This window comes from Streptomyces sp. NPDC051105, from assembly GCF_040682795.1.
GTDB lineage: Bacteria > Actinomycetota > Actinomycetes > Streptomycetales > Streptomycetaceae > Streptomyces.
Map to the genome: position 1 here is coordinate 286947 of NZ_JBFBBR010000002.1, position 57671 is coordinate 344617.

Sequence of the window (57671 nt, forward strand, 5' to 3'; positions counted from 1 at the left end):
AACAGGGCCAAGACGCTCAGTGCGCCGGCCGTGGCGATCCTCGCGTACGACGTCGACTTCCACGAGCAGATGCCGACGGTCTTCCCGGCCCGCGGCGACTTGCTGCGAGCGACGTTCGCCGACCAGATCGACGCGCGCGAGAGCATCGCGGCCTACAACTCGGCACTGCAGACCGGGGTCTTCCTGCTCGCGGTCCGCGCGGCGGGGCTCGCGGCCGGTCCCATGGCGGGCTTCGACAAGGCCGGCGTGGACGCGGAGTTCTTCGCCGGTACCAGCTGGCGCTCGCAACTGGTGGTCAACATCGGTCACCCCGGTGCCGACCCGTGGTTCCCGCGGCTGCCCCGCGTGCCCGTCGAGGACGCCGTCGCCTATGCCTGAGGGCACCACCACCTGGTAGGCGAGGGGTGTCATGCCGTGGGCGCCGGTGCTCTTCCGAGTACCGGCGCCCATTTCTGGTGTGGCTCGGAGCTGCCCTTGCGGACCGGATCGGACCGGACCGGAGCGGACCTGACCTGACCGGTGCGGACCTGACCTGACGGGTGCGGACCTGACCTGACGGGTGCGGACCGGACCTGACCTGACCGGTGCGGTGCGGTAATGGTTTTCGACGCCCAGGGAGAGCAGGAGGGTCAGCACCAACACGGCGGTGGAGCGCCAGATAAAGGTGGCTTCCCTCCCAGCTGCGCCGGCCCGACTCGGCACGGCTCGTCGAGCGGGATATGCGTCGCCCTCGCCCCTCTCGCCGACAGCCGCCGACAGCACCCTTCGACCTTCCATACGGTGTATGGTATTGCTGGGAGATGCTTCCGTACCATGTACGGAACCTCGGGGTATTGCCGGATCGGCCTCTTTCGCGTCAGGTGACACAGTGTGGAGGCGGCCGAGGTGCGGGAAGCGGAGCGGCCCGCGCTGCCGCTACCTGCGAGTAGCCTCGTGAAGCGCTTGGAGTGAGAGTGCCGTCCGCGCCGCATTCGCCATGGTCGGCAGCGACGAGACGGAAACCAGCTGCTCCGCACCGAGAGGCTGCGCCGCGCAAGACCCCCACCCCACCGAGTTCTGTTCGCGTGCGCACCCTGTGGCTGGCACACTGAATTTGTGGTTCCGCTGATGGCCGCCGCAGTTCAAGCCGCGTTTCCATCGATTCCCGGTGCCGGCGTTGTGTCGGTTTGCGCGTTGATCTTTACCATCGCGTCCTTCTGGTGGATCAACGCCCGGCAAGGGCACCTGAAGTCTTGGGAGCCTCATTCCTTTGCCGCGATTGTCCACTGCTCCATGGCTCGCCTGCGGCTTCCACTCGTCCTTCACAACACCGGTGCCAAGCCGATAATCGTGCAGGATCTCAGGTTGACCTTCCCCGATGAGCCTGCCTCTCATCTGCCACTCCTGTGGATGTCTTCACCGTCCCACCTTCAACCCGGGCAGGAGGACGAGCCGAAGTTGCCGGCCGGATTCGCCGTGGCCGGCAGAGAGGCGAAGCAGCTCTTCATCGAGTTCGAGGCACCGTTTTCCGGATTCATCGCGGAGTCCCGTGATTACAAGGTCCAGCTTCAGGTGATGGTCGGCCATCGCAAAGGGTGGCGCTCCCTTCTGACGTTCACCTTGAGGGCTGCCAACATCGTTGATCCCGACCATTACACGGTCTACAGCAATGCACCTCTTGAACTGACGAAAGAGGACAGGCAGAAGGCGGACGCCGCACTTCTGGAGCTGCTGGACGAGCAGGAGGACCGCTCTGCTCCGGGCGAGAGGAAGCGGCGGGACTCTTTGAATGACGAGGGCGACACCGGCACGAATCTCTAGCGTGGGAAGACGGCCCCGGGCTTCGCCACGGCGAATGTGTCGACGCTCCGTCCGTTGCCGTCGGAGCTGGTCGGACTGGTCCGCAAGGAGCTCTGCTGCGTCCAGCGGCGATGGACCGTGGCCCCGCCGTCACCGGATCCATGCCGGTCGGCACGGACCTGGACCGATCCCCAGTACGGGAGTTTCCGGCCCTTCCCTTCTGCCGTACCGTGCTTTTCGTAGTCCACGCCATCTCGAACTTCACAGCGAGTTGGTGAAAGATCGACTCGGAGATGCGCATACCGCACGAACGAGCCGGATCAAGGGAGTGAAAGATCGGTTCTCTGCGAGCCCTCAGCCAAGAGAGCGGCAGTAGCGCAACTTGTGGAGAGAGGCGCCGCCGGTGGAGTCCTCCACGGCCGTGCCGTCTGCGCCCCAGCCGGCGGCTTCGTAGAAGCGCCGGGCGCGTTTGTTGTCTTCCAGTACCCACAGGGTGGCCTGTGCGTAGTGGGCCTGCCGGAGACGTGTCAACGTGGCCAGCATCAACTGCTTTCCGATCCCCGTGCCCCATACCTCGGGTATCGCGTAGAGCGTGCCGATTTCCGCGGTGGCGGGAGTGTCCCGAGACGGGCCGAAATTGGCGAACCCGACGATCCCGGCCTCGGATTCGGCTACCAGCAGGCCCGACGCCGGCCACCGTGTGTCCGCGATGCGGGTCTTCCACTCGTGCTCTTCGCGGCTTGGGTCCATGGCGTCGAGGTAGTGCTGGGGAACAAGACCGGCAAAGGCCGCCTGCCATGAGCGCACGTAGACGCCGGCGACCGCTGAAGCGTCGTCAGGCCATGCCTGTCGGATCTGCATGCCGTAATTCTCCAAATCTCGTCCATCCGGGCCAAGTTCTTTTCTCAAGGGTGATGGTGAGTGCTCGGCTGTCTGTTCCAGCGGTGCCCGCGCCGGGTCCGCGTAGTGGACGGCGGTCTTCTCGTCGATGCCGAAGACGAGCGCGAGATGGAGCGGGTCGGCGCCGTCGGGGGAGAGCCTCTTCGAGCCGGAGGTCGATGCGCAGATCGATCGGACAGGGTGAGCCCTTTCACGGCTTGGTCGTCCGGGTCATGATGCTCATCGTCACCCGAGCGGGAAGGCCGAAGGTCATCCGCGTCTGCTGCCTCTGCAGCACGAGGTCTGGAACATCGTCCTGACCGGCGCTCTCTCGTCAGGTCCAACGGCTGTGCGGCGATGGTTGGTTCCCGATAGGGATGTGACGTTTCACCCCGCCTGTTGACCTGTCGAAGCGCACCGTGGCGGCCCCATACTCCAGGACCTGACGAACCGACGGTGAAGGAGCACAGTGAGCGCAGCGGCGGCGGCAGGGACCTGGAGGCTCGGGGACCTGGAGGTGAACCGCATCGGCTACGGCACGATGCGGCTGACCGGCAACGGCATGATGGGGAACTCCGACGGCCCGCCGATCGACCGCGACGTCGCCGTCGGCCTACTGCACAGCGCGTTCGAGCAGGGGGTCAACCACGTCGACACGGCCGCCTTCTACTTCTCGCCGTTGCGGTCCGCCAACGAGCTCCTCAACCGCGCCCTCTCCTCCTGGCGCGGCGACGTGGTCGTGGCGACCAAAGTGGGCCCGGCGCGCGCCCCCTCCGGGGAGTGGCTCCATCGGGGCGGCCCCGACCAGCTGCGCGGCCAGGTCGAGGAGAACCTGCGCCAACTCGGCCGGGACCACCTGGACGTGGTGAACCTGCGCGTCGACGGCCCCAGGACGGCCTCGGTCGCCGAGCACTTCGGCGCCCTCGCCGAGCTGCGCGAGGCCGGTCTGATCCGGCACCTCGGGCTCTCCGGTGTGCTGCCCGAGCACGTGGTCGAGGCCCAGGCGATCGCGCCGGTGGTGTGTGTGCAGAACTCCTACGGCCTCGACTCGCGCCGCGCCGACGAGCGCGGGCTGGTGGACCTGTGCGGCGAGCAGGGCATCGCCTTCGTCCCGTTCTTCGCGGTCTCCGGCCGGCGGCGCGAGGCAGCAGCGGACCAGGAGCGCGACGCGCGCGTCCTCTCCGTCGCCCGCGCCCACAACGCGACGCCGGCCCAGGTACGGCTCGCCTGGACCCTCCACCGCGGTCCGCACGTGCTGGCCATACCCGGCACCGCGAACCCGGCACACCTCGCGGAGAACATCGCCGCCGGCGCCCTGCGACTGACCGAAGAGGAACTGGCCGTCCTCGACAAGCCGGACATGGGCACCGTCCGAACCCAGCCGTGAGCGCGATTCCGTGGAAGCCCAGGCAGAAGCAGACCGTGACGGTGAACCGGGGCAACCGGGCCGCGGAACCGCCGTCCCTGCCGCCGATGCCGGTTCCGCCCGGCATGGCTGCGGGCAGGCAGTCACGGGCCGGCAGCCGCCTTGCTCGGCTTGGCTCCGGGGCACTTCGACCGGCCGACCGACCTGACCGGCCACCATCGACCGCCGGCGGTCACACGCGGGTCGCGCGCTCGACCTGATCGGCCTCGCCGCTGAGCAGGCTCATACCCGGGGGGACTGTGGCCCGCAGTTCCCTCACCAAGGCGCGTACGACGCCGGATCTGGCCAGTTCGGAGGTGGTGACATAGCCGACCTGGCGCGTCGGGCGGTCGGGGCCGAGATCGGTGATACGGACCGCGTTCGGAGCTCCGGCCAGGGAGAGCGCAGGCATGATCGCCATTCCGTGGCCTGCGCTCACCAAGGAGAGCACCGCTCCGTCGTCCTCGGCCTCGACGGTGGCCTTCGGGATCCAGTCCTGTGCGGCCCACCAGTCGCGGGTGTACGAGCCACAGTTCTCGGCCCAGTCGACCAGCGGCAGCGAGCGCGGTACGGCGTGACCGGGCGCGTGCACCAGGGCATACGGCTCCTCGAAGAGTTCGCTCGCGACCAGTCCCGGTGGAAGCGGCGCGGAGCCGCCCAGCGTGGCGATGGCTAGGTCGGCTTTCCCGTCGGCCACTTCGCCGGCGGTGCCGCGCCCCACCTCGCGTACGATCCGCACCCGCGGCTCGATCGTGGGATGCCGGGCGCGCAGCCGCTGGAGCACAGGCGGCAGCAGGTGCAGGGCCGCGCTGCGGAAGGCCGCGATCCGTAGCGGCCCTTCCGCAGCGTCGGACCGGGCCGCACCGCGCGCCTCAGCGGTCAGGACGTCCAGCAGGCGCAGGATGTGCCGGGCGTGCGCGACGGCCTTCTCTCCGGCAGGCGTGGGGCGGGCGCCGGTGCGGCCGCGTTCGAAGAGGACGGCACCGATCTTGCGCTCGCTGCCGCGAACCGAGTGGGAGACCGCCGACTGCGTCAGACCGAGGATGTCGGCCGCGGCCGAGAAGCCGCCGGTGTCCGCGGCCGCCACCAGGACGCGCAGTTCGCGCGGGGCGAGATCGGAGTCGGTCGTGCGGGCCACGAAGTGCTCACCTCAACGTATGAGAACCGCTCATGGAACGGGGTGTCACATGAGCCGAACCGGCTGCCACCCAGGCGCATTCCCGGCCTACGGTCCGGTCATGACCGAGACCACGCTCACCGTGCACCAGACCGCCCGCCCCGACGGCTTCCCCACCGCCGAGCACTTCGCCTTCGTCGAGTCCACGCGTCCCGAACCCGCAGCCGGCGGCGCGCTCGTGGAAAACCTCTACTGGTCCGTCGACCCCTACCACCGCGAGATGATGGATGACGTGCCCGGCGGATTCGCGCTCGGCGCACCGCTGGAGGGGCGCACCATCGGGCGGGTCGTCGCCTCGCGCACGCCTCGGCTGGCCGAGGGCGAGATCGTGTTTCACCGGCGGGGCTGGCGCACGCACGCAGTGGTCACGCCCGAGGAGATCCGGCGGCTGCCCCGCTTCGACGGGGTGCCCCTGACCGCGTATCTGAGCATCCTCGGCGGCACCGGTCTGACCGCCTATGTGGGCCTGACCCGGATCGCCCGCCTCCAGGAGGGCGAGGACCTGTTCGTGTCGGCCGCCGCGGGCGGGGTCGGCACCGCGACCGGGCGGTTCGCCCGGCTGCTCGGCGCCAAACGGCTCGTGGGCAGTGCGGGTTCGGCTGCGAAAGCCGGTCATCTCACGCGGGAGGTCGGCTATGACGCCGTCTTCGACTACCACGAGGGGCCCGCCGCCGAACTCCTCGGCAAGGCCGCGCCGGACGGCATCGACGTGTTCGTCGACAACGTCGGCGGCCGGCAACTGGCCGCGGCGGTAGGAGCGTTGCGCGAGTTCGGGCGGATCGTCCGCATCGGCACGATCAGCCAGTACAACACCCCCGACGCGCCACCGCCCCGCTTCAACTACGCGGACATCGTGGAAAAGAGCATCCGCATGGAGGGCTTCTTGGTCAGCAACTACCTCGACGTTCAGGACGAGTTGTACGAGTTCGCGATTCCGCATCTGCAGAGCGGACGGCTCGCTCTGGACGAGACGGTCGTTGACGGGTTCGAGCACATCGTGGAGGCGTTCCTGGGCATGCTGCACGGCCAGAACACCGGCAAGATCATCGTGCGGGCTGCGTCGGGCAGCTGACGAGCCCGGCACAAGCGCTGACCGGTCCACGACGCCCTGACACTCGTACCCGCCTGAGGGACACCGAGTGCGATCTCGGGTACGACGCCGGCCCCGGAGCCGCGCCGTGATCCACATCGCTTCGCTCGACAACCTCGCCATACGCATGACGGGCGAGATCGCAGAGGAGTCAGCCCGAGGGGGTGTTGTAGTTGACGATGCCGTCCACCATGAGGGCGACCGCACCGGTCAGAGGGCTGGCCGTCCCCTTCGCTACGACGTCGGGCAGCCGGTGCGCCTCGTCCTCGCTGACTGCCACCATGCCCCAGAACGCGTTGAAGCCCGCAGGGTCCGTCGGTTTGTCGGCAGCCGCCCCCACGGTCAGGACACCGCCCGCCTCGGCCACCTGCAGCGCGCCCATCTGCTGCAGCGTGCCGGGATCCCGCTCTTCGGTGGCCACCACGCTCCAACCCGTCACCTCTAGGTGCCGCAATGCGGCGAGGAGCTTGCCGGCCGTGTCCGAGCCGGTAACAACGATGTCAGGAAGGACAAGGGCCACCGGCCCGTGCGTCATCGGCAGGGCGGACCGGATCGCTCCGTCGAGACCTGGTCCGAACGACTCGTCCTGGAAGACGAAGACCATGTGAAAGGTCTCGGCGTAGCGCGCGAGATGACTCACCGTGTCCAGCTTGTGCGTCCCGAACACGACGACCAGGCGCACTTTGAGCCCGCTTTTGGCCAGTTCGACAACGGATTCCAGACTGCGGTCCAGCACGGTGACCCCAGGAGCCAGACAGTGCAGTTCCTTCGGGTAGGGCGCTCCGAAACGCGTTCCGAATCCAGCACAGGGCAAGATGACCGAAACGTCAGGGACGGGCACGGACGAACTATGCATCGAGCAGCTCTCCGGTGGTGTTGACGATCGGGGACCTCGCGCACTTCGCCGGGCACGGGCGATTCCAAGCAAGCCGACGCCACACCATCTGCGCCCAAGGCACGCTGGTGCTCACCGTAGTCACTGCGGACGGCCTCTATGAGAGAAACGCGGCGTTGACTGACCAGACCGTCCGCGACGTGACCCGGCGGACACCCGCCGCTGCCCCCGGAGACACAATTTCCTGCCGGAATGGCCCAGTTGACCCACCGCCGTGTTCAGGTCCCCGCGACCTACACTGCTGCCGCATACCGTGACGACCGACGCGTCGCTCCGTCGGGCAGCGCTCGAAGCCTGGGCGGAAACGGGCTGAAACGCAGAGAAGACACGACGAAGGAGGATGCGGATGCGGGTGCTGTTGTCCACGTACGGGACGCGTGGCGATGTCGAACCGCTGGTGGCACTCGCGGTGCGGTTACGGGCGCTCGGTGTGGGGGTGCGGATGTGCGCTCCGCCGGACGAGGAGTTCGCCGAGCGGCTTGCAGGGATCGGGGTGCAACTGGTGCCGGTCGGGCCACCGGTACGAGAGTTGATGCGCGGGACGACTCTGCCGTCGGCGGCGGACCTGTCCCGGTACCGGACGGAGATGGTCGAGGCGCAGTTCGACGTGTTCCCCGCGGCGGTCGACGGATGTGACGCGCTGGTGGCGGCCGGCCTGGCGCAGGTCGCCGCGCGGTCCGTGGCCGAGGCCGCGGGCATCCGCTACGTGTACGCGAGCTATGCGGCGGTCCACCTGCCGTCACCGCACCACGCGCCACCACCACGGCCGGGCTGGCCGGAGCCGGAGGCGAACGACAACCGGACCCTGTGGGCGCTGGACGCCGACAACGTGAACGCGCAGTTCCGCGAGACGCTCAACGGCCACCGGGCGGCGATCGGTCTGCCACCGGTGGACAACGTCCGCGACCACGTCTTCACCGATCGGCCGTGGCTGGCGGCGGACCCGGTCCTTGGACCGTGGCGGGAGACTCCGGGGCTCGACGTCGTACAGACAGGCGCATGGAACCTGGCGGACGAACGCCCGCTCCCGGCCGACTTGGTGACGTTTCTTGAGGCGGGCGACCCGCCGGTCTATGTGGGCTTCGGCAGCATGCGCCCGTCGCCGGACATCGGCCGCATGGCCGTCGAGGCGATCCGCGCACAGGGGCACCGCGTGCTCGTGTCCCGCGGCTGGGCGGACCTGGATCTGGTCGACGGGCGAGACGACTGCTTCGCCGTCGGCGAGGCCAACCATCAGCGCCTGTTCGGCAGAGTGGCCGCCGTGGTGCACCACGGCGGCGCGGGAACGACGTTGACGGCCGCCCGGGCGGGCACGCCACAAGTGGTGATACCTCTCCAGCTGTCGGACAACCCGTACTGGGCCGGCCGGGTGGCGGACCTGGACATCGGCGCGGCACTCGATGGTCCGCCTCCGACCGTCGAATCCCTGGGCGTCGCGTTCAAGACGGCCCTGTCACCCGAGACCCGGGCGCGTGCGAAGGCGCTGGGAGGCCGGATCCGTACCGACGGAGCGGAGGTGGCCGCGAGCCTGCTGGCCGAAGCGCTCCGGTAGGCGAGGCCGACCCGGCGGGAAGAAGCCTCGGTCGCGGCGCGAAGGATCCGGCCGGGGCTTCGGCATGTGCCGAACGTCGCCCCGTTCCGGAAGCGTTGATCGCGCCGCGAGCGACGCAGTGGACGGCTGCTAGCGTTCCGGCCCATGGAAGACGGCGTGTACGTGGGCAACGCGGGCAAGGACGCGACGGTGGACCGGGGATGGCTGCTCGGGCACTTCAAGGAGCACGGCGACCCTCGCCACAGCCACGCCGTCGAGGTCAAATGGGGTGTCCACCCACGTGGTGAGCGGCGAGTTCAGTGGGTGAAGGGTGAGGTGCGGACAGCTCTCCTGGTTCTCATCAGCGGCCGCTTCCGCGTGGAGTTCCCCGGCCGTAGCGTGCTGCTGGAAGAGCAGGGTGACTACGTCGTCTGGGGCCAGGGAGTGGATCACTCCTGGGCCGCCGAGGACGACTCCGTGGTGCTGACCCTGCGCTGGCCTTCTGTGTCCGGATACGCCGCCCCATAGGAGCCCCGCAGAGCTTCACGTGCGTCAGGTCGGACAGCGAAATGCCTCACTTCTGCCCAAACGTCTGTGAAACTGGTGGCTGGCAACTGTTCGGGCATTGACCATACCCAAATTCTTTGTCAATAGCGTATTGCGATCGGCTATTTTCGGGCCGGTCCTTGATGTCTCCCCGGCCGGACATGGCCTCCCGTGCCGCCGGCAGGGTGTGGTGCGAGTCACTGTTGACCACCTAATCGGTATCCATTTAATATCGGCGGAAATGAGCCACCGCAGGGGTGGCCGGAAAAGACGGACACTTCCTCGACCACTCCTTCGCATGCAGCTGACGCATTTTTATGGAGTTCTGGCAAAGGAAAGGCGCTGCTCAGGAGCGTGCGCGAAGCGCCGCAACCCGTGAGGACATCGACCCGAAACCCGGCGTGAGGCGCCGTACTTTTCGCACATCGGCTCCGCAAGGGAATTGACGCGCCGAATCGCTCGAAAATGGCCATGCCGGGCATACCCGTACGCGATTTGCGTGAACCGTTGATCCTTCGGGGACGCGGAACCCGATTTCTGCCGCGTTCTCTTCTCGTGAAGGGTAATCCGTGTCTTCCTCGCGCATCACCGTCACCCATCACCCGGACCAAGGAACATCTTCCGCTCCCCTGTCGCTGGCGCAGGAGCGACTGTGGGTCATGGCGCGCATGGACGGAGACGCCGGCGCCGCCTACAACGAGCCGATGCCCTTCGACATCCGGGGGCCGCTGGACCGGGACCTGCTCCTTCAGGCGCTGCACCTGCTCGCGGCCCGGCACGAGGCCCTGCGCACCAGGTTGGTGCCCTCCGGCGGGTCGGCGCTGCAGGTCGTCGATCCGCCGGAGACCGGGTTTCCGGTGACCTTCGAGGATCTGACGGGACTGCCCGACGCGGCCGAACGGTTCGCGCGGACACGGCAGGAGGTGGAAGGCACCCCGTTCCGCCTGGGCGAGGAGCCCATGGTGCGCGGCTGCCTGGTGGCGCTCGAACCCGACCACCACGTACTACTTCTGACGGCTCATCACATCGTCTTCGACGGCTGGTCCCGCTCCCTCCTGCTGCGCGAGCTGGGCCTGGTGTACACCGCGCTCCAGCAGGGTCAGGACGCGTCGCTGCCGGAACTGACGTGGCAGTACAGCGACTACACCCGCTGGCAGTGGGACTGGATGTCGGGGGAGGAGCCCGCCGCGCACGCCGACTACTGGGCCGCCGCGTTGGCCGACGCCCCGGCCGTGCTTTCCCTGCCCACCGACCGGCCCCGCCCGCCCGAGCAAACCTTCCACGGCGACCGGCTGCCCGTGACCGTGGGCGGGGACCTGACGCGGGCCCTGCGCGTTCTCGCCGCAGACAACGATGTCTCCCTTTATGCGACCGTTCTGACCGGCTGGTCGGTGCTGTTGTCCCTGCTCTCCGGTCAGGACGACATCGTGGTGGGCGCCCCTACGTCGAACCGCCGCCGCGGGGACGTCGAGGGCCTGATCGGCTTCTTCGTCAACACTCTCGCCCTGCGCGCGGACCTGTCCGGCTCGCCCAGCGTCAGGGACGTCCTGAAGCGGGTGAACCAGCGGATCCGTGACGCCCTCACCCACGTCGACCTGCCCTTCGCACGGGTCGTGGAACTGGTCAACCCACCGCGGAGCCCTGCCCACACGGCACTGTTCCAGACCATGTTCGCCTGGGTCCCCTCCATGCGTAGGGAACTCGAACTCCCAAACCTGAAGGTCGAGTTACGAGAGGACGCCGCCCACGTCCCCGCGAAGTTCGACCTGGTCCTGGCCCTGGCGGACGAGGGCCGGCACCTCACCGGGGAGATCGACTACGCGGTGGCGCTCTTCGACCGGGCGACCGTCGAACGGTACATACGCCAGTTCCTCCGCGTGCTGCGCCTGATGACCGAACGGCCCCAGGCCGAGATCGCGGACCTGACGTTGCTGGACGAGGACGAGCAGCGCGAACTCCTCGCCACCTTCAGCGCGGGGCCCGCCGCGGCCCTACCGGGCGTGCCGGCACCGGCGGGCCTGCTGGAGCGGTTCGCGGCGCGGGTGCGTGAACGGCCGCGGCAGCCCGCGGTGGTGGCCGACGACGCGGAACTGGACTACGCGACGCTGGACCGCCGGGCCAACCGGCTCGCCGACGCGCTGATCGCCCGCGGTGCCGGGCCCGACCGCGTGGTGGGCCTGCACGCCGGACGCACGGCCGAACTCGTCGTCGGCGTACTCGGCATCCTCAGGGCCGGGGCCGCCTACCTGCCCCTCGACCCCGGACAGCCCCCGGAACGGCTCACCGCCATGGTGAGCGACGCCCAACCGGTACTCGTGCTGACCGACCAGGGCGACGATCGGCAGGGGTGGGAGAACCTGGCGAAGGTGGAGGCCGAGGGAACGCACGACGAAGCACCGGGCATCGACGCGGACCCCGCCCGGCTCGCCTACGTCATGTACACCTCGGGATCGACCGGACGTCCCAAGGGCGTGGCGGTGACGCACGGCAGCGTCGTCAATCTCTTCGACCACTGGCGTGAACTCATGGGAGACGCTCCCGGCGAGGCGTCATCGGCCTGGTCGAGCATCGGCTTCGACGCGTCGGTGCACGAACTCCTCCTCCCGTTGACCACCGGGGCGGTGCTCCACTTGGTTCCCGACGAGCTCCGCGGCGACCCCGGAGCGCTGATGGACTGGCTGCGCGAACGCGAGATCACCCAGGCGTTCCTGCCTCCGTCCTACGTCCTGTGGATCGACGAGGATCCGGCCACGCGACTGGCCGGACTGCGCCTGCGTCAGCTCCTCACCGGAGTGGAGTCCCTGCCCGAGAGCGCCCTGCACCGCATGCGGGAGCTGCTGCCCGGCCTGCGCATCTGCTTCGGCTACGGCCCCACCGAGGCGACGCTCTACTCCACCGCCTACACCGACCCGCAGCCGTACGAGCGGTCGTGCCCCATCGGGCGGCCGCTGCGCGGCACACGCCTGTACCTGCTCGACGACCGCATGCGCCCGGTACCGGTGGGGGTTCCCGGTGAGGTCTACATCGGCGGAGCGAGCCTGGCCCGCGGATATCTGAACCGGCCCGATCTCACCGACGAGCTTTTCGTGCCCGACCCGTTCGTGCCCGGCGAACGCGTCTACCGCACCGGCGACCTGGCGCGCTGGCTGCCGGACGGCAACGCCGAGTACGTGGGCCGCCGGGACGAGCAGCTCAAGCTGCGCGGCTTCCGCATCGAACCCGGCGAGGTCGAGGCGGCGCTGCTGGCGGTGCCCGGGGTGCGGGAGGCGGTGGTGCTGGCCGACCGTGACACACCGGGCGGCCCGCACCTGGTCGCCGGCGTGGGATGTGACACCGAAGCCACCCGGACCGCCTACGAGTGGCGCGCGGCCCTCGGCGACCGCCTGCCGGACTACATGATCCCGGCCGTCGTGGCCGAGTTCCCACGGCTGCCGTTGAACCGCAACGGCAAGGTGGACCGGACGGCAGTACTGCGCGCCGCGGCGGGATCCCGCTCGGCACGCGTCAACACGGCCACACCCCGCGACCACGTGGAGATGGCGCTGTACCGGATCTGGCGACGGGTGCTGCTGCACCCGGACGTCGGGATCGGTGACAACTTCTTCGAGCTCGGCGGCACGTCGATCTCAGCGATCAAGATGGCGTCCGCCGTCCAGGAGGAACTCGGCGTGCCGCTGCCGGTCCGGGACGTCATGCTGCACCCCACCATCGAGGCGCTCGCCGAGCGGGTGCGCGGCAACGGCGCCGAGGCTGCGCCGTCCGCCGAGCCCAGCAGCCTGGTGGAGTTCCGTGCGGGCAGTGGCGGACAACGCGTGGTGTGCGTGCATCCCGCCGGCGGCACCGCGTTCTGCTATCTGCCGCTGTCCACGGAACTGCCCGACGACGTCGGCGTGGTGGGACTCCAGGCGCCCGGCATCAACCCCGGCGAGTCCACCCTGCCCGGTGTCGAGGCGATGGCCCAGGAGTACCTGCGGCTCGTCGACCCCCACCCGGACGAGGCACTGGTGCTGTGCGGGCTCTCCTACGGTGGCCTGATCGCGTACGAGATGGGCCGCCGCCTGGTGGCGGCCGGACACGAGCGGGTGAGCGTCGTCCTGCTCGACACCCATGGCGCGGAGGACGCGGAGCAGCGCGCCGCGATCGCGCCGGTCGGCATGGCGGAGTTCCGGGAGAAGCTGGTGCGCTTCAACGGCATGTACCCGGGCATCGACGACGACCAGGTGGCCCGGTACCTGGCCGTCTACAACCACCATCGCGAGACGGCGCGCGACTACGCCGTACCCGAATCGCCGGCCCGTGTCGTGCTGATGCAGGCGACGGCCGTGGCGGACGAGGACGGCGGGGACGGCGGGGACGGCGAGGGCGCGGCCGCCCGCCTGCGCGCGTTCTGGCGGCGCCGTGTCAGCGGCCACTTCGTGGTCGAGCCGGTGGTCTGCGGTCACTGGGACATGTTGGAGAGCGACGAACTGCCACGCGTCGCCGCCGTCCTCGCCGCCGAACTGGACCGGCCGGCAACCGCCCCGGGTGGCACCGGGACGGAGCGCACGGCACTTTCCGGCATGTCGGAGGCATGATGAAACCGCGCGTCGCACCTTCCCCCGCCGACGTGGCCGAGGACCTGAGCGATCCGGTCGGGCTCGCCCTCGCGATACACCGCCGGGCCCTGAGTTCCCCACAGGCGGACGCGGTCGCCGATGGCGACGTACGGCTCGACTACCAGACGTTGAACGCCGTGGCCGCCGCCGTGGCCCGGGCACTGGGCCGCCAGGGCGTGACTCCCGGGCAGGCCGTGGCGGTGGCGCTGCCGCGCTCATGGCGGCTGGTCTGCGTGATGCTGGGCATTCTGCGGCTGGGTGCCCGAGTGGTGCCGCTGGACACACAGAGCCCCGCCGAACGCCGCCTGTTCATCCTGCGGGATTCCGGAGCGGCCGCCCTGGTGTACGCCGCCCCCGAGAGCGGCACCGAGCTTCCGCACGGTATCAGGGCGATCGCCGTGGACACGCTGCTGCCCGAACTCCCGTACGCGGCGGCCGTCGTGGAGGCGCCGGCCGCCGCCGGCGAGGTGTCCTTCCTGTTCTACACCTCCGGAACTACCGGACGGCCCAAGGGCGTCGAGGTCCGCGACGCCGGAGTCATGCGGCTGGCACGACCCGGCTACATCCGGGTCGATCCCGGCCTGCGCTATGCCTGTCTGGCGAATCCGGCGTTCGACGCGCTGAACTTCGAGGTCTGGGCGCCCCTGCTGACCGGCGGTTGCTGCGTGGTCCTGCGCGACGGGGACGTGCGGAGCCCCGAGCGGCTCGCCGCGGCACTGCGGCGCGAGCGCGTGGACACCGTCTTCATCACCACCGCGCTGTTCAACGCGACGGTCACGGCCGTACCGGACTGCTTCGCCGCGGCCGGCGAGGTTCTGGTGGGCGGCGAGCAGCTCAACCCCCAGGTGATGCGCCGCTGGTACCGGGACAACGCCGACAGCGGCACCCGTCTGTTCAACATCTACGGGCCGACGGAGTCCAGCACCTTCGCCCTGTGCCATCCGATCCCGCGGGACTTCGACGGTGACGTGGTGCCGATCGGCCGGCCCCTGCCGGGGACCGGTGCCGTCCTGGTCGTGCCAGGCCAGGAGAGGGTCGCCGCGCCCGGTGAGGTCGCCGAACTCCTGCTGACCGGCGCCGGACTCGCGGCCGGCTACCGCAACCTCCCCGAGGAGACCGAGCGGCGCTTCGTGCGGCTCGCCTGGCTCGACGGCGGCAAGGAGCGGTTCTACCGCACCGGAGACCTCGTACGGGCCGACGACGAGGGCCGGGTCAAGTACGTCGGACGAACCGACCGCCAGGTCAAGGTCCGTGGCTTCCGGATCGAGCCCGGCGAGGTGGAACGGCACGTTCTCGCGCACCCGGCGGTCCGGCGGGCCCACGTGTGCACCCGTCGCGCGGGCCAGGAGGGGCCGAACGAACTGCTGGCGTTCGTCGTCCTGCAGCAGGAGCTGTCGTACGAGGAGTTCGACAGCCACCTCGCGGCCCACCTGCCCGCCTACATGCGTCCGCACCAGATCCACCTCGTGGCGGAGCTGCCGCTCAACGCCAACGGCAAGGTCGACCAGGCCGCACTGCTGCTGCGGGCGGACCGGCCCTGGCGGCCGGCCGCCTCGGACGGACCGGCCCCGACGGAGACGGAGCGCGAGGTCATCGAGCTGGCCGAGGAGATCCTGGGCACCACCGGCCTCGGGCCCGGTGACCGGTGGATCGCCGGCGGCGGCGACTCGTTGAAGGCGCTGCGTTTCTGCTTCGCCGTCCGGCAGCGATGGGGTCGCGACCTGACGCAGGCGGCCGTCCTGAACGGCGACCTGGCCGCGATCGCCCAGGCCGTCACCACGGCCGGCCCCGGCGGGGAAAGCGCCTGTCCGGCGCCGGTGGTCGCCGGTGCCCGTTCGGCGCCCGCCACGAGTGAGCAGCAGCGGCTGTGGCTCCTGCAGCGCCGCGCACCGGGCTCCCGGGCGTACTCCGTCAACCAGGCCTTCCGCGTCGACGGGCCCGTCGACACCGCTGCCCTCCGGCGGGCACTGCGGACCCTGGTGGCACGCCACGCGGCACTGCGGACAGGCTTCGCCCTCGGGCAGCAGGGACTCCGGCAGACGGTCGGTGAACCGTACGACCCCTGGCATGATCCGGGCGCACGGCAGGCAGGGGACGAGGAGGAAGCGCGACGCCTCGCCGACGTCTTCTTCGCCGAACCCTTCGACCTCGCCGTCCCCCGTATGCTCCGGGCCTGCTGGCTGCCCCGTCCCGGCGGCGGCACGCTTCTGCTGCACCTGCACCACATCGCCGTGGACGGCTGGTCGCTGAGCATCCTGCTGCGGGACCTGTCCGCCGACTACGCGGAGACCATCGAAGCCGAAGCCGAAGCCGGAGCCGGAGCCGGAGCCGGAGCCGGAGCCGGAGCCGGAGCCGGAGCTGGAGCCGAAGCCGACGCCGGAGCTGGAGCCGAAGCCGAAGCCGAAGCCGAGTCCGGCCGGAGCACGTCCCCGGCTCCGAACCCACTGGACTTCGCCGCCTGGCAGAGCGGCTGGTTCGCGAGCGCGGCCTACCAGGCACAGCGCGACGAACTCCTGGCGTACTACCAGGCCCTGGAGGAGCCCCAGGAACCGTTGCCCGCCCAGGACGCGGATCCGGCACCGCGGGCGCGCCTGCTGCACACGTCGCTCGACGTGGTGCGCCGGGCCCAGGTGGACGGGCTCTGCGCCGAGTTCGGGCTGACCCGCTTCCAGGTGCTGCTGTGCGTGTTCTCCTGGAGCCTGTACGGCGTGACCGGCCTGGTCCGCCCGCGCATCGCCGCCCCGGTCGCCAACCGCCCGGTACGCGAGTTCGAGAACAGCGTGGGCATGATGGCGAACACCGTGCTGCTGCCCGTGGCCGTGGTGCCCGGTGAGGACCTGCGCTCGCACCTCGCCCGCGCGGGGACCGGCACGGGGCAGGTGCTGCGACGCCAGGACGTGGCGCTCGCGGACGTCCTGACCGGCTGGGAGGCCCTCGGCGACGACACCCCGTTCGATCTCCTGTTCGTCCTGGAGAACACCGACTTCGGGGCGCTGCGGCTGCCCGGCTGCGTCCAGCGCCCCCTGTGGTGGGCGGCGTCGGAGGCCAAGTGCCCGCTGACGGTCTCCGTGGTCGAGCATCCCGACGGACTCGACCTGCTGTGGGAGTACGCCGAGGACCGGTTCGCCGGCGAGGCCGTCGAGGCGATGGCCGAGCTGTTCCGGCGGGGCGTGGACGCGCTCGCGTCCGGTGGCCGCTCCACCGCGCGGGAGCTGGTCGCGCCGTACCGGCGGTCCCTGCCGGCGCATGGGCGCGGGCCCGTCCCGGAACCGGGGTTCACCACGATCGCCGAGGGCTTCGCACGGCAGGTCGCCCGCACCCCGGACGCCCCCGCCGTGATCACGACCGACGGGAGCACCCTGAGCTACGCGGCGCTCGACGCCCACGCCGCGCGTCTCGCCGCGGAACTGGCCGACCGGTACCCGATCCCGGCCGACGGCAGCCCCTGCCGGGCGGCCCTGTACCTGAACCCGTCCGCCGAGCATGTGGTGGCCCTGCTGGCCCTGGCGCGGCTGAACGTCACCGCTGTCCCCCTCGACCCCTCCTACCCGGTGGACGTACTGCGCCGCGTCCTGGAACGGGTCGACCCGTTGTGCGCCCTGGTCACGCACGACGGCGCGCCGACGCCGGACGCACTGTTCCCGGACGGCGTCGTGCGCCACCCCGTCGTCCTGCCGGACCCGGCACCGCACGAGGGCGGGGGCGACGGCTCGACGAGCGCGCCGTACGACGGGCGCACGCACGCCGGCACCCGCCCCCTGTACACACTGTTCACCTCCGGATCCACCGGCGTCCCCAAAGGCGTCCAGATCTCCGACCGCACGCTGTGCGACCTGATCCGGTGGCAGTCCGGCCCCGGCGGCCTGACCGCGCCGGCGGCCACCCAGCAGTTCTCGATGCTGGCGTTCGACGTCTCCTTCCAGGAGATCTTCGGGACGCTGTGCACCGGCGGCACCCTTCAGCTCGTCCGCCCCGAGTGGCGCCAGGACGTCCCCGCGCTCCTGGAACGACTGGAGTCCGCGGGCACCGAGCGGATCTTCATGCCTTACGTGGCCCTGCAACTGCTCGCCGAGTACGCGGTCCGGCTGGGCAGGTTCCCCTCCCGGCTGCGCGAGGTGGTCACCGCGGGCGAGCAGCTGGTGTGCACCGACACCATCCGTCGCTGGTTCGCCGGACTGCCCGGCGCCCGCCTGTTCAACCACTACGGGCCCACCGAGACACATGTGGTCAGTGCCCTGTGCCTGGAGGGCGACCCGGGGCAGTGGCCCGAGCGGCCCGCCATCGGCCGCCCGGTGGCCGGCGCCGACCTGCGCGTGGTGGACGCCCAGGGCGACCCGGTTCCGCCCCGGTGCACCGGCGAGCTGCTGATCGGCGGCGCCATGACCACCCGCTGCTACCTCGACGAACCCGCTCCCGACGGCGCCCGCTTCGTCGAGGTGCCCGGCGCGGGCCTGTTCTACCGCAGTGGCGACCGGGCGTGGTTCGACGGCGAGGGCCTGCTGCACTACGCGGGCCGCGACGACCAGCAGATCAAGGTGAGCGGGCACCGGCTGGAACTCGGCTCCGTCGAAGCGGCACTGCTGCGCCATCCGGCGGTGGTCAACGCCGTCGTCGCGCGTGACGGCGACCGGCTGACGGCCTGTCTGGAGGTCCGTGGCGAGTCCCCGTCCGCCGACGAGCTGAGCGCGCGGCTGTCCGCATCGCTGCCCTCCTACGTCCGTGTGGACCGCTTCCGGAGATTGCGGACGCTGCCACGCACCCCCAGCGGCAAGCTGGACCGGCAGGCGGTGCTCCGGGCACCGGGCGAGGAGATACGCCGTTCGGTCCGCGCCCGCACCGGGCTGTCGGCCGAGGAGGAGCGGCTCACCGTGGCCTTCGAGGAGGTCACCGGGGCGACGATCGAACCGGACCAGACCTTCTTCGAGGCGGGGGCCTCCAGTCTCGCCCTCATGCGCTTCCATCTGCGCTGCACCACGGAACTCGGTTTACGCTTCGGCGTCGCGGACCTGTTCGAGCACGTCACGGTCCGCTCCCTGGCCCGCCACCTCGCCGCCGACCACCTCCCCGGCCCCCGGACACCTGCCGCCCCGGCCGGGAAGGACGGTGGGGCCCCGGAGCCCGGCGAACCGATCGCGGTCGTAGGCATGGCGGTGCGGGTGCCCGGCGCCCCGGACCTGGCGTCCTTCTGGGACCTGGTGGTCTCCGGCGGCACCGGTATCCGCCGTATCGACGCCCCGGAGGGCGTCATCGGCGCGCACAGCACGCTCGACGGGTTACTCGACTTCGACCCGGGCCACTTCGGTATCAGCCCCCAGGAAGCGCGCCTGATGGACCCCCAGCAGCGCCACCTGCTGATGGCCTGCGTGCAGGCACTGGCTCACGCCGGAGTCGCGGACACGTCGGCCGCGCGCGTGGGCCTGGTGGCCGGTGCCGGGGAGAACACCTACTTCCAGTCCCTGCTGCGCGAGGCGGACCCCGGCCGGCTGCCCGACGGTTTCGAGCTCGCCCTGCACCACGAGAAGGACTTCCTGGCCACCAAGGTGGCCTACCATCTCGGGCTGACCGGTCCCGCCTTCAGCGCCCAGACGGCGTGCTCCAGTTCCCTGGTCGCCGTGCACCTCGCGGCCGGCCTGCTCCGGCAGGGCGAGGCCGAGGTGATGCTCGCCGGGGGAGTGCTCGTCGACCCCGGGCTGACCGGCGGCTACCGCTACCGCCCGCAGCACATCTTCTCCGCGGACGGCGACTGCCGTCCGTTCAGCGACGACGCGACCGGGACGGTCGGCGCGAGCGGCGTCGGCGTCGTGGTCCTCAAACCGCTGCGGCAGGCACGGCGCGACGGCGACACCGTCTACGCCCTCGTCACAGGCTCTGCTGTCAACAACGACGGTGCGGCGAAGATGAGTTACACCGCACCGTCCCTGGCCGGGCAACGCGAGGTGATCCGGACCGCCCTGGCCCGCGCCGGACGCACGGGTGCCGACCTCGGCTACGTGGAGGCGCACGGAACCGGTACCCGGCTGGGCGACCCGATCGAGGTGGCCGCGCTCCGCCAGGCGTTCGACGTGAGCGAGTCCGGCCGCTGCGCGCTCGGCTCCGTCAAGAGCCAGCTCGGCCACATGGGCGCGGCCGCCGGTGTGGTGGGCCTCGTGCGCGCCGTCCTCGCCGTCCACCACGGGAGCATCCCGCCTCACCTCAACTTCCGCGTCTTCAACCCGGAGATCGGCCCCGACCCCACGCCCTTCTACGTTCCAGCCCGGGCCACGCCCTGGCCCGGGGGACGCGCACGGGTGGCCGCGGTGAGCAGCTTCGGGATCGGCGGCACCAACGCCCACGTCATCGTGGAGCAGGACACCGGGACCGGGACCGCCGCGACCGGCGCGGTACCGAAGTGCCTGGTGCTGTCCGCCTCCAGCGTGGACGCGCTCGCCGCCGACGCCGCCCGGATCGCCGACTACCTCCGGCTGCGGCCCGAGCTCTACGACTCCGTGCTGCGCCATCTGCAGAGCGGACGTGCGGCCCGGCGGCTGCGGACCGCGGCACCCCTCGCGGACGCCGCGGCCGCCGAGCACTGGCTGCGTGCGGTGGCCGCGGGAGAGGTCCCGCACGGTACCGCGGACCCGGACGCCGCGCCGGTTTCCGCCGTCGGCCGCACGGCCCGCGACCTCGCCGAGGACTGGACCGCCGGAAGGCCCGTCGACTGGCGGCAGGGACCCGCCCCGGCGTCCTGGGACTTCCCGCCGCCGTCCTTCGCGCTCGCGGAGTACGACTTCGACCGCACGCCCAAGGCCCTGGCCGCGCACCCCCGGCGGCTGCCGCAGGCCGACTGGCTGCACCAGCCGCACTGGGTCAGGCTGCGCCGCGCCGCCGTCGCGGGCACCACCGCACCGGCCGGCCGCGCGTCCGTCGTGGTCGTCGTGGCCTCCGAGAGCACGCCGCGGGAGGCGTTCGCCCCGTTCGAGGCCGTGGCGTCCCGCGTGGTACGGGTGCGCCCGTCCAGCGCCTTCGCCCGCAGGGGACCCGACGTCTTCGACGCCGACCCGGCCGACCCGGCGTCCCTGCGCCTGCTGTTCGACGCGCTGTCCGGGACCGGCCCCGACGACGCCCTGGCCGACGCGGAGTGGGTGCACGCGCTGCCCTTGGACGTGACGGGGCCGGTCGGCCCCGGCACGCTGGAACACGCCCGCCACGCCTGCCTGGACACCACGGCGGCCCTGGCCCGGGCACTGGCCGGGCGGGCCGCCTCCCCGCGCATGTGGTGGCTGTCGTACGGCGCCCGGCCCGTGGCCGGAACGGTCGACAGGCCCGAACTCGCGCTCCTCGCCGGGCCGGTCGAGGTCGCCCCCCAGGAGGCCGCCCTGGACGGCCACTGGCTGGACCTCCCCGACGGCGACCTCACCCGCTGGGCCGGACACGTGGCCTCGGTCGTCGCCGGAGCACACCGAGCCGGGCAGCCCGGCGGCCCGGCTCTGCCCCGGCAGCTCGCGCTGCGGCAGGGCTACTGGTGGCGACCGGGCACCACGCCCGTGCCGGCGCCGTCCGGCACCGAGCCCCTCGTACCGTCCGGCGCGGACACGGTCCACCTGATACTGGGCGGCACGGGCGGCATAGGCCGTGCCGTCGCCGCCTGGCTGCTGGAGCACACCGGCGGCCGGGTCCTGCTGCTGTCGAGGAATCCGCGGCTGCCGGCGGAACTGACCCGCTGGGCCGACCGCGTCGGCCTCGTCCCAGCGGATCTGGCGGCGCTGCCCGTCGCCGAGGTGGCGGCGGCCGTCGCCGGGCACACCGCGCGGCTGGACGGCGTCGTCCACGCGGCCGGACTCGGATTCGGGGGGCTGCTCGTCCGACGCGACGCCACGGCCATGCGCGACGCCGCCGCGGCCCGGGAGCGGGGCGCACTCGTCACAGAGCACCTGATCGAGACCTTCCGACCGGAGATCGCGGTCTACTGCTCCTCGATGTCCGCCCTGCTCGGCGGCGTCGGCCAGAGCGACTACGCGGCCGGCGCGAGCCTCCTCGACGGCTTCGCCCACCACCGCCCCCACGAGACGGAGACGACCGTCCGGATCGGCATCGACTGGGACATCTGGAGCGAGACCGGCATGGCGACCCGGGTCCTGAACACGGACAGCCGCCATCAGGCCCACCTGGAGGTCGGTCTGACCGTAGAGGAAGGCAAGGCGGTCTTCGCCCACGCCCTGGCCCTGCAGCTGCCGCAGCTTCTCGTCTCCACCACCGACATCGATGTCTCCCGCGCGTTCTACGCCCCCTCCGCCGGCGACCCGGCGGAACCGCTCACCCCGCGGTCCGGGCCGGCGCACCGCTCGGACGGCGAGACGGGCTCCCCGGAACCGGACAGTGCCGGGGAACGGGCGGGCGCCATGGCCCGCGTGATCCAGGACCTGCTGGGCGTGGACGAACTGGACCCGGACGACTCCCTGTACGACCTCGGAGCCGACTCGCTGACCCTGATCAGCGTGATCGCCACGATCGAGGAGGACTACGGAGTCGAGTTCGACCTGGCCTCCTTCAGCCACCGGGTCAGCCTCACCGAGATCCTCAAACACATCGAGGCGGCCCTCACCTCCGCCACGCCCACCACCAGCCTGGCCAGGAACGTCACCGCCGGGGTCGTCCTCGACATCTGGCAGGAGGGAACCGGATCGGCCGTCCTGTGCCTGGTGCACCCCGTGGGCGGGGACATCCAGGCCTACCGGTCCCTGGTGGCGGCGCTCGGACCGGCACCGACCGTGTGCCTCATCGCCGATCCGGCCCTCCGCGACCCCGCGACGCCCGCCTGGTCACTGGCCGAACGCGCCCGTCACTACGACACGGAACTTCGTGACCGCTTCGGCGGCCCCGACCACCGGCTCCACCTGGCCGGGTGGTCCTACGGCGCCCGGGTGGCGATGGAGATGGCCGGCCTGGCGGAGTCGGCCGGACGGCCGCTGGAGGCGCTCCACCTGCTGGACCCACCGCCTCCGCAGGCGGACGCGCTGGTCGCCGCCTACGACGAGACCCATCTCGAAAAGGTGTTCGCCGCCGAACTCGGCACCGGTGCCTCATCGATGTCGGCGGAACACGCGCAGGCGTACGCGGAGCGGCTGGCCCGCTGCTGCCGGGCGAACCTGCGCAGCCTGGGCGAGCACCGGGTGCGGCCGCTCGCCTTCGTCCCCACGTTCCTGTGGCTGGCCGGGCAGCCCACGGCGGGCATGCCCGCACCCGGCGACCCGCAGGAGACGGACCGGCAGTGGAGTGCCTGTCTGCCCCCCTCCGCCGTACGGCGGTCCCTGCCCACCGACCACTACGGCATCGTCGCGGCCCCTCATGTGCACAGGGTGGCCGACACCATCAGGGCAACGCTGGCGGACCCGGCGCCCGGTGCCCGGACCCGCCGCCAGCGAGGCCAGTAACCCCACCCCCTCTGGAGGACGCCATGGAGTCATACGAACGCGAAGCGCTGGAAGCGGTGACCACGCGTCCCGTGGGCCCCTACCGCACGCTCACGGTCGAACGGATCACCCCCGTGCTGGGCGCGGAGGTCTCAGGCGTCGACCTGTCGAAGGAGATCCCGGCGGAGCAACTGGACGAGATACGCACCGCGTTCCGCGATCACCACGTCCTCGTCTTCCGCGATCAGACGATCACCGTCGAGGACCACAAACGCTTCGCCGCCGCCTTCGGTGAGCTACGTCCCGTCAACCCGCCCCCGCCCGAGGGCGATCCCTACATCCTGGAGATCCGCACGACGTCGGCCGCGGCCGACGTGGCGGGCAACGGCTGGCACGCCGACGGCACCGCCGACGCGGAACCGTCGCTGGGGTCGATGCTCTACATCACCGAGATCCCCGAGCCGGGCTGCGGCGGCGACACCCTCTTCGCCAACATGCACCTCGCCTACGACATGCTCTCGCCTGCCATGCGCTCTCTGCTGGACCCGCTCACCGCCGTACACGACGGCGCCCAGGCCCTGGCGGGTTACACCCCGCCCGCGGACTACGTCATCCCCAAGAGCGAGCACCCGCTCGTCGCCCGGCACCCCGAGACCGACCGCAGGCTGCTCTACGTCAACAGGGCCTACACCAGCCGCGTCCCGCAACTCTCCGCTCAGGAGAGCCGGGCCCTGCTCGACATGCTCTTCGACACCATCGCCTGCAGGCCGGTCCTGCACTGCCGCGTTCGCTGGGCCCCGGGCACCCTCGTCTTCTGGGACAACCGGTGCGTTCAGCACCACGCGACGTACGACTACTACCCCTACGCCCGCTACGGCCAGCGCGTCGCCATCAACGGCGGCCCCGTGAAGGGCTGACGGGGCGACCGGAGGCGGCGTCGTGCCAGGCCCGCACCACGGCGGAGGGCCAGACGCGCCTGGTCCTCCGCGTCCCTGAGCCGGGCGCGCTCCTCCTCGCGGTCATCCTCGGCCTCGTGGTGTACCTGGCGGTGACCCGGAAGGACGTGGCGCAGCCTCGGCAGACCGCCCGCCACGCGGTCTGACCAGGCATCTGACAGGAGTTCAGGCACCATTCAGGCTGACGCTGCCAGGGTCGGTGATCGCGATCGCGCCGTCGCGGTCGCCCACCGGCAGGGCGCTCGCCTCCCTCGTGGGGCGCGCCCCGCCGTACGACCAAACAAGGAGCCCCCCACCTTGCAGCATCCGGAAGCCCTCACCGACCTCGACGTCGCGAGCACGACGAAATCGGTGACGAAGAAACTGCCCGAAGTGACCCTCGCCTTCTGGATCATGAAGATCGCGGCGACGACACTGGGCGAGACCGCCGGGGATCTCTTCGCGCAGACCCTGAAGCTCGGTTACTTCCTCACCACGATCGCGCTGTTCCTGATCTTCGTGGTGACGCTCGTCGTCCAGCTCCGCTCCCGCCGCTACAACCCGTTCTTCTACTGGACGGTCATCCTGTCCACCAGCATGGCCGGCACCACCATGTCCGACTTCATGAACCGCGACGCCAGCACCAAGTACCTGTCGAGCGGAGCCACTTCACTCGGGTGGGGGCCGCAGGGCCTCGGCCTCGGCTACCCGGCCGGCGCGGCGATCCTCATCTCGATCCTGCTGGTCGTCTTCGCGGTCTGGCGGCTGAGCGGGATGACCTTCCAGATCCGGGACATCGTCACCTTCCGCGGCGAGGCCCTGTTCTGGTCGGCGATCCTCGTCTCCAACACGCTCGGCACCTCCATGGGCGACTTCCTGTCCGACAGTTCCGGGCTCGGCTATGCCGGTGGCGCGCTGCTGGTGACCGGGGCCCTCGCCGTACTGGCCGTACTGATGAAGGTGCCGACGGTGCCGAACGTCCTGCTGTTCTGGATCGCGTTCGTCCTCACCCGCCCGCTCGGCGCGACCGCGGGCGACCTCCTGACCAAGCCGGTGGCCAAGGGCGGTCTGAACCTCGGTACCGCCGGCTCCTCGGCCGTCCTGCTGGCCGTTCTGCTCGCCCTCATGGCCTACGCGCAGGTCCGGGAGCGCAGGGCTCCCGCCGTGCAGCCGACGGAGCGGAAGGGCTGACCGATCCCCGGTCGGGCGTGCGTCACCGGCACTGTACGGCGGGGGGCCGGTTCACCCCGCGGGCAGGTCGGCCAGGAAGCGTGCTCCCGAGGTGTACCCGGGATCATGGGACACCTCACCGCCGACGGCACGGGCCAGGCGCCGCGCGAGCGGCAGTCCGAGGCCCGCGCCGTCGTGGCCGTCGTCGGGATCGCCGCGGCGACCGGGCTGGAAGAGCTCGCCCACGAACGCCTCTGGCACCCCGGGACCGTCGTCGGCGACGCCGATCCGTACGCCGCCGGGCATCGGCCGTGCGGTCACGGTCACCGTGGCCCGGGCGTGGCGGACCGCGTTGGCCAGCAGCGGGCTGACGATGCGCTCGAGGAGGGCCGGCGTGACCCCTGCCTCCAGCGCCGGATCCGCGACCTCGACCAGGGCCTTCACCCGTGCCTGGGGACCGAGGCCGTCGACCATCCGCCTCAGGACGGGGGCGACGGCTGTGGCGCCGGGGGCCGTGGAGGCGCTCAGCGCGTTCTCACGGGCGTCGCTCAGCAGGGTGTCGCAGATGCTGCGCATGGACCGGGCGGCCTCGGCTATCACCTCATGGGTGGCGCGGGTCTCGGCGGCGGAGCGTGGTCGGGCCCGCCACCAGTCGAGCTCGATGATGATCCGGGTGAGCGGGGTGCGCAGTTCGTGGGACAGTTCCCCGGTCAGTTGCCGTTCGTGCCGCAGCACGGTCCGGATGCGGTCCAGCAGCGCGTCCAACGAGGCGCCCAGACGGGCGAGTTCGGCCGGGTGGTCGGTGGCGCCGAAGCGTTCGTCGGAACCGACGGCGCTCCACTCGGTGGCCTGGTCGGTCATGGTGCCCACCGGACGCAGGGCCCGCCCCACGGCCAGGCGGGTCAACGCGTAGGTGCAGGCGAGCATGACCGCGTCCAGGACCAGGGAACCCAACAGCAAGGTGTCCGCCGAGCCGCGGTACGGGGCCAGGTCGACGGCCGTGACGACGGTGGCGGAGTCCGGGTGACCGGACACGGCTCGGGAACACATGCGGACCAGGTGCGGGTTCTCCGCCTCGACGGTCGCGCAGCGTGCGCGTCCTTGCCCGGCGAGCCGTCCCGCGGCCCGGGTCAGTGTGCCGGCGGCCGCGGCCGACGGCGGCTTCTCCAGCAGGTGCGTTCCGGCGTAGATCCACACGTTCGCGTCGAGCAGCCCGTCGTTGACGGTCTCCACGACCCGCACCGGCCGGTGGCTGGTGTCGACGGTGGTGGCGACGGCGGCCGCGCGGCTGCGCAACTCGTCGTCCGCCTGATGCTGCAGGTGCCGTTCCTCCACCACGTTGAACACCACGGTCAGCACGGCCATCAGCAGTGCGGCGGTGGTCAGGGCCACGAACGAGAGCCGCGCGCGCAGAGTACGGGGCGCGAGGCGGCGCGGATGACGGATCATGACAGCCGGTGCCCGATCCCCCGCACGGTACGCAGGCTCAGGTCGCTGCCCGCCTCGCGCAGCTTGCGACGCAGCCGGCTCAGGTACTGGTCCAGGGTGTTGTCGCTGACCTGGGCTCCGTCGGGCCAGGCGGCCCGGACCATGTCACGGCGGCTCACGATGGAGCCGCCCGCGGCCACGAGCGGGGCGAGCAGCCGGAACTCCGTCGGGGAGAGGTCGACGTGGTGGTCGCCGACCCGCACGCCGTGCCGGGTCGCGTCCAGGACCAGGTCGCCGGCCGTGGTCACGGCCGCGGGCGCGGAGCGCTTGAGCGCGGCCTTCAGCCGGGCGACGAGCTCGGCGAGATGGAACGGCTTGGGGAGGTAGTCGTCGCCCCCGGCCGAGAACCCGGACAGCCGGTCGGTGAGGTGATGGCGAGCCGTCAGGAAGATGACCGGCGCGCTGAAGCCATTGCCGCGCAGCGCCTGGCATACGTCCCGGCCGTCCGCGTCGGGCAGTCCGACATCCAGGACGACCGCGGCGATGCCGTCCGCGGCCAGCCGCAGGGCGGTGGCGCCGTCGGCGGCGGGCACGGGTTCGAAGCCCTCGTCCGCCAAGCCGCGGCGCAGCACATCCCGCAGCGCGTGATCGTCCTCAACGACCAGGATCTTGTGCCGCATGGCCCTCCGTAGGTTCGTCGGCCGTACGGGCCGTGCCTGGGACGCACTCCGCGTGCGGCCACCGGGCCGTCGCCCGCGGACTCACGCGCGGCCGGCGGGCGGGCGGTTGTCCGCCGGGACGGACGCGGGAGCGACCGGTCCGCTTCGTCCGCCACCCGAGGACGTCGCCGGGCCGGGCGTGCCGCCCGGACCACCGGCTCCCGCCTGCGGGGGCGGTGGACAGCGCTGGTTCGCGCGCCGGCCGGGCGACAGTCACCCGCGCTCCTGCGCGGACCTGGCGGCCCGGCGGCCTCGGTACACCTCGGCGGCCAGGGGGACCAGAGACACCACCACGATCAGCGCCACCAGCGGCAGGAGGTAATGATCGACGTTCGGGATCGAGGAGCCGAGCGCGTATCCGGCGAGGGTGAGGCCCACGCTCCACAGGAGGCCGCCGACGACCTGCCACAGGGTGAAGGTCCGTACCGGCACCTCCAGCGCGCCCGCCATCGGATTGAGGACCGTGCGCACCACCGGCACGAATCGGGCCAGGACGATGGCCTTCGCGTACCCGTACCGCTCGAGGAGTTCCTCGGCGTGCTTCACTCCTTCGTGCAGACGCCGGGAGCGGCTGCGCGCCAGCAGGGCTCCGCCGGCCTTCCGGCCGAGCAGGTATCCGCACTGAGCTCCGACCAGCGCGCCCGCTGCCGCCGCCACGAGCAAGGGCGCCAGTGACAGGTGCAGACTCCCCTCCGCCGAGCCGGTGCACAGCAGGCCGGCGGTGAACAGCAGGGAGTCGCCGGGCAGGAAGAACCCGATCAGCAGTCCCGTCTCGGCGAACATCACCACCGCGACGCCCAGCACGCCGAAGGCCGCCAGCAGTGAATGGGCGTCGAGCACGTTCACAGCCAGCTGGGACGCCACGAGGATCGGTTCGGTCATGTGCAGGGTCCTTTCGGGCGGACGATTTCGCATGGATTCTTGCGAAATTCATGCGAACGTCTTGCGAATTCATGCGAACGATCGAATGACTACAGATTTGTAGACGCCGTCTGGAACTCTAGACGCTCGTCGGGGGTGCTTGCGCCCGCGGTCGCCTCGGGGCGGCTGGTGAGGTCCGTCGGCGCAGGCGGGAAGAGGGCCCTGATTCCCGTCCGGACCCCGTACCCGACCGGGCGGTCGGACACGGCGAAGGCCTGCACCCCCGTCGGCCGCATCGGCGAAAGCCCCTCTTATCATCGCTCAACCGCCTTGACCAGGGGCTTTACGGCGGCGTTCAGGTTGCTGTCAGGTTGGCGGTGTCGTTGTGCAACTCATGCACCAGAAGCCTCAAAACAATGGCAAAGGCATCTGTGGCGCCGGGAGTTGATCGTGCCATCGTGCGGGCCATGACCACAGAGAGTCTCCTCGATGAGCGCCCCCTCGACCCCCTGCGCACCCTGGCGAACAAGGTGCCGGAAGTGACTGTCTACTTCTGGATCATCAAGGTGCTCACCACCGGGATGGGCGAGACCGCATCCGACCTTCTGGCCCGGGTGCTGGGCCCGGTACCGGCGGTCGGGCTCGGTGGTCTCGCCCTGGCGGTCTCCCTGACCGTGCAGTTCGCGGTCCGGCGGTACATCGCCTGGGTGTACTGGACCGCCGTTGTCATGGTCAGCGTGTTCGGCACGATGGCCGCTGACGTGCTGCACGTCGGCCTGGGCGTGCCCTACGCCGTGTCGGCACCGCTCTTCCTCATCACGCTGGCCGCGGTCTTCGTCCTCTGGTACGCCGTCGAGCGCACCCTGTCCATCCACAGCATCGACACCCGACGCCGCGAGTTCTTCTACTGGGCGACCGTCCTGGCCACCTTCGCCCTCGGCACGGCCGCCGGTGATCTCACCGCGACCATCGGATTCGGCTATCTCGGCTCGGCCGTCCTCTTCGCCGTCGCGATCTGTCTGCCCGCGCTTGCCCACCGCTTCGGCGCCTTGAACGCCGTGCCCGCGTTCTGGACGGCGTATGTCATCACCCGCCCCCTCGGCGCTTCCCTCGCCGACTGGATGGCGGTCGGCCACACCCGGGGCGGCCTCGGGCTCGGACTGGCACCGGTCACGCTCGCCTGGACGGCCGCCATCGTCTGCTTCGTCGGCTACCTCGCCGTCTCCCGCCGGGACGCATCCGGTGCCTGTCCGGCCTGAGCTGCGATGCCCACGACTCACCGAGGTTCGCGGTGCGCGGCCCGGAAGGCACCTCCTACAACTCGTAGGCGTGGCCGGGTACGCTGTGCGGCACGACAGTGAGGGAAGGCGGACGGTGGCAGACCGAGACGACGAGGAAGTCCGCGAAGCGTCCGGCAGGCGGGCGCGAGGCGAGCTGGAGAGCGATGTGCTCGCCGCGCTCTGGGCCGGCACCGGCCCGCAGACCGCACGCGAGGTCCGCGAACGGCTGCCGGGTGACCTCGCCTATACGACCGTCCTGACGATCCTGTCGCGGCTGTACGACAAGGGCGTGCTCGTGCGGCACCGCGAGGGCCGTGGCTACGCCTACGAACCGGCCCGCGACGAGGCGTCCCACACCGCACAGCGCATGCACTCCCTGCTGGCGGGCGGTTCCGACCGTGAGGCGGTGCTGGCCCGCTTCGTCTCGGAACTGTCCGAGCAGGACGAGCACCTGCTGCACCAGCTCCTGTCCGGGCACGGCAGCCCACCCGCCGAGCGCAAGCGCCCCCGCGGGGGGCGGTGAACCAGTGCTGATCAGCGTCTACATCCCGTTCCTCGTCACCGCCGCACTCGCGGTCCTCGCCGCCCCCGTGGCGCGTCGGCTGCCTCCGCGCCGGGCGGCCTGGGCGCTGGCCTGCGCCGCGCTGGTGACGGCGGTCGGCTGGGCGGGATCGCTCGCGCTGCTGGCCTTCTCCGGTGTGGCACAGATCCCGGAGATCGCGGAGGAGGGCCGCTGGTCGGTGGCGGCGCTGCGCGCCGAGGACCCGGTGTACCTGGTCGTCGCGGCCGGCAGCGCCCTGGTGCTGGGCACGTGCGTCGTCTCGCTCGGTGTGGCCGCCGTACGACAGGTGCGCCACCTGGTCCGGGCGCGACGGGAGTGCGACCAGCTGCCGGGCGGGACCGAGCTGGCGGTGATCGACGACGACGCTCCGCTGGCCTTCGCGCTGCCCGGGGCGCCGGGGCGGATCGTGGTCTCCCGGGGAATGCTGTGCTGCCTCGGCGACGACGAGCGTGAGGCGCTGCTCGCCCACGAGCGGGCGCATCTGCGGGGGCGCCACCACCTCTTCCAGAGCCTGTGGCGGCTCACCGCCGCCCTGAATCCGTTGCTGCGGCCGGTAACCGTCGCGGGTGAGTTCGTCCTGGAGCGCTGGGCCGACGAGGAGGCTGCCGCGCGTGTCGGGGACCGCAGAATCGTCGCCCACGCCGTCGGGCGTGCCGCTCTGGCTTCCGCCGGTGCGTCCCGTCCGGCGGCGCTGGCCGTGACCGGCGGGGTGGTGCCGCAGCGGGTGCGGGCGCTGCTGGCCCCGCCGCCCGCTCGCCGGAGCCTGCCTTTGCTGGCCGGCGGACTGCTGCTGGCCGTCTGCTGCGCGAGCCTGGCCAACGCCGCGTCCGACAGCGACCAGATGCTCGACGGCGCACAGTGGGCGCTGTGTACGGAACACACCGGTGGCGCCGTCACAGCCCCGACGGACCTTGGGCATCGACCGGACGCCTGCTGTGTGGGCCCCGGTCGCGCGGAGCACGGGGAGCGGCGTTTCTGATCGGCGCGGCACGTACCGTCACCCGGCCGCCGCGCTATGGGCGGTAGCGGATCACAGAGCAGCGCCGCCGCCACGCATCCGGTACGCGAACCCCACGAGGCGGCGCTCCAGCGGTAGCGGTGGGTGTGGCGCCGCCGGGCGGTCTGTCGGGGCAGCCGCGTCGACTGGCCGCCGCGCCGCCCCATCCGAAACCGGTCCGCGTGCCGACGAGCGGACCCGTGCCCGGGCACACCAGCAGCGGAGGCAGTGACAGCCGGGCAGCGCCGGGTGTGCTGAGCGAGCACGCCGGACCGGCCGGCGGCAGCGGGTGTCACGGGGCAGGGAGACGCCCACAGCGGGCAGAGCGGTGTCGGTGAAGACGGTGACCGGTACGGCCCAAGCGTCACACCTCGTCGGCATCGCCCGCGGATCCAGCGCTCCGGCGATGGTCGTGGGACCTGCCGTCCCGTGCCGGTCGAACTCGACGAGGCTGCGCCGGGCCCTGTCGACGTCGTGCTCCCCTGTCATGGCGGCCGCCGACTCGGCCGAGTCGGCGGCCACACGCTCGGCCCTGGTGCCGCCGAGGGCTCGCCCGCTCTGAGTGCTCCTGGGCACCGACTGCCTCTACGTCTTGTAGTAGGTTCACTGGCGCCCCCTGGATGCCGAACGCGGGTGTGCCCGCATCGCTCGCCCCGGTGGCCGTTCCCTAAGTTCTACATCATGTAGTAGGTTCGGCTCCGGCGCCACCGTGCTCGAGTCGTGGCCCTGGTCAGCGCAGCCCGGCGCGGCCTTGGCCTGCCCGCGGCGCCGTCCGGCCCGGCGTATGCCCGGGCGCGCCCCGTATCCCGTCAGGAGGCTGATCGACCGTGCCCCACCGCGACCAACTGGTGCCGGAGCCCGTGCCTTCGCCGTCCGCCGCACCGCCGCACGGCCCCGGCGCCGGACGGATCGCGATCATCTCCGCCGGTGTCGGCGCGGGACACGACGGCGCGGCCGCGGGGCTTGCCCAAAGGCTCACCGAGCACGGATTCCGGGTGGACCGGTACGACTTCCTCGACCTGCTGCCCGCTCAAGCCGGCCGACTGCTGTGCGGTACCTACCACCGCATGCTGACCTGGATGCCGGAGGGTTATCAGCGCCTGTACGCGGCCACCGACCGGGCAGCACGTCCCGGTCCGGTGTGGCGGGCCCTGTTCCGTGCCGCCGAACGGCGCACACTGCGGGCGCTCGCGCCGGACACCTGCGCGGTCGTCTCCACCTACCCGGGAGCCAGCCAGGTCCTCGGCGCGCTCCGCCGGCGCGGCCTGCTGACGGTCCCGGCCTTCACCTACCTGACCGACCTCTCCGTCCACGCCCTGTGGGTGGCCCCCGGCATCGACGCCCACCTGGCCGTGCACCCCGTACCGGCGGCCCAGGCCCACGCGCAGGGCGCGGCCGCCGTCACGGTCGCCGGCCCCGTCACCGATCGGCGCTTCACCCCCGCCACCGCCGGACAACGGGCCGCGGCCCGCGACCGGTTCGCCCTGCCCGAGCACGGGCCCCTCGCGCTGCTGGTCGCCGGATCGTGGGGGGTCGGCCCGGTGCGACGGGCCGCCGCCGAGATACAGGCGACCGGAGTCGCGGTCCCGGTGGTGGTGTGCGGACGCAACCAGGCCCTCGCTGAGCGGTTGCGCCGGGACGGCATCACACACGCCTACGGCTGGGTGGACGACATGCCGGGCCTGATGCACGCCTGCGACGTCCTGGTCCAGAACGCCGGCGGCCTGACTTCACTGGAGGCGTTCGCCGCAGGGCTGCCGGTGGTCAGCTACCGCTGCATCCCCGGTCACGGCCACACCAACGCCGCCGCTCTCGACGAGGCGGCCCTGGCGGCCTGGGTCCGTGATCCGGCGAGCCTCGGCCCCGTGCTGGCCGAACTCCTGCACGGACCGCGCGGCGAGGACCAGCGCGAGGCAGGACTCGCCCTGCACCGCTCAGCCCTCGGACCGGTACCCGCCATCGCCGCCAGAACCGGGTCACAGCCCACGCCGGGCACACCGGCCCCGCCGAGGCGCTTCCCCGGCAGCCGACGGATCGCCCTGACGGCCGTCACCGTGACGGCCACGGTCTCCCTGGGCGTCGCCGCCCCACTCGCCTACGCCTACAACGAGACGCCCGCCCGCTTCAGCGCCGTTGCCCACTACCTGGACGGAGACGGACGATGACCCCGGCCCGCCTGGCCCGTGCCACCGCACTCGCCTCGGCCGTGGCGTTGCCCGCGCTCGCCGCCCTGAACGCCGCACCCGGGATCTCCACGCTCGGACCGCTGCGCAACACGGCCATGCCCCGCCTGGCCGGCCAGGGCCGGCCCGACCACGTCGCCCTCACCTTCGACGACGGCCCCGACCACCTCTCCACCCCGCACTTCCTCAGCCTCCTCGACGCGCGCGGGGTGCGGGCCACCTTCTTCCTGCTCGGCTCGATGCTGGTCCGCTCACCCGGGCTGGCGAAGGCGATGACCGCCGCCGGGCACGAGATCGCCGTCCACGGCTGGCACCACCGCCCCCTGCCCCTCCGCGGACCCCGTGCCACCTACGAGGACCTCGCCCGCGCCCGCGATGCCGTGGCCGACGCCACCGGCAGGCCACCGACGCTCTTCCGGCCGCCGTACGGGGTGATGACCACGGCCGCCCATCTGGCCTGCCGCCGCCTCGGTCTGACCCCGGTCCTGTGGACCTGCTGGGGCGAGGACTGGCGCAGGCGGGCCACCCCGCGGTCCGTCCAGGACACCGTCCTGCGCGACCTGCGCGGTGGCGGCACCGTCCTGCTGCACGACTCCGACTGCACGTCCGCCACCGGCTCCTGGCGCACGACCCTCGGCGCGCTGCCCCGGATCCTCGACGCCTGTCAGGCTCGCGGTTGGCAGGTCGGGCCCCTCCACGAACACGGGGTCCCCGGTCTGCCCCGGTCTGGGGGAGGTCTCTGATCCAGATCGTCGCGGCGCGCGGGCGGAGTCCGGCGAGGCGGCCTCCCGGGGTCTTGCCGTGGCTGGCCCCTTCAGGCGTGACCGAGAGCGCGGCCGGGGCAGCGGTGTCTCCGGGCTGTCAGAAGACCCGGATCGGGATCTCGGCGGGGTCGGTGAGCAGGTCGAAGATCTCTTCGTCCAGCCGGACCAGGGTGACGGAGGCGCCGGCCATGTCGAGCGAGGTGCAGTACTCGCCCACGTAGCTGCGCCCGACCTCGATGCCGCGCTCGGCCAGTTGTTTGTGAGCCAGGCCGTACACCAGGTACAGCTCGCCGATCGGTGTGCCGCCGAGACCGTTGACCATCAGCGCGACGCGGTCACCGGAGGAGAACGGCAGGTCGTCCACGACCGCGCTGACCAGTTCGCGCACCATCGCGTCGGCCGACTGCAGCTTCTCGCGCTTGCGGCCCGGCTCGCCGTGGATGCCCACGCCCATCTCGACGGCGTCGTCGGGCAGTTCGAACAGCGGCGAACCCTTCGCCGGAGGTGTGCAGGCGGTGAGCGCCATGCCCATGGTGCGGGTGACGGAGTTGACCTTCTCCCCGATCCGGTACACCTCGTCGAGGTCGGCACCCCGCTCGGCGGCCGCGCCGACGGCCTTCATCACGAAGAAGTTGCCGGCCACCCCTCGCCGGCCGACGGTGTACGTCGAGTCCTGCACGGCCACGTCGTCGTCGATGAAGAGGGTACGGACGGTCACCCCGTCGGCCTGGGACAGTTCCTCGGCCATCTCGAACGCCATGCGGTCCCCGGTGTAGTTGTTGACCAGCAGCAGCACACCCTTCGGGGAGGCGACCAGCTTGACCGTCTCGTACACGAAGTCGGCGGGCGGCGCGGCGAACACGTCGCCCGGACAGGCGGCGTCGAGCATCCCCTTGCCGACGGTCATCACGTGCGCCGGCTCGTGACCCGATCCGGAGCCCTGCACGATCGAGACCTTGTTCTCCTGCGGGGCATCGGCACGCATGATCAGGTTGTATTCGGGCCTGTACGTGAGCGTGCCGGGGTTGGCCAGGGCCAGTCCCTCCAGCATCTCCGCGACGTAGTCCTTCGGGTCGTTGACGAACTTCTTCATGCCGTAACTCCTCCTGGTCCTGCCGATCGCGTCAGTCGCGGGCGTCCCACTCGGCGGCGATGCGCTCCGCCATGACCGCGATCGCCACCGCGCCCGGGTCCGGCGAGCCGATGCTGCGCTCACCGGTGTAGCTCTGGCGGCCGCGTCGGGCCTGCATGGGTGCCGTCGCGTCGGCCGCGGCACGGGCGGTCGTGGCGGCCAGGGCGGCCAGTTCCGCGCCTCCGGCCGCCGGTTCGCCCTGGGCCAGCCGCTGCTCCAGGGCGTCGGTCATCGGGATCAGGGCGTCCAGCAGGGTCTTGTCGCCGACGTCGGACTTTCCTCGTGCCTTGATCCCCTCCGCGGCGGCCCGCAGCATGGCGACCGCGTCCCCGGCGTCCGGTTCCGGCCGGTCCTTCACGGCACCGGCGGCCCGCAGGAAGGCGGTACCCCACAGCGGTCCCGACGTGCCGCCGACCCGCTTGGAGATCACCATGGCGACCTTCTTCAGGAGTTCGGCCGGCGCCTCCGAGGCGAGGTCGTCCCAGTCGGCGAGCACGATCTCGAAGCCGCGGGCGAGCGAGTACCCGAAGTCCCCGTCCCCGGCGACGGCGTCGAGGTCGCTGAAGGCCCGTTCGTTGTCCACCGCGGTCCGGGCGATCGTCCGTACGACGAAGCTGAGGTCGCCGCCGGGCGCCGACGACGACGGCGATGACGATGGCGATGGTGCTGACATGTCTCTCCTGACTGCCGCGACGTCAGTGGGGTCGGGGATCGGATGGGGCGGGGCCCGTGTCGCCGTCGGGGGCCGCGAGCAGGCGGGCCAGGTCCGCGAGCTCGACGTACGGTCCCGGGTCGGTACCGAGCGGATCGCTCAGCACCCGGGCGACGGTTTCCTGCGGGGGCGGATCGCCGAGCGAGGTGACCACCAAGGACGCTCCGGTGAAGTCCTCCTCGCCGGTGTAGGCGCTGGTCGTGACCGCGCAGGCGAGCCCGGCGCCGAGCGCGGACAGCAGGCCGTTGCGGCTGTCCTCGATCACGACGGCGTTCGCGGGATCCAGGCCGAGCCGGTGCAGGGCAAAGGCGTAGATGTCCGGGGCCGGCTTCTTCCGCTGGACCACGTCCCCGGCGAAGACGCTGAAGTGGGGAGACAGTTCCCGGCCCATGGCGAGTTCGAGCACGCTGCGGACGGACGCCTCCGCGGAGGTGGAGGCGACCGCGAGCGTCCACCCGGCCTCATGCGCCGCCGCGGCGACCCGCCGTACGCCGGGCCGGGGCGGAATGCTTCCGCTGCCGATGATGGCCGTGTAGATCTCGGTCTTGCGCCGGTGCCAGGCCGCCACCTGCTCGTCGAGCGCGGCCGGGTCGGAGGGCAGGCCGGCCGCGGCGACGAAGTCCGGGGTCAGCAGCGTGCGCATCCGCTCCTTGCCGCCGCCGATCTTCACCTTCTCCGCGTACTCCTCGTCGCTCCACCGCACCGGCAGGCCGAACTCCTCGAACGTCCTGTTGAAGGCGGGCAGATGGCCGTCGCGTTCGGTGTCGGCGAGCACGCCGTCGCAGTCGAAGACGAGCGCGGGCACGACTACCCCGCCTTCCGGGCGCTGCCGAAGAGCCTCATCAGCGAAGCGGCCAAGTCGATGACGTCCTGGCGCACGTCCCGGAAGAGCGACGGCGGGTCCCACTTCTGCCGCTCCTCCGCCGTCCGCAGGAAGCCCAGGTTCGACTTCATGTACGTCTCCTTGAGGGCCGTGGAGATGTTGACCTTCGCGCAGCCCCGGGAGATCAGGTCGCGGAACTGCTCGTCGGAGAGCCCGCTGCCGCCGTGCAGTGCGATGGGCACGGGATGGGCCGCCACGATGTCGGACACGCGCTGCGCGTCGAGCACCGGGGCCTGCTTGTACGACCCGTGCGCGTTGCCGATCGCCGGTGCGAAGACGTCGACCTGCGTGGTCCTCAGGAACTCCAGGGCGACCGCCAGGTCCTGCCGCTCGGCGGCGGTGTCGCTGCCGACCCCGTCCTCCACACCGGTGATCGACTCGATCTCGCCCTCGACGGCGGCGCCGAACGCACGAGCCTCAGCGACGACCTCGACGGTCTGCCGCATGTTCTCCTCGACCGGCAGCTTGGAGGCGTCGAAGAGCACCGAATTCCAGCCCCGCCGCAGACACTCGGTGATGACCTCGCGCTCCGGACAGTGATCCAGGTGCAGGGTCACGGGCACCTCGATGCCGGCCGTCATCGAGGTCCACATGGCATAGAGCACGTCGCTGCCGATGGACCTGACCGTCTTCACCGACGTCTGCACGATGAGCGGCGACGCGTTCTCCACCGCGGCCGCCAGCACGGCCTCCAGCGTGAGGTCGTTGAACACGTTGATGGCCGGTACGGCGTAGCGCTCCGCGAACGGCCTGGCGAGGATCTCGGTCAGCGGTGTCACACCCACGACGCCTCCACGTCTTCACCCACCCCCGCTCCTCCATTCCACGCCCGCGCCTCACACGCCGCCACTTTTGGCCCTGGACAGCAGACCCCCGCGAGCCGACAGGCAGGTCAGTGGCGGGGCGGAAACGTTCGTACCCGGACAGCGGGACCCGGAGCGGGGGGTGAGCGGGACGCCGGAATTCAACCGATGCCACCGCCCTGGCCTCCCCGGTCAGCGCGGCACGGACCGAGGTCAGTGCGGACAGGATCGCGTCGGCCGCGTCGCCGATGTTTCGGCGTCGCCTCACGCGACGCCGAACGGCCGGTCCGGCGTGGTCCGAATCGTTGCGATCTCCGCGGGGATCCAGTCGGGCGCTCTCCGGGGGGTGCGTACCCGCGAAGGAGAACAGGTCAGGGTCGTTGCCCGAGTTGTGTGCGCCCGCTGGTCCGGTGGGAACGCCCCAGTGCGATCAGGGTTTTCCAGGACCTGTTCCGCTTGAAGGGCATCTCGAACATCCGCGAGAACAGCCACGCCCCGAGCACCGAAACCGGCAGTGCCAGGGCGAGCGTGAACCAGAACGTCGGCAGGCCGGGCGAAACGAAATGCGGGGCTACGCGGCGAATCACGGCCATGACGATCGGCAAATGAATCAGATAGAGGCTGTAGGAGAAGTCACCGAGCCTTCGGACCGGTCGCGTGGTCAGGAGCCGAAGAAGCAGGGCGGGCCTGCCGGTGGCCACCGCGGCAAGCAGCATCGTCATGGCGGGAGCGATGGCGAGGTCGACCCAGAAATAGTGGTTCACCGTCCACACGGAACCCTTGACGACGCCGACGGCCAGGACGGGCAGGGCGGCCAGGGCGGCGAACCATCCCCATGGCAGACGTCGAATCCGGTCCCGCGCGGCCACGACTCCCGCACCGATCACACCCGCGACGAACACGGGCGCGAGGTGGGGGGCAAGCCAGTTGTCGCCCTCCACCGGATTCGCGCCGGGTGCGGTCAGGCCGAGGGCGATCACCGGAAGCGTCACGCACGCGGCCAGGACCGCCGCGTTCCACCGCCGCCGGACGAAAAGGAGAAGGGGAAAGAGGAGATAGAGCTCGGCCTCCACGCCGATCGACCAGAACGCGCCGTTCGGAGTGGGCGCCGTGATCATGTCCTGGGCGACGAGACCGAACACCAGGACGGACTTGCCGGTGGGCGGCCCGAAGTGCGAGGCCGGCACCACGAACAAGGAGACGATCACGCTCATGGCCAGCGCCGCCCAGTACGGGGGCAGGATCCGCCAGGCGCGCCGGCGCAGGAACTGCGCGACGCCGACCGACCGCCAGTCGTGACGGGCCGGGGAGATGGCCAGGGAGAAGCCGGACAGCACCAGGAAGAAGACGACGGCGAGGCGCCCGAACATCAGCCCCTGCAGCCACGGAGGCGCCGAACTGTCGGGATAGCCGGGGAAGGTGTACAGCCAGCAGTGGAACAGCACCACGTACAACGCCGCCAGGCCCCGGAGGCCGTCCAGGCCCTCCACTTGCGACTGTACGCGTGCTCTGCTCGCCGTCTCTGACTGTACTGCTGGGGCTGGGGCGGCCAGGTCGAGAGTGCTGCTGGCCGGACGGCCCAAGTCCGCGGAAATGGTTCAACCCCTTCTCCTGGCAGCGGGTTTGCCGCCGACCTGTTTCCCCGGCGGTGCGCCGGGCGGCACAGTGCCGCCACAGAGACTTGGTACGTGGCATCCGGCTCGGAGGTTCAGCGGACGGGCCGTGTATTCCTCATCTCGCCTCTGCGAGGCCGCTGCGAGGCCACTGGGTGAGGCTCCTGGGTGAGGCCGACAGCGCGGCCGCAGCGGGCGTCAGCCCGTTGCCGCGGCCTTCTGCCCGGACGGGGCGACGGCGTACCACTGCTCGTCCTTGCCCTGCCCGTTCACCTGTTCGGCCGCTGTGTCACCGCTGTACCGGTAGAGCGGCCAGCCGGCGAGGGTGAGTTGCTTCTCGCCGTTCCGGTGGACCGTGCCGAGGAGGCTCTTCTCAACCCCCGTCGTCTGTACGGAGTCGCCCACGATGACCGGCAGCCACGTTTTTGTGCACGCACCGGAGCACGTCCACTTGGAGGGGTCCGACTGGTCCTTGTCGTAGCGGTAGAGGGTCATCCCCTGGTCGTCGGTGACCACGCTGCCGATACCGTTCACGGCTTCGGCCGTCACACCGGTGGTCGTGGCCGGGTGCCCGGTCCCGGCGCCGCCGCTGTCGCCCGCCGGTGAGGTGGCCGGCGATGCCGAGGCCCCGGGATCCGACGCGGCCGGGGCCACCGGGGCGGCGCTGTCGGAGCCGGTGCCGTTCGAGGAGCTGCATGCCCCCAGCAGGAGAGGGGAGGCGAGCCCTACGGCGAGGCTCAGGACGATGCGTCGCAGGAACAACGAGTTACCCTTCGTCAGACTCGCTTCTACTTGCTCCCTCAGTACGTCGACGGACTGCCGCCCGCTCAGCCGCCGGCACGAGATGACGCAGTCTTGACCATCGACGTGCACGGCACCGGCGGCGCCGACCCGACCGAGGCCCCCGTGCCGGTGGTCAGCGGGCGGCCGAGGGGCCGTCGGTGCCGGTGTGCGTGCCGGTGAGGTTCTCCTCGATACGCGTCAGGAACCGCATCGCCTGCCGGTACTCCTCGTCCGTGAATCCCGCGGAGGTGACCGCCTCCAGGTCGCGCCAGGCCCGCAGGACCCGGTCGCGCAGTGCCCGGCCGGCGCGGGTGGTGTCCACGAGGACGGCCCGGCGGTCGTCGGGGGAGGGGCTGCGGCTGACGAAACCGGACTGCTCAAGGCGTTGCAGCATCTTGGTGACGGTGGACTGCCGCATGGCTCCCGGGCGAAGCGGGCGCCGGTGCCGGACTTGCGGGCCGGGGTGCCGGCCCAGCAGTGCACGGAGTCCCCCGGCGGGATCCGGGCCAGGACCGGCCACGCGGACCAGGCCTTCGTGGCGGAACCGCGGAACCGCACGGCCCGGCGAAGGACGAGGTCTTCGATATCCTGGAGTCTGTGCCCCGCACCTGCTGTCCCCCACCGCCGCCTGAGGCGTTCCGGCGCCGAGACGGTCGGGGCCGCCGCCCCGCAAGCCGGCGGTCCCCGCTTCGTCCCGGCCGGTCTCGACCTGGCGCCACAGCTCCCTCGCCTGTGCGGGGCAGCAGCGCCCCCGCCCGGGCGAGCGGGAAAACGCCACCCGGGAGCGGCGCCGGCGACGCCATGCCGGTCGGCACGGACGCTCGTGGCGATCTTGGTGGTTCGCTCACCGTTCATAACGTCCTCACCCAGGCGAAGGCAGCCGTTCGGGCCAGGTCGGAAAGGTCCTGGCGGCCTGTCACAACCGAACCCCAGGACGGATTTCGTGCCCGAATCACGCGTTCGCCGGTGGCGTCGTAGCCTCCGTGTTCTGCTCGTCGCCGTCGCCGGCCCGACGCTAGCCGTCGGCGCCCTGAGCGCGACCCCCGCCCACGCGGCGGCGGCCGACGACATCCGCATCAACGAGGTGGTGACCACCGGGGACGTCAACGACTCGGTGGAGCTGTACAACAAGGGCACCGCCTCGGTGAACCTCTCCGGCTGGATCCTCAAGGACGACGACAACAGCTCCAGGTACGCGATAGCCGCCGGGACCACGCTCGCCCCCGGCGGCTTCGTGGCCTTCGACGTGCACAAAGCCTTCGGCCTGGCCTCCGACGACGAGGCGCGCCTCTACCTCGCCGACGGCACCACCCTCGTGGACAGCTTCAGCTGGAGCGAGCACTCCGACCCGTCGTGGTCGCGATGCCCCGACGGCACCGGCGCCTTCGGCTCGGCCGACGTGACGCTCGGCGCCGCCAACGACTGCGGCTCCGGCGGTGTTTCGGCGACGGCCTGGCCGGGCGGCAGCTCGGTCACGACCGCCGACACCAAGAACGCCTTCGGCTCCGACCTGAGCGGCCTCTACCAGGAGGGGAGCGTGATGTGGGCGGCTCAGAACAGCGGCAAGCTGTGGCGGCTGGTTCCGAACGGCTCCACCGCCTGGAAGGCCGACACCACCAACGGCTGGACCTCCGGGAAGACCCTCAGGTTCCCCGGCGGCTCCGGCACGCCCGACGACGAGGGCGTCACGCTGACCGGCTCCGGAGCCGGCGGGGGCGTGTACGTGGCGAGTGAGCGCAACGCGGACTCGTCCGGCACCAGCCGCCTGTCCGTCCTGAAGTACGACGTGAGCGGCACCGCCACCACGCTCACCGCCGCCACCGAGTGGAACCTGACCTCGGACCTGCCGTCCGTCGGTTCCAACCTCGGCCTGGAGGCCATCACCTGGGTTCCGGACGCCACCCTGACCGCCGCCGGGTTCAAGGACGCCACCACCGGCGCGGCCTACAACCCGGCGAACTACGGCTCGCACACCGGCGGGGTGTTCTTCGTCGGCGCCGAGGGCACCGGCATGATCTACGGCTACGTCCTCAAGGACGGCGGCACCTACACCCGGGTCGCGTCCCTCAGCAGCGGCATGGCCGGCGTGATGGAACTCCAGTGGGAGCCGCAGGCCTCCCGCCTCTGGGCGGTCTGCGACGACACCTGTGACGGCCAGCACCGGACCATGAAGATCAACGCGTCCGGCGTCTTCGCCACCACGGCGATCTACAAACGCCCGTCCGGCATGGACAACCTCAACAACGAGGGCTTCGCCGTCTCCGGCTCGGACGCGTGCAGCGGCGGCACCAAGCCCGTGTACTGGTCCGACGACAGCAACGACAGCGGCCACGCCCTGCGCCGGTCCACCATCACCTGCTGACCCTGCTGACCCTGCTGACCCTGCTGACCCTGCTGACCCTGCTGACCCTGCCGACGCGCCGGTACCCCGCTGTATGTACGCGCGGCACCTCACGCACCACCCAACGCGCCGTCTCCGGCTCGACGCGCGCGATCGGCCCGGAGCTGATGTGCTGGGGGAGGGGGTTCCGACCGTTCCCGTCGTACCCGCTCCGGGAGAGACGTATGAGTACCTACCGAGTCGCGCAGGTGACCGCCGCGGGCGGACCGTTCGAGATCGTCGAGCGTGAGGTGCCCCGGCCGGGTCCCCGGCATGTGCGGATCGCCGTGGAGGCCTGCGGAATCTGCCACAGCGACAGCTTCTTCGTGACCGCCGGGCTGCCGGGCATCACGTTCCCCGTGGTGCCCGGACACGAGATCGCCGGGCGGATCGAGGAGATCGGGGAGGGCATCGAGGACTGGGGCTGGAGGATCGGTGACCGGGTCGGCGTCGGCTGGTTCGGCGGCAGCTGCGGCCACTGCAAGCCTTGCCGGCAGGGCGACTTCATCGTCTGCGAGAACGGCAGGACGCCCGGCTGGACCTACGACGGCGGCTTCGGCGCGCAGGTGATCGCGCCGGTCGACGCCCTGGCCCGCATCCCCGACGGGCTGACCTCCGCCGACGCCGCGCCCCTGGGCTGCGCGGGCGTGACCACGTTCAACGGGCTCAGGCGGAGCCCGGCCGAGCCCGGTGACCTGGTCGCCGTCGTCGGCCTCGGTGGCCTCGGCCACCTCGGGGTGAAGTACGCGGTGGCCATGGGCTTCGAGACGGTGGCCATCGCCCGCGGTGCCGAGAAGGCCGACTTCGCCAAACAGCTCGGCGCCCACCACTACGTCGACGCCACGGCCCCGACACCGGTCGCCGAGGCTCTCCAGTCGCTCGGGGGTGCCAGGGTCGTGCTCGCCACCGCGGGCAACTCCCAGGCGATCTCGGCGGCCGTGGACGGTCTGGCACCCCGGGGTGAGCTGGTGGTGATCGGGGCCGACTTCGAGCCCCTCGGGATCAACCCCGTCCAGCTGCTCATGAGCGGCCGGGAGATCCGCGGCCATCCGTCCGGCACCGCCCAGGACGTGCAGGACACCATGGAGTTCAGCGCCCTGCACGGGATCCGCCCGACGATCGAGACCGTACCGCTGGAGGAGGCGGGCGCGGCCTACCAGAAGATGATGGACGGGGCCGCGCGCTTCCGGATGGTGCTGACCTACGACTGACCCACGACCGATGCACCGGATCACGGCCGTGACCCACGACCGATGCACCGGATCACGGCCGTACGGCACGGGTTGCGAGCGGATCACGGCCGTACGGCACGGGCCGCGAGCAGCGCGATGTCGTCCTCGGAGCCGATGGCGAGGCGGTCGAGGACGGAGTCGACGATCTTGTCCAGCCGGTCGGTGGGGGACAGGGACAGCCCTGTCAGACGGGCCAGGCCCCGGTCGATGTCCTCACCGCGCCGCTCCACCAGCCCGTCGGTGTACAGCAGCAGCACGCCGCCGCGTTCCGCGGTGACGCGCTGCTCGTACCGGCCGAGCCCGCTGCCCAGCGGCGGGCCGACCGGCACCGGCACCAGCTCCATCCCGCCCTCGGGGGACAGCCAGACCGGCGGCAGATGCCCGGCGCTGGCATAGGTGAGCGTGGCGACGTCCGCGTCACCGAGCGCGAGGAAGCAGGTGGCCACCCGCTCGAAACCGGAGTCCGCGACCATCCGGTCCGCGTGCTCCAGGATGCGGCGCGGCGAGAGCCCCGCGAGGGCCAGGGCGCGCAGCGTCGAACGGTAGTGGCTCATGGCCACCGCCGCGTCCACGCCGTGGCCCATCACATCCCCGATGACCAGCATCGTACGGCCGTCGGGCAGGGCCAGGACGTCGTACCAGTCGCCGCCGATCAGTGAACCGTCGTCGGCGGGCCGGTAGCGCCCGGTGGTCTCCACACCGGCGTGCTGCTGCCACTGGCCCGGCTCGGCCAGCAGCGCCCGCTGCAGCTCCAGGGCCATGGTGTGCTCACGCTGGAAGCGGACCGCCCGGTCCAGTGCACGCGCGGCGCGCGCGGCGAGTTCGCGGGCCACCGTGGCGTCCTCGTTCGAGAACGGCCCGGAGTCCCCGGCCCGGGCCAGCTGCAGGCTGCCCAGATAGCGGCCTTCCGAGACCAGCGGCGCGACGAGCACCGAGTGGACACCGGCGGTCAGACACGCGTGGGCCGGCGGCCAGCTGGGGACCAGCGCCCGCCACTGTGCGGAGGTGATCGCGTTGCGTCGCAGGACCCGGCCCTTCGCCAGGTCCCGCCGCGTCCCGATGCCGCGCGGCCAGCCGACCAGCTCACCGCGCGCGTCCAGCGCCGCGAGACCGGTCACCAGACCCGGCCGGGTCGCGTACGCGGCGAGCCGGGTGGGCGCCCGCCGCCCCGACGCCGTGTCCGGCGGATTGAGCTCCACCCCGGCCGCGTCCGCCAGCTCCGGTACGACGAACTCCGCCAGCTCCCGGCAGGTTCCGGCGACATCGGTGCCGGTGCCGATCCGGGACGCGGCCGCGTCCAGCAGCGCGAGCCGCCGATGGGCGCGCTCCAGCTCGTACACGTACTGCTGCGGCTCACTGATCTCCAGGCCCACCCCGGCGACGCCCACCACCTTGCCCGTGCTGTCCACCAGCCGGTGGTACACACACCGCCACTCCCGCACCTGGTACGGCGAGTCCACCCAGGTCCGACCGGTGACGATGGTCTCCCGGGGCCGCCCGTCGTGCAGGATGTCCCGCAGCAGCTGCTCCGACCGCTGGATGTGCGGCAGCACCTCGTGCAGGGTGTGCCCGAGGTACGCGGCGGCGGGCAGGCCGGTCATCCGGGCCATGTGCGGATTGACGTACAGATAGCGCAGATCGGTGTCGAGGACCGCGAAACCGACGGCCGAGTCCTCCACGATGCCGCGCAGCAGATCGATGTAGCCGATGTCGACGGGCGGAGCGCCCGGTGCGGCCGGTCGTGGTGAGGAGGTGTCCCTGTCCACCCGGTCCTCCTCGCCTGCCCCCGCCCACGGCCGCCCTCATCCTCCACCAGGTCCCCGTACCGCGCATCCCGGGGCAGCCCGGTACGCGCCCGCTCACATCGCCGGGTGCCGGTCTGTGCGGCGGCCTTAACCCCCGTTGATCAGGAGCGGTGACGCCGGCGTAATCAGCCGTGCATACCGTCGAGGCCGGATGGTAGAGGCTGACCAGCAGAAACAGGGGGTGCCCGTGGCCGCGCCGGACTCGCGCAGCACCGACACCGGCAGGGTGCGGACGGTCTGCTCCTACTGCGGGGTCGGCTGCGGCATGGTCCTGGACATCGGCAGCGGCCCGGACGGCCGCCGTACCGTCCTGAAGGCCTCCGGCGACAAGGAGCACCCGGCGAACTTCGGGCGGCTGTGCACCAAGGGCGCCACCACCGCCGACATGCTCGCCGCGCCCGGCCGTCTGACCACTGCCCTGCTGCGGCCCGGGCGGGGCGAGGAGGCGGTCCCCACGGCCGTGGACACCGCGGTCGCCGAGACCGCCCGACGGCTGCGCGCGATCGTCGACGAGCACGGACCGGACGCGGTCGCCCTCTATGTCTCCGGCCAGATGAGCCTGGAGGCCCAGTACCTGGCGAACAAGCTCACCAAGGGCTTTCTGCGCACCAACAACATCGAGTCCAACTCGCGGCTGTGCATGGCGGGCGCCGGCACCGGCTACAAGCTGTCCCTCGGCGCCGACGGCCCGCCCGGCTCGTACGAGGACCTCGACAAGGCCGACGTCTTCCTGGTCATCGGCGCCAACATGGCCGACTGCCACCCCGTCCTCTTCCTGCGTCTGATGGACCGGGTGAAGGCCGGCGCGAAACTGATCGTCGTCGACCCGCGCCGCACCGCCACCGCCGCGAAGGCCGACCTCTTCCTCCAGGTGAAACCGGGCACCGACCTCGCCCTGCTCAACGGCCTGCTCCACCTCCTGTACGAGAACGGGCACACCGATCCCGAGTTCATCGCCGCGTACACCGAGGGCTGGGAGGCGATGCCGGAGTTCCTCGCCGACTACCCGCCCGCCGCCGTCGCCGCGATCACCGGCATCCCCGAGGCCGACCTGCGCACGGCCGCCCGGCTGATCGGCGAGGCGCGGGAGTGGACCAGCTGCTGGACCATGGGCCTCAACCAGTCCACCCACGGCACCTGGAACACCAACGCCCTGGTCAACCTGCACCTCGCCACCGGCAGGATCTGCCGCCCCGGCAGCGGCCCCTTCTCCCTCACCGGTCAGCCCAACGCCATGGGCGGGCGGGAGATGGGGTACATGGGACCGGGCCTGCCCGGCCAGCGGTCGGTCCTGGTCGACGCCGACCGGGACTTCGCCGAGGAGGTGTGGGGGCTGGAGCCCGGCACGATCCGCGCCGACGGGGTGGGCAAGGGCACCGTCGAGATGTTCCGGAAGATGGCCGACGGCGAGATCAAGGCCTGCTGGATCATCTGCACCAACCCGGTCGCCTCGGTCGGCAACCGGCGGACCGTCATCGAGGGCCTGGAGGCCGCCGAGCTCGTCGTCACCCAGGACGTCTTCACCGACACCGAGACCAACGCCTACGCCGACGTCGTCCTGCCCGCCGCCCTGTGGACCGAGTCCGAGGGCGTCCTCATCAACAGCGAGCGCAACCTCACCCTCGCCCGCCCCGCCGCCGACCCGCCCGGCGAGGCCACCGCCGACTGGCGGCTGATCGCCGCCGTGGCCCGCGCGATGGGCTTCGAGGACGGCTTCTGCTACGACAGCGCGGAGCAGATCTTCGAGGAGATCAAGCGCTTCCACAACCCGGGGACCGGCTACGACCTGCGCGGAGTCAGCTACGACCGGCTGCGGGCCACCCCGGTGCAGTGGCCCGCGGCCACCGCCGAGGGACCCGACCGCAACCCGATCCGGTACGTCAACCCCGACGGCACCCTCACCTTCGCCACCGCCTCCGGCCGCGCCGTATTCCACGCCCGCCCGCACCTGGACCCCGCCGAGATGCCGGACGACGACTACCCGTTCGTGCTGAACACCGGCCGCCTCCAGCACCAGTGGCACACCCTCACCAAGACCGCGAAGGTCGCCAAGCTCAACAAACTCAACCCCGGCCCGTTCGTCGAGGTCCACCCCGAGGACGCGGCCGCGCTCGGCCTCGCCGACGGAGACTCCGTCGAGGTCGCCTCGCGGCGCGGCCGGGCCGTGCTGCCGGCCGTCGTCACCGACCGGGTGCTGCCCGGCACCTGCTTCGCGCCCTTCCATTGGAACGACCTGTTCGGCGAGTACCTCAGCGTCAACGCCGTGACCAGCGACGCGGTCGATCCCCTGTCCTTCCAGCCCGAGCTGAAGGTGTGCGCGGTGTCGCTGACCAAGGTGTCCACACCGGTGAACGTGCAGGTACCGGGCACCGAGGAGACGCCGGCCGTGCTGCCCGCCGCCACCGCCGCCTCCTCCGCCGCTGCCGCCTCCGTCTTCGGACTCGACCCCGCCCCGCCGCCGGTCCTCACCGAACCCGAACGGCAGTACCTCGTCGGCTTCCTCACCGGCATCCCGGCCGGCGCACCCGGCGTCCCCGTGCTGCCCCCGGACGCACCGTTCAGCCCCGAACACGCCCGCTGGGTCAACGGCACCCTCGCCGGCATGTACTCCCGTTCACCGGCGCCGGAGGCCGCACAGGCGGCGCCGGCCACCCGCCAGGTGGTGATCCTCTGGGCCTCGCAGACCGGCAACGCCGAGGACTTCGCCGCCACCACCGCCGAGCGCCTCACCGCGGGCGGCCACCCGGCCTCCTTGGTCGCCATGGACGAGGCCGACCCGGCCGCTCTGCCCACGGGCGCCGACCTGCTGCTGATCACCAGCACCTTCGGCGACGGCGACGCCCCCGACAACGGCGCCGGCTTCTGGGACGGCCTCGCCGCCCTCGACGCCGGGCGCCTGGCCGGGCGCCGGTACGCCGTGCTGGCCTTCGGTGACTCCTCCTACGACGACTTCTGCGGGCACGGACGGCGCCTGGACCGTCGTATGGACGAACTCGGCGCGGTACGGCTCGCCCCGCGCACCGACTGCGAACCCGACTACGAGACACAGGCGGAGTCCTGGCTGGACCAGGTGCTGACCGCCCTCAAGGACGGAGCCGCCACGGCGGCCCCCGCCGCGGCGCCGCTGCCCGCCCGGTCCCGGCGCCCCGCACCCACCACCGCCCGGCTCGTCGGCAACCAGCTGCTCAGCCTGCCCGGCGCCGGCAAGGAGGTCCGCCGCTTCACCTTCGACACCCGCGACAGCGAGACCCCGCTGGTCTATGAGGCGGGCGACGCGCTCGCGGTCCGCCCGCTCAACTCCCCCGATCTGGTGGCGGAGTGGCTGACCGTCACCGGCCTCGACGGCGGGACCGGCGTGACCGTCGACGGAGTGGGTGAAGTCCCGCTCTCCGAGGCCCTGTTGCGGCACCTCGACATCACCCGGATCACCCCGGACCTGCTCCGCTTCGCCACCGAACGCATCCGGGACCCGCGCGAGCTGCGCAAACTGCTGCGCCCCGACAACAAGGACGAGCTGGCCAAGTGGTCCTGGGGGCGGCAAGCCGTCGACGTCGCCGCCGAGTTCGGGATCCGCGCCGATGCCGGGGAGTGGGCGGGGGTCCTCGGCAGGCTGCAACCGCGCCTGTACTCCATCTCGTCCAGCCCGCTCACCGACCCCCACCTGGTCTCGACCACCGTATCCGTCGTCCGCTACGAGAATCTGCACGGCAGGCCCCGGCAGGGCGTCTGCTCCCCGTTCCTCGCCGACGCCGAGCCCGGCACCCCGGTCCCGGTGCACGTCCAGCGCTCCCCGCACTTCCGCCCGCCCGCCGACCCTGCGACGCCCATGGTGATGGTCGGCCCCGGCACCGGTGTGGCGCCGTTCGTCGGCTTCCTTCAGGAGCGCCGCGCCCGTGGCCACCGCGCCCCGAACTGGCTGTTCTTCGGCGAACAGCACCGGGCCACCGACTTCTACTACGAGCGGGAACTCACCGCCCTGCTCGCCGAGGGCACCCTGGCCCGCCTCGACACCGCCTTCTCCCGCGACCAGCGGGCCAAGGTCTACGTCCAGGACCGGATGCGCGAACACGGCCCGCTGCTGTGGTCCTGGCTCCAGGACGGCGCCCATTTCTACGTCTGCGGCGACGCCTCCCGGATGGCCAAGGACGTCGACCGCGCCCTGAAGGACATCGCCACCGTGCACGGCGGACTGACCGAGGACGAGGCGGCCGCGTACGTCAAACAGCTGGCCACGGACAGGCGTTACGTCCGCGACGTCTACTGATTCCGCATCAGCTGCCGCATGGTGAGCGCCAGTTGCAGCCGGAACAGGCCCTGCGGGGTACGCACCGACCAGCCCAGCAGATGCTCCGTGTGCGTCAACCGGTCCTGAAGCGTGGAGTGATGGACTGCAGCCGGGCCGGCAGAGGGGCGCCGGCGTCCAGGACCGTCTCGACCAGCGCCGGATCGTCCACCGGCGCCGCCGGCGCCCGGCCCCGGGCGCGGTCGACCACGGACCGTACGGCCGCCGAGGCCCGCTCCAGGATCACCGCGCCGACGACGCAGCCGGTCGAAGTAGGCGATCACCGCGACGGCGGCCCCGGCATCCAGGTCCACCGCGGCCAGCCGCCCCGCCAGCTCCTTCATACCGCCATGATGCGCCATCCGGCGGTACGGCGAGGAGAGCCGGGCGCGGCAGGCAACCGTTACGGACGCACGTCCCTCCTAGCTGTCGAGACACAGCGTCGACACAGGCACCGACCGACAGGAGCCCTCGCTTGGACCGCAACGAGCCCGCGCGGGCCGCCGCCGGACCGTCCCGCCGAAGATTCATGGTCTACACCGTGGCCGCGGGAACCCTCACGGTCGCCGCCCCGCTCGGCTGCGACACCCCACGGGCCGACGGCGCAACCCCGGCCTCCGACGTCGTGGTGACCGGCACCGACGAGGAGATGCTCGTCCTGGAGGTCACCGCCGCCAACCAGGTCGTCGTACGGCTGCCCCGGGTCGAGGTCGGCCAGGGCATCACCACCGCCGTCGCGATGATGATCGCCGAGGAGCTGGACGCCCGCCTCGCCGACGTGCGGATCCCGCTCGCGGACGCGCGCGCCAAGGGCAACCAGTACACCGGCGGCTCCAGTTCGGTCAGCTCGCTGTACGGGCCGGCCCGGCGGCTGGCGGCCACCGCGCGCGCCCGGCTGGTGACCGCGGCCGCCCGCCGCTGGCGGTTTCCCGCGCACACCCTGCGCACCTGGAACACCCGGGTCGTCGCCCCGGACGGCCGGACGGCCACCTTCGGCTCCCTCACCGCGAGCGCCGCCCGGATCCGCGTCCCGGAGGTGTCCAGCAAGCCCAAGCCGGCTTCCCGGCACCGGGTGATCGGGAAGCCGACGACCAGGATCGACGCCCGGGACATCGTCACCGGTGCCGCGAAGTACGCGGGGGACCTGGCGGTCGCCGGGGCGAAACCGACCGTGGTGGCCCGGCCGCCGACCCTGCGCGGCAAGCTGCTCACCCTGGACGACACGGCGGCCCGCGCCCTGCCCGGCGTCCACGCGGTGGTGCGGATCCCCGGCGGTGTCGCCGTGGTGGCGGACACCTTCCACCACGCCTTCCAGGGCCGGGACGCGCTGCGGATCACCTGGGCCCCCGGCCCGCTCGCGCCCCTGTCGGACAAGGAGATCCGTGCCCGGCTGCGGGCCGCGGTGCCCCGGCCCGGCACTCCGCCGCGCGGATCGACGCAGATCGAGGGCGAGTTCGCGTTCGCCTTCGTCAGCCACGCCCCGATGGAGGTGCTCACCGCGGTCGCCGACGTCCGCGCCGACCGGGCCGAGCTGTGGTTCTCCTCCCAGACCCCGACGGACGCCCGCGAGACCGTCGCGGACCTGCTGGGGCTGGCGGCCTCGGCCGTACGGGTCCATGTGGTGCGCGGCGGCGGCTCGTTCGGGCGGCGGCTCAACTTCGACGCGGCCATCGAGGCGGCGCTCATCTCCAAGGCGGCCCGCAGGCCCGTGAAGCTGATGTGGAGCCGCAACGACGACACCCGGCACGGCAGGATGCGCCCCGCGAGCCACCACCGGATCCGGGCCAGTGTCGCCGGCGGCCGGGTGGTGGCCTTCCAGCATCTGATGGCCTCGGTGGGGGAGTCCTCCGACGAGACCGGCCTGACCGCACAGGCCGCCGGGGTGCGACCGCTGCCCAGCGACAGCGGGCTGTACAACTTCGGCCGCGTGGGCGGCGATTCGGGCGGCATCGAGCTGCCGATGCCGCTGGGCGCCTGGCGCTCGGTGGACTCAGGGACGATGCGCACGGCCGAGGAGATCGTCGTCGACGAGATCGCCCGTGCGCTGGGCCGGGACCCGGTCGCCTTCCGCCGCACCACCCTGCGGAGCAAGACGGTGAAAGCCGTCCTCGCCAAGGCGGCGGCCGCCGGCCACTGGGGCCGCGCGATGCCCGCGGGCACCGCCCAGGGCGTCGCCGTCCACGAGGAGTACGGATCCGCAGTCGCCTGCCTGGCGGAGATCGACGCCACCGACCCGAAGAACCCCCGGGTCACCAAGGTGGTGATGGCCGCCGACGTCGGTACGGCCGTCAACCCGCGCGGCCTGGAGGCACAGCTCATGGGCACCGCCGTCGACGGCATCTCCACCGTGCTGCGGGCGGGCCTGCACATCGACCGGGGCGCGGTCCGCGAGGGCAGCTTCGCCGACTTCCACTACGCCCGCCAGCGACACGCCCCCCTCGCGTTCGAGGCGCACATCCTGCCCTCGGGCGGGGAACCGGGCGGCGCCGGCGAACTCGGCGTCCCCGCGGCGGCGGGCGCGGTTGCCAACGCCTACGCCCGCGCCACCGGCACGAAACCCCGCAGCTTCCCCCTCGACTTCTGACCCACCGCCTCCCGACTCCCAGAAGGCACCGATGCGTTCGTACTCCTTCGTCCTCAACGGCGAACCCGTCACCGTCGAGGCACCCGCCGACATGCCCCTGCTCTGGGTGCTGCGCGACCTGCTCGGCGTCACCGGGCCCAAGTACGGCTGCGGAGTGGGCGTCTGCCGCGCCTGCACCAGCCACCTCGACGGCGCGGAGATCCAGCCGTGCACGGTCCCGGTCGCCGACTGCGCGGACCGCGAGGTCACCACCATCGAGGGCCTCGCCGACGGTGACACCCTGCACCCCGTCCAACAGGCCTGGCTGGACTGCGACGTGGCCCAGTGCGGCTTCTGCCAGCCCGGCCAGATCATGGCGGCCGCCGCCCTCCTGAAACGCACCCCGCACCCGACGGACGCCGACATCGACCGCATCGAGAACGTCTGCCGCTGCGGCACCTACTCCAGAATCAGGGAGGCGATCAAGAAGGCGTCGGCGAACGGGGCCTGAGAGCGCGCCGACCGAGGCCGAGGCCCACGCCGGGAGACGACGGCCGGCACCGGCCGTCGTACCGCCACTCCTCCTCCGGTCGCCCGAGCGACGACCAAAGAGACCTACGCGTAGACGATCGGCCGACGCCCCGGCGACCGCCGCCGCTCCACGATGGATCCATCCGACGAGCGGGAGGCATCACGTGAGGACAGCACGGGGGAGTGCGGTCGCCGTCCTGGCCGTGGCGGCCGTACTGGCATCGACGGCCGGCACACCGGTCCCGCACCATCCACCCACCACCCGGCTCTACGTGGCTCCCTGGGGCGACGACCAGGGGCCCGGCACCCTCGACCACCCCTTCGCCAGCCCGGCCCGCGCCCAGCGGGCGGTACGGGCCCTGGCCCCGCGCATGACCGCGGACATCACGGTCGACCTGCGCGGCGGCACCTACCGCCTGACCGCCCCCCTGCGCCTGACCCCGGCCGACTCGGGCCGGTACGGCCACCGGGTCGTCTACCAGGCACACGGCTACGGCACCGCGCACCAGGAGCAGGTCACCCTCAGCGGCGGCCGCCCGGTCACCGGCTGGCGCCCGGCCCCCGGGCAACCCGGCGTCTGGCGGGCCGACGTCGGACCCCTGGAGACCCGTCAGCTGTATGTCAACGGCCGCCGCGCCCCGCGCGCGGCCCGGGGCGCATCCCTGCCCGGGAAGCTGAAACTGACAGCCACCGGCTACACCACCACCAGCAGGACCCCGCTCACCTGGCGCCACCCGGCCGACCTCGAAGTCGTCTACCGCTACGACTACGTGGAGGGCCGGTGCGGTGTGGCCGCGATCTCCGCGACCGCCACCGGCAGGACCACGATCACCATGGACCAGCCGTGCTGGAGGATGGCCCGCGCCCTGTACGGAGCGGACGCCCTGACACAGACCCACGACGTGGAGAACGCCCCGAACTTCCTCGGCGGGAGCGGAAGTTGGTACCTGGACCGCTCCCGCCCCACCCACCACACCCTGCTCTACCGCCCGCGCCCGGGCGAGGACATGACCCGAACCGAGGTCACGGCCCCCACCCTCCAGACCCTGGTCAGCGGGACCGGCAGCTCCGCCGCCCACCCCGTGCGCGACCTCACCCTCCGCGGCCTGACCTTCGCCCACGCCACCTGGCTGGCGCCGAACGAGCCGGCCGGTTTCGCCGCCGCCTGGAGCATGTACATGCGCCCCGGCAAGGGCGGTGACATCACGGCCCTCACGGTGCCCGGCAACGTCACCTTCCGGCACGCCGAGCACATCACCCTCACCGGCAACCGCTTCACCCATCTGGGTGCCCAGGGCGTCGACTTCGCCGCCGGCAGTTCGCACAACACGGTCAGCGGCAATGTCTTCACGGACATCTCCGACGGCGGCATCGCCCTGGGCGTCCTGCCTCCGGCGACCCGGGGCACGAACACGGGCAACCGTGTCACGGACAACTGGATCCACCATGTAGGCGCCGAGTACCGCGCGGCCTCAGGCATCTGGAACAGCGCCACCCAGGACACCGTCATCGCCCACAACCAGGTTGACCACGTCCCGTACACCGGCATCCTCTCCGGCCCCAGCGAGGACCTGCGCGGCCTGACCCGCCGCAACCGCGTCCTCGGCAACCGGGTCTTCGCCACGAACCGCCTGCTGGCCGATGGCGGCGGCATCTACCTGCGCGGCGAACAGGGCCCCTCCTACCCGGACGGCGCCCTGGTGGCCCGCAACTCCGTCACGGACAGCGCCCACGGCGTCTGGAACGTCGGCATCTACACCGACGACTCCAGCAACCGCATCACCGTCCGCGACAACGTCGTCCATGACTACGTGGCCTCGATCGGCGGCTGCAGCGAGAACTGGGGCAACCGCCCGGTCCGCAACATCCGCTACGTGAACAACTACTGGGACGACAAGGTCCCCAGCTGGCTCCCCCGCCGCCCCTACCCCGGCGCCTGGCCCCCCGCCCCCGACTGCGGCGACCCCCAGCACCTCCACTTCACCCACAACACCCTCCTCACCCCGACCCACCCCTGCGCATCCCTCCCCGCCTGCGCCACCATCACAGCCAACGCGGGCCCAAGGCCGCCGTACCGCCGGACACTGGGGCTGCGCTGACGAGGCATTTCTTCCCGGCCCGGTCAAGAACGTGCAAGGCGGGTCGATTCCGGGCGGACGGTACCGCCGAGGTCGGTGGGTACTACAGTTGGTCTGCTCGATGGTGGGGATCCTGGGGGGATTCATGCAGGAGATGATGAAGGGGTCCAACGTCACGTTGTCGGCCCTGAGCGAGAACGTCGGCTCGGTGGTCGTCAGCCTGGGGTGGGTGAGCCCGAGCGGCGAGGGCGACGCGGATGTGTCCGTTCTGCTGGTCGGCTCCGGCGGCAAGGTGCGCGGTGACTCCGACTTCTACTTCTACAACAACCCGGTGGCGGCCGACGGCAGTGTGCAGTTGCTCGGCAAGACACCGACGGAGGCCGGGGACGAGGACCGGATCGGCTTCGACCTGACCGCCGTGCCGCCGGACGTGGACCGGATGGTCGTGGCGGCGAGCCGGTACCGGGACGCGCACTTCGGCGAACTGGAGAACCTCACGGTCACGCTGGCCGACGCGGCGGGCGACCCTCTGCTCCGGTTCACGATCGAGGACGCCGATGCGGTGAGCGCGGTCATCTTCGGGGAGCTGTACCGGAGAGCGGGGGAGTGGAAGTTCCGGGCCGTCGGCCAGGGGTACGCCGACGGCCTGGCCGGTCTGGCCACCGACTTCGGTGTCGACATCGACGACGATGCCGAGCCGCAGGAAGCGCTCGACGGTCCGGCGGGCGAGGAACCGGCCGCCCCGGGCGACCCCGAGCCGGGCGACGCGCAGGCGGCCGCGCCGAACCTGGACGGTGTTCCGGCGCCGCGCCCGCCCGCGGACGACGCCGCGGCGAAGACGTCGGCCGCCCGGCCCCGTACGGCCAAGAAGAAGGTCACCCTGCCCAAGGCGGCCAGGAAGTCCCTGGCGGAGAACGAGTCCTGGCGGGAAGCCCGGCTCTTCCCCGTCTCGGCCCTGAAGAGCGACCGGGACCGCGAGACGCGCGCCACCTCGGTCCTCCTCTCGGTGATGGCACAGGTCCCCGAGTTCGGCAGGCGGCTCACGGCCGGCTTCGGCGCGCCGGCCGGACGCATGGAGACGTTCACCGAGGTGTCCCTGCCGCACGGCGACACCCCGCGGCGTCCCGACGGGGTCATCCGAGTCGAGCGGGCGGGCAAGCTGTGGACGGCGCTGGTCGAGACGAAGACCAACGGCAACGCCCTGAAGTCCGACCAGGTGCAGGCGTACATGGACATCGCGGCCCGCCGCGGCTACGAGGCCGTGATCACGTTGTCGAACGACGTCGCTCTCGAAGGCAGCCCGCTCGTCGACGTCAAGATCGACGGACGGCGCAAGCACAAGGTGGCGCTGCGGCACCTGTCCTGGGCCGAGGTCGCCCAGCAGGCCCAGATGCTGATCCGGCACGAGGGCGTCGGCAACAAGGCGCACGCCTGGCTTCTCCAGGAGCTGCTGCAGTACCTCCAGCACGAGAACTCCGGCTGCCACGGGTTCCAGAACATGGGCCCCGCCTGGGTTCCGGTACGCAACGGCATCGACGACGAGACCCTGTGCCAGGGCGACCCGCGCGCCCTCGACGTGGTCGAGAGCTGGGAGCGGCTCATCCGGCAGGTCTGTCTGGGCCTGGGCGGCGAACTGGGCCAGAAGGTGCTCCCGGTCCGGGGCTCCAAGGGCGGCCGGGATCCCCGGGAGCGCCGGAGCCTCCTCGCCGACCAGCTGTGCCTCCAGGGCCGGCTCCAGGCCGAGCTGCGCATCGAGGGAACGCCCGGAGTGCTCGCGGTCGTCGCCGATCTGCGCACCGGAAGACTTCGTACGTCCATGGACATCCCGGCCCCCGAGCAGGGCTACCCCCTGAGCTGGGCCAAGCGGCTGGTGCGGTCGCTGGCGGAGGCGCCGGCCGATCTGCACGTCGAGACCCTGTTGGAGGGCGACACGGCCGGCCCGCGCGGCACGCTGGAACGGCTGCGGCCCGAGCCGGCCGACCTGCTGCCGAAGGCGGACGGGGCCCGGATCACCGGCTTCCGGCTCTCCCTCCTCAAGGGCATGGGCAGCGGGCGGGGCAACGCCGAGACCGGGTTCATCCGCAGTGTCGACGACGCCGTGCAGCGCTTCTACGGCACCGTGGCGGTCCAGCTCGACCGGGCGCCGGCCCGTCGGGCGCCGGCGCGTCAGCCGGCGCCCGTCGGCTGATCTTCGCTCAGCGTGCCAGGAGTCGTCGAAGCCACTCCAGGTGGGCCGCCCTCGCCGACTGGGACAGGGCGGCCTGGGGGGCAAAGCCGTCGAAGCCGTGGAAGCCGCCGGGCCAGACGTGGAGTTCCGCGATGCCGCCCGACTGCCAGATGCGGGAGGCGTAGTTGACCGTCTCGTCGCGGAAGGTCTCGGCGGAGCCGACGTCGAGGAAGGCCGGAGGGAGGTTCGTGAGGTCGGTGGCGCGGGCCGGGGCCGCGTAGGGGGAGACGTCGGGGCCGCCGCGGGCCTCGCCGAGGAGGGCGGTCCAGCCGGTCTCGTTGGCCGTGCGGTCCCAGACGCCGAGTCCCTTCATCTGGTGGCTGGACGGGGTGTCGTTGCGGTCGTCGAGCATCGGGCACATCAGCATCTGGCCGATGACCGAGGGCCCCTGACGGTCCCTCAGGAGGAGGGCCAGGGCCGCGGTGAGGCCGCCGCCCGCACTCGCCCCGGCGATCACGATCC

37 protein-coding genes and 2 pseudogenes (2 of these 39 cut by a window edge) are annotated in these 57671 nt (G+C 71.7%); 22 read left to right on the plus strand and 17 right to left on the minus strand.

Features of this window, described 5'->3' with window-relative positions:
- Together AB0N16_RS05250 and AB0N16_RS05255 are read left to right on the plus strand one after the other, a co-directional pair.
- On the plus strand, nt 1-378 hold the 3' portion of the coding sequence (locus AB0N16_RS05250; protein ID WP_365793240.1) for a malonic semialdehyde reductase. 240 nt of this gene lie to the left of the window's left edge; 378 of the gene's 618 nt are visible here — the last part of the coding sequence; its start codon lies beyond the left edge, outside the window; the stop codon is at nt 376-378.
- 717 nt (nt 379-1095) lie between these two features.
- On the plus strand, nt 1096-1800 hold the full coding sequence (locus AB0N16_RS05255; RefSeq protein WP_365793242.1) for a hypothetical protein: 705 nt from the start codon (nt 1096-1098) through the stop codon (nt 1798-1800).
- A 333-nt stretch (nt 1801-2133) separates the two neighbouring features.
- On the opposite strand, the gene AB0N16_RS05260 is transcribed toward AB0N16_RS05255, so the two are convergent.
- On the minus strand, nt 2134-2640 hold the full coding sequence (locus AB0N16_RS05260) for a GNAT family N-acetyltransferase (protein ID WP_365793244.1): 507 nt from the start codon (nt 2638-2640) through the stop codon (nt 2134-2136).
- Nucleotides 2641-3127: 487 nt separating this feature from the next.
- Here AB0N16_RS05260 and AB0N16_RS05265 point away from each other — a divergent pair, with 487 nt between their 5' ends.
- A complete protein-coding gene (locus tag AB0N16_RS05265) occupies nt 3128-4045 on the plus strand; it encodes an aldo/keto reductase (RefSeq protein WP_365793246.1) in 918 nt (305 codons plus the stop codon).
- 211 nt (nt 4046-4256) lie between these two features.
- Here AB0N16_RS05265 and AB0N16_RS05270 read toward each other — a convergent pair whose 3' ends face one another.
- A complete protein-coding gene (locus AB0N16_RS05270; protein ID WP_365793248.1) occupies nt 4257-5201 on the minus strand; it encodes a LysR family transcriptional regulator in 945 nt (314 codons plus the stop codon).
- 100 nt (nt 5202-5301) lie between these two features.
- Here AB0N16_RS05270 and AB0N16_RS05275 point away from each other — a divergent pair, with 100 nt between their 5' ends.
- Entirely contained in the window at nt 5302-6312 is a 1011-nt protein-coding gene (locus tag AB0N16_RS05275) for an NADP-dependent oxidoreductase (RefSeq protein WP_365793250.1), read from the plus strand.
- A gap of 169 nt (nt 6313-6481) precedes the next feature.
- Here AB0N16_RS05275 and AB0N16_RS05280 read toward each other — a convergent pair whose 3' ends face one another.
- The gene (locus tag AB0N16_RS05280) at nt 6482-7171 is read right to left on the minus strand and encodes a hypothetical protein (RefSeq protein WP_365793252.1); all 690 of its coding nucleotides are present in this window, start codon (nt 7169-7171) and stop codon (nt 6482-6484) included.
- Between the two features lie 400 nt (nt 7172-7571).
- Here AB0N16_RS05280 and AB0N16_RS05285 point away from each other — a divergent pair, with 400 nt between their 5' ends.
- The 6 genes from AB0N16_RS05285 to AB0N16_RS05310 all read left to right on the plus strand — a co-directional run bounded on the left by AB0N16_RS05285 (nt 7572) and on the right by AB0N16_RS05310 (nt 25412).
- Nucleotides 7572-8777 (plus strand): glycosyltransferase, encoded by a 1206-nt coding sequence (locus AB0N16_RS05285; RefSeq protein ID WP_365793254.1) that lies wholly within the window; start codon nt 7572-7574, stop codon nt 8775-8777.
- 144 nt (nt 8778-8921) lie between these two features.
- Nucleotides 8922-9284, plus strand: coding sequence for a signal peptidase I (locus AB0N16_RS05290; RefSeq protein ID WP_365793256.1), 363 nt, complete (start codon nt 8922-8924; stop codon nt 9282-9284).
- Between the two features lie 587 nt (nt 9285-9871).
- The gene (locus tag AB0N16_RS05295) at nt 9872-13876 is read left to right on the plus strand and encodes an amino acid adenylation domain-containing protein (protein ID WP_365793258.1); all 4005 of its coding nucleotides are present in this window, start codon (nt 9872-9874) and stop codon (nt 13874-13876) included.
- Nucleotides 13876-23307 (plus strand): amino acid adenylation domain-containing protein, encoded by a 9432-nt coding sequence (locus AB0N16_RS05300; protein ID WP_365794038.1) that lies wholly within the window; start codon nt 13876-13878, stop codon nt 23305-23307. The genes AB0N16_RS05295 and AB0N16_RS05300 overlap by 1 nt, the downstream gene beginning before the upstream one ends.
- A 23-nt stretch (nt 23308-23330) precedes the next feature.
- The gene (locus tag AB0N16_RS05305) at nt 23331-24203 is read left to right on the plus strand and encodes a TauD/TfdA family dioxygenase (RefSeq protein ID WP_365793260.1); all 873 of its coding nucleotides are present in this window, start codon (nt 23331-23333) and stop codon (nt 24201-24203) included.
- A 336-nt stretch (nt 24204-24539) separates the two neighbouring features.
- Nucleotides 24540-25412: a hypothetical protein gene (locus AB0N16_RS05310; RefSeq protein ID WP_365793262.1), complete on the plus strand. Its 873-nt coding sequence runs from the start codon at nt 24540-24542 to the stop codon at nt 25410-25412.
- 51 nt (nt 25413-25463) lie between these two features.
- Here AB0N16_RS05310 and AB0N16_RS05315 read toward each other — a convergent pair whose 3' ends face one another.
- The 3 genes from AB0N16_RS05315 to AB0N16_RS05325 form a co-directional block, all read right to left on the minus strand.
- Nucleotides 25464-26840 carry a HAMP domain-containing sensor histidine kinase gene (locus tag AB0N16_RS05315; RefSeq protein WP_365793264.1) on the minus strand — a complete coding sequence of 459 codons (1377 nt, stop codon included), beginning with the start codon at nt 26838-26840 and terminating at the stop codon, nt 25464-25466.
- On the minus strand, nt 26837-27499 hold the full coding sequence (locus tag AB0N16_RS05320; RefSeq protein ID WP_365793266.1) for a response regulator transcription factor: 663 nt from the start codon (nt 27497-27499) through the stop codon (nt 26837-26839). Before AB0N16_RS05320 ends, AB0N16_RS05315 begins: the two co-directional genes overlap by 4 nt.
- A gap of 252 nt (nt 27500-27751) precedes the next feature.
- Nucleotides 27752-28420 (minus strand): DedA family protein, encoded by a 669-nt coding sequence (locus tag AB0N16_RS05325; protein ID WP_365793268.1) that lies wholly within the window; start codon nt 28418-28420, stop codon nt 27752-27754.
- Nucleotides 28421-28866: 446 nt separating this feature from the next.
- Between AB0N16_RS05325 and AB0N16_RS05330 the strand changes: the two genes are divergently transcribed.
- From AB0N16_RS05330 to AB0N16_RS05350, 5 genes are all read left to right on the plus strand, one after another.
- Entirely contained in the window at nt 28867-29658 is a 792-nt protein-coding gene (locus AB0N16_RS05330; RefSeq protein WP_365793270.1) for a hypothetical protein, read from the plus strand.
- Nucleotides 29659-29773: 115 nt separating this feature from the next.
- Nucleotides 29774-30202, plus strand: a complete 429-nt coding sequence (locus AB0N16_RS05335) for a BlaI/MecI/CopY family transcriptional regulator (protein ID WP_365793272.1) — start codon at nt 29774-29776, stop codon at nt 30200-30202.
- Nucleotides 30203-30206: 4 nt separating this feature from the next.
- Nucleotides 30207-31220 (plus strand): M56 family metallopeptidase, encoded by a 1014-nt coding sequence (locus AB0N16_RS05340; RefSeq protein ID WP_365793274.1) that lies wholly within the window; start codon nt 30207-30209, stop codon nt 31218-31220.
- 845 nt (nt 31221-32065) lie between these two features.
- Complete coding sequence (locus AB0N16_RS05345; RefSeq protein ID WP_365793276.1) at nt 32066-33403, plus strand: glycosyltransferase; 1338 nt, start codon at nt 32066-32068, stop codon at nt 33401-33403.
- On the plus strand, nt 33400-34164 hold the full coding sequence (locus AB0N16_RS05350) for a polysaccharide deacetylase family protein (protein ID WP_365793278.1): 765 nt from the start codon (nt 33400-33402) through the stop codon (nt 34162-34164). Before AB0N16_RS05345 ends, AB0N16_RS05350 begins: the two co-directional genes overlap by 4 nt.
- Nucleotides 34165-34282: 118 nt before the next feature.
- Here the strand turns inward: AB0N16_RS05350 and dhaK are convergent, their stop codons facing one another.
- The 7 genes and pseudogenes from dhaK to AB0N16_RS05385 all read right to left on the minus strand — a co-directional run.
- The gene (gene dhaK, locus AB0N16_RS05355) at nt 34283-35278 is read right to left on the minus strand and encodes a dihydroxyacetone kinase subunit DhaK (protein ID WP_365793280.1); all 996 of its coding nucleotides are present in this window, start codon (nt 35276-35278) and stop codon (nt 34283-34285) included.
- A 31-nt stretch (nt 35279-35309) separates the two neighbouring features.
- Complete coding sequence (gene dhaL, locus AB0N16_RS05360; RefSeq protein WP_365793282.1) at nt 35310-35990, minus strand: dihydroxyacetone kinase subunit DhaL; 681 nt, start codon at nt 35988-35990, stop codon at nt 35310-35312.
- A 22-nt stretch (nt 35991-36012) separates the two neighbouring features.
- Entirely contained in the window at nt 36013-36834 is an 822-nt protein-coding gene (locus AB0N16_RS05365; protein WP_365793284.1) for an HAD-IA family hydrolase, read from the minus strand.
- 2 nt (nt 36835-36836) lie between these two features.
- Nucleotides 36837-37697 (minus strand): class II fructose-bisphosphate aldolase, encoded by an 861-nt coding sequence (locus AB0N16_RS05370; protein ID WP_365793286.1) that lies wholly within the window; start codon nt 37695-37697, stop codon nt 36837-36839.
- Nucleotides 37698-38086: 389 nt separating this feature from the next.
- On the minus strand, nt 38087-39205 hold the full coding sequence (locus AB0N16_RS05375; protein WP_365793288.1) for an acyltransferase: 1119 nt from the start codon (nt 39203-39205) through the stop codon (nt 38087-38089).
- A gap of 321 nt (nt 39206-39526) precedes the next feature.
- Entirely contained in the window at nt 39527-40090 is a 564-nt protein-coding gene (locus AB0N16_RS05380; RefSeq protein ID WP_365793290.1) for a hypothetical protein, read from the minus strand.
- Between the two features lie 154 nt (nt 40091-40244).
- A pseudogene (locus tag AB0N16_RS05385) lies at nt 40245-40520 on the minus strand (MarR family transcriptional regulator); the annotation flags it as partial.
- 534 nt (nt 40521-41054) lie between these two features.
- Here AB0N16_RS05385 and AB0N16_RS05390 point away from each other — a divergent pair.
- Together AB0N16_RS05390 and AB0N16_RS05395 are read left to right on the plus strand one after the other, a co-directional pair.
- The gene (locus tag AB0N16_RS05390) at nt 41055-42473 is read left to right on the plus strand and encodes a lamin tail domain-containing protein (RefSeq protein WP_365793292.1); all 1419 of its coding nucleotides are present in this window, start codon (nt 41055-41057) and stop codon (nt 42471-42473) included.
- Between the two features lie 203 nt (nt 42474-42676).
- Nucleotides 42677-43702, plus strand: a complete 1026-nt coding sequence (locus AB0N16_RS05395; protein WP_365793294.1) for an alcohol dehydrogenase — start codon at nt 42677-42679, stop codon at nt 43700-43702.
- A gap of 83 nt (nt 43703-43785) precedes the next feature.
- Here AB0N16_RS05395 and AB0N16_RS05400 read toward each other — a convergent pair whose 3' ends face one another.
- Nucleotides 43786-45489, minus strand: coding sequence for a SpoIIE family protein phosphatase (locus tag AB0N16_RS05400; RefSeq protein ID WP_365793296.1), 1704 nt, complete (start codon nt 45487-45489; stop codon nt 43786-43788).
- 226 nt (nt 45490-45715) lie between these two features.
- On the opposite strand from AB0N16_RS05400, the gene AB0N16_RS05405 reads away from it, so the two are divergent.
- On the plus strand, nt 45716-49792 hold the full coding sequence (locus AB0N16_RS05405; protein ID WP_365794040.1) for a bifunctional nitrate reductase/sulfite reductase flavoprotein subunit alpha: 4077 nt from the start codon (nt 45716-45718) through the stop codon (nt 49790-49792).
- Here AB0N16_RS05405 and AB0N16_RS05410 read toward each other — a convergent pair.
- Nucleotides 49786-49890 (minus strand): hypothetical protein, encoded by a 105-nt coding sequence (locus AB0N16_RS05410; RefSeq protein WP_365793298.1) that lies wholly within the window; start codon nt 49888-49890, stop codon nt 49786-49788. The two genes, AB0N16_RS05405 and AB0N16_RS05410, sit on opposite strands and share 7 nt — an antisense overlap.
- The gene (locus AB0N16_RS05415) at nt 49887-50057 is read right to left on the minus strand and encodes a hypothetical protein (protein WP_365793300.1); all 171 of its coding nucleotides are present in this window, start codon (nt 50055-50057) and stop codon (nt 49887-49889) included. Before AB0N16_RS05415 ends, AB0N16_RS05410 begins: the two co-directional genes overlap by 4 nt.
- A gap of 282 nt (nt 50058-50339) precedes the next feature.
- Between AB0N16_RS05415 and AB0N16_RS05420 the strand changes: the two genes are divergently transcribed.
- The 4 genes from AB0N16_RS05420 to AB0N16_RS05435 all read left to right on the plus strand — a co-directional run bounded on the left by AB0N16_RS05420 (nt 50340) and on the right by AB0N16_RS05435 (nt 57170).
- The gene (locus tag AB0N16_RS05420) at nt 50340-52394 is read left to right on the plus strand and encodes a molybdopterin cofactor-binding domain-containing protein (protein ID WP_365794042.1); all 2055 of its coding nucleotides are present in this window, start codon (nt 50340-50342) and stop codon (nt 52392-52394) included.
- Between the two features lie 31 nt (nt 52395-52425).
- Complete coding sequence (locus AB0N16_RS05425; protein WP_351704218.1) at nt 52426-52884, plus strand: (2Fe-2S)-binding protein; 459 nt, start codon at nt 52426-52428, stop codon at nt 52882-52884.
- A 184-nt stretch (nt 52885-53068) separates the two neighbouring features.
- The gene (locus AB0N16_RS05430) at nt 53069-55003 is read left to right on the plus strand and encodes a right-handed parallel beta-helix repeat-containing protein (RefSeq protein WP_365793302.1); all 1935 of its coding nucleotides are present in this window, start codon (nt 53069-53071) and stop codon (nt 55001-55003) included.
- Nucleotides 55004-55127: 124 nt separating this feature from the next.
- Nucleotides 55128-57170, plus strand: coding sequence for a TerD family protein (locus AB0N16_RS05435; protein WP_365793304.1), 2043 nt, complete (start codon nt 55128-55130; stop codon nt 57168-57170).
- A gap of 7 nt (nt 57171-57177) precedes the next feature.
- On the opposite strand, the pseudogene AB0N16_RS05440 reads toward AB0N16_RS05435, so the two are convergent.
- Nucleotides 57178-57671: pseudogene (locus AB0N16_RS05440) on the minus strand (alpha/beta hydrolase); it runs 482 nt beyond the window's last position.

Coding starts and splice junctions, on each gene's coding strand:
- AB0N16_RS05260 (WP_365793244.1), bottom strand. CDS start 2,640: ATGCAGATCCGACAGGCATGGCCTGACGACGCTTCAGCGGTCGCCGGC.
- AB0N16_RS05275 (WP_365793250.1), top strand. CDS start 5,302: ATGACCGAGACCACGCTCACCGTGCACCAGACCGCCCGCCCCGACGGC.
- AB0N16_RS05285 (WP_365793254.1), top strand. CDS start 7,572: ATGCGGGTGCTGTTGTCCACGTACGGGACGCGTGGCGATGTCGAACCG.
- AB0N16_RS05290 (WP_365793256.1), top strand. CDS start 8,922: ATGGAAGACGGCGTGTACGTGGGCAACGCGGGCAAGGACGCGACGGTG.
- AB0N16_RS05300 (WP_365794038.1), top strand. CDS start 13,876: ATGAAACCGCGCGTCGCACCTTCCCCCGCCGACGTGGCCGAGGACCTG.
- AB0N16_RS05305 (WP_365793260.1), top strand. CDS start 23,331: ATGGAGTCATACGAACGCGAAGCGCTGGAAGCGGTGACCACGCGTCCC.
- AB0N16_RS05315 (WP_365793264.1), bottom strand. CDS start 26,840: ATGATCCGTCATCCGCGCCGCCTCGCGCCCCGTACTCTGCGCGCGCGG.
- AB0N16_RS05320 (WP_365793266.1), bottom strand. CDS start 27,499: ATGCGGCACAAGATCCTGGTCGTTGAGGACGATCACGCGCTGCGGGAT.
- AB0N16_RS05325 (WP_365793268.1), bottom strand. CDS start 28,420: ATGACCGAACCGATCCTCGTGGCGTCCCAGCTGGCTGTGAACGTGCTC.
- AB0N16_RS05330 (WP_365793270.1), top strand. CDS start 28,867: ATGACCACAGAGAGTCTCCTCGATGAGCGCCCCCTCGACCCCCTGCGC.
- AB0N16_RS05350 (WP_365793278.1), top strand. CDS start 33,400: ATGACCCCGGCCCGCCTGGCCCGTGCCACCGCACTCGCCTCGGCCGTG.
- dhaK (WP_365793280.1), bottom strand. CDS start 35,278: ATGAAGAAGTTCGTCAACGACCCGAAGGACTACGTCGCGGAGATGCTG.
- dhaL (WP_365793282.1), bottom strand. CDS start 35,990: ATGTCAGCACCATCGCCATCGTCATCGCCGTCGTCGTCGGCGCCCGGC.
- AB0N16_RS05395 (WP_365793294.1), top strand. CDS start 42,677: ATGAGTACCTACCGAGTCGCGCAGGTGACCGCCGCGGGCGGACCGTTC.
- AB0N16_RS05420 (WP_365794042.1), top strand. CDS start 50,340: ATGGTCTACACCGTGGCCGCGGGAACCCTCACGGTCGCCGCCCCGCTC.
- AB0N16_RS05425 (WP_351704218.1), top strand. CDS start 52,426: ATGCGTTCGTACTCCTTCGTCCTCAACGGCGAACCCGTCACCGTCGAG.
- AB0N16_RS05435 (WP_365793304.1), top strand. CDS start 55,128: ATGCAGGAGATGATGAAGGGGTCCAACGTCACGTTGTCGGCCCTGAGC.